Annotated in this window: 55 protein-coding genes and 1 other RNA gene (2 of these 56 only partly in view); 20 read left to right on the top strand and 36 right to left on the bottom strand. The window is 57.3% G+C overall.

All coding sequences use genetic code 11. The features are described 5' to 3' along the window. The 7 genes from tolB to ruvB all read right to left on the bottom strand — a co-directional run. Window positions 1-669, bottom strand: the 5' portion of a protein-coding gene (tolB, locus tag YBN1229_RS01105) for a Tol-Pal system beta propeller repeat protein TolB (RefSeq protein ID WP_046475659.1). It extends 654 nt beyond the left edge of the window; 669 of the gene's 1,323 nt are visible here — the first part of the coding sequence; the start codon lies at window positions 667-669; its stop codon lies beyond the left edge, outside the window. Window positions 670-797: 128 nt separating this feature from the next. Beyond that, a complete protein-coding gene (tolA, locus tag YBN1229_RS01100) occupies window positions 798-1,835 on the bottom strand; it encodes a cell envelope integrity protein TolA (protein ID WP_046475657.1) in 1,038 nt (345 codons plus the stop codon). A 6-nt stretch (window positions 1,836-1,841) separates the two neighbouring features. Continuing rightward, window positions 1,842-2,291 carry an ExbD/TolR family protein gene (locus YBN1229_RS01095; protein ID WP_046475655.1) on the bottom strand — a complete coding sequence of 150 codons (450 nt, stop codon included), beginning with the start codon at window positions 2,289-2,291 and terminating at the stop codon, window positions 1,842-1,844. A 44-nt stretch (window positions 2,292-2,335) separates the two neighbouring features. Then, a complete protein-coding gene (gene tolQ, locus YBN1229_RS01090; RefSeq protein ID WP_046475652.1) occupies window positions 2,336-3,052 on the bottom strand; it encodes a protein TolQ in 717 nt (238 codons plus the stop codon). Between the two features lie 301 nt (window positions 3,053-3,353). Continuing rightward, the gene (locus YBN1229_RS01085) at window positions 3,354-3,812 is read right to left on the bottom strand and encodes a YbgC/FadM family acyl-CoA thioesterase (protein WP_046475650.1); all 459 of its coding nucleotides are present in this window, start codon (window positions 3,810-3,812) and stop codon (window positions 3,354-3,356) included. 2 nt (window positions 3,813-3,814) lie between these two features. After that, complete coding sequence (locus YBN1229_RS01080) at window positions 3,815-4,741, bottom strand: metallophosphoesterase (protein WP_244464974.1); 927 nt, start codon at window positions 4,739-4,741, stop codon at window positions 3,815-3,817. 216 nt (window positions 4,742-4,957) lie between these two features. Further along, window positions 4,958-6,028: a Holliday junction branch migration DNA helicase RuvB gene (ruvB, locus tag YBN1229_RS01075; RefSeq protein WP_046475645.1), complete on the bottom strand. Its 1,071-nt coding sequence runs from the start codon at window positions 6,026-6,028 to the stop codon at window positions 4,958-4,960. Window positions 6,029-6,279: 251 nt separating this feature from the next. On the opposite strand from ruvB, the gene YBN1229_RS01070 reads away from it, so the two are divergent. Then, window positions 6,280-6,657, top strand: a complete 378-nt coding sequence (locus YBN1229_RS01070) for a hypothetical protein (protein WP_046479772.1) — start codon at window positions 6,280-6,282, stop codon at window positions 6,655-6,657. Between the two features lie 106 nt (window positions 6,658-6,763). On the opposite strand, the gene YBN1229_RS01065 is transcribed toward YBN1229_RS01070, so the two are convergent. The 9 genes from YBN1229_RS01065 to YBN1229_RS01025 form a co-directional block, all read right to left on the bottom strand. Next, entirely contained in the window at window positions 6,764-7,180 is a 417-nt protein-coding gene (locus YBN1229_RS01065; RefSeq protein WP_052743588.1) for a hypothetical protein, read from the bottom strand. A 36-nt stretch (window positions 7,181-7,216) separates the two neighbouring features. Further along, window positions 7,217-7,843, bottom strand: a complete 627-nt coding sequence (gene ruvA / locus YBN1229_RS01060; RefSeq protein ID WP_046475643.1) for a Holliday junction branch migration protein RuvA — start codon at window positions 7,841-7,843, stop codon at window positions 7,217-7,219. 8 nt (window positions 7,844-7,851) lie between these two features. Beyond that, entirely contained in the window at window positions 7,852-8,391 is a 540-nt protein-coding gene (ruvC, locus tag YBN1229_RS01055; RefSeq protein WP_244466785.1) for a crossover junction endodeoxyribonuclease RuvC, read from the bottom strand. Window positions 8,392-8,469: 78 nt separating this feature from the next. Beyond that, window positions 8,470-9,219 carry a YebC/PmpR family DNA-binding transcriptional regulator gene (locus YBN1229_RS01050; protein WP_046475641.1) on the bottom strand — a complete coding sequence of 250 codons (750 nt, stop codon included), beginning with the start codon at window positions 9,217-9,219 and terminating at the stop codon, window positions 8,470-8,472. A gap of 167 nt (window positions 9,220-9,386) precedes the next feature. Beyond that, window positions 9,387-10,211 carry a TIGR00282 family metallophosphoesterase gene (locus tag YBN1229_RS01045; protein ID WP_046475638.1) on the bottom strand — a complete coding sequence of 275 codons (825 nt, stop codon included), beginning with the start codon at window positions 10,209-10,211 and terminating at the stop codon, window positions 9,387-9,389. Between the two features lie 3 nt (window positions 10,212-10,214). Continuing rightward, complete coding sequence (locus YBN1229_RS01040; protein WP_046475636.1) at window positions 10,215-10,823, bottom strand: 5-formyltetrahydrofolate cyclo-ligase; 609 nt, start codon at window positions 10,821-10,823, stop codon at window positions 10,215-10,217. Window positions 10,824-10,946: 123 nt separating this feature from the next. Further along, a non-coding RNA gene (ssrS, locus tag YBN1229_RS01035) (6S RNA) lies at window positions 10,947-11,108 on the bottom strand. Between the two features lie 144 nt (window positions 11,109-11,252). Next, entirely contained in the window at window positions 11,253-11,531 is a 279-nt protein-coding gene (locus YBN1229_RS01030) for a cell division protein ZapA (protein ID WP_046475634.1), read from the bottom strand. A 58-nt stretch (window positions 11,532-11,589) separates the two neighbouring features. Further along, entirely contained in the window at window positions 11,590-11,847 is a 258-nt protein-coding gene (locus YBN1229_RS01025) for a hypothetical protein (RefSeq protein ID WP_046475631.1), read from the bottom strand. A 445-nt stretch (window positions 11,848-12,292) separates the two neighbouring features. Here YBN1229_RS01025 and gap point away from each other — a divergent pair, with 445 nt between their 5' ends. Both gap and YBN1229_RS01015 read left to right on the top strand, forming a co-directional pair. Next, the gene (gene gap / locus YBN1229_RS01020; protein ID WP_046475629.1) at window positions 12,293-13,300 is read left to right on the top strand and encodes a type I glyceraldehyde-3-phosphate dehydrogenase; all 1,008 of its coding nucleotides are present in this window, start codon (window positions 12,293-12,295) and stop codon (window positions 13,298-13,300) included. A 121-nt stretch (window positions 13,301-13,421) separates the two neighbouring features. Beyond that, window positions 13,422-14,450, top strand: coding sequence for a class I fructose-bisphosphate aldolase (locus tag YBN1229_RS01015; RefSeq protein WP_046475626.1), 1,029 nt, complete (start codon window positions 13,422-13,424; stop codon window positions 14,448-14,450). Window positions 14,451-14,548: 98 nt separating this feature from the next. Here YBN1229_RS01015 and YBN1229_RS01010 read toward each other — a convergent pair whose 3' ends face one another. Next, window positions 14,549-15,211, bottom strand: a complete 663-nt coding sequence (locus YBN1229_RS01010) for a peroxiredoxin (protein WP_046475623.1) — start codon at window positions 15,209-15,211, stop codon at window positions 14,549-14,551. Window positions 15,212-15,558: 347 nt separating this feature from the next. Between YBN1229_RS01010 and YBN1229_RS01005 the strand changes: the two genes are divergently transcribed. From YBN1229_RS01005 to YBN1229_RS00980, 6 genes are all read left to right on the top strand, one after another. After that, on the top strand, window positions 15,559-16,218 hold the full coding sequence (locus YBN1229_RS01005; protein ID WP_052743587.1) for a thiamine phosphate synthase: 660 nt from the start codon (window positions 15,559-15,561) through the stop codon (window positions 16,216-16,218). A 28-nt stretch (window positions 16,219-16,246) separates the two neighbouring features. Continuing rightward, window positions 16,247-17,323: a tetratricopeptide repeat protein gene (locus YBN1229_RS01000; RefSeq protein ID WP_046475619.1), complete on the top strand. Its 1,077-nt coding sequence runs from the start codon at window positions 16,247-16,249 to the stop codon at window positions 17,321-17,323. 190 nt (window positions 17,324-17,513) lie between these two features. Further along, window positions 17,514-18,320, top strand: a complete 807-nt coding sequence (locus tag YBN1229_RS00995; protein WP_170832429.1) for an inositol monophosphatase family protein — start codon at window positions 17,514-17,516, stop codon at window positions 18,318-18,320. 133 nt (window positions 18,321-18,453) lie between these two features. Then, entirely contained in the window at window positions 18,454-19,491 is a 1,038-nt protein-coding gene (locus YBN1229_RS00990) for a flagellar motor protein MotA (RefSeq protein ID WP_046475613.1), read from the top strand. Between the two features lie 3 nt (window positions 19,492-19,494). Next, window positions 19,495-20,523, top strand: a complete 1,029-nt coding sequence (locus YBN1229_RS00985) for a peptidoglycan -binding protein (RefSeq protein WP_046475610.1) — start codon at window positions 19,495-19,497, stop codon at window positions 20,521-20,523. A gap of 330 nt (window positions 20,524-20,853) precedes the next feature. Further along, window positions 20,854-22,200, top strand: coding sequence for a polyhydroxyalkanoate depolymerase (locus YBN1229_RS00980; RefSeq protein ID WP_046475607.1), 1,347 nt, complete (start codon window positions 20,854-20,856; stop codon window positions 22,198-22,200). Between the two features lie 35 nt (window positions 22,201-22,235). On the opposite strand, the gene YBN1229_RS00975 is transcribed toward YBN1229_RS00980, so the two are convergent. Continuing rightward, window positions 22,236-24,056 carry an ABC transporter transmembrane domain-containing protein gene (locus tag YBN1229_RS00975; protein WP_046475603.1) on the bottom strand — a complete coding sequence of 607 codons (1,821 nt, stop codon included), beginning with the start codon at window positions 24,054-24,056 and terminating at the stop codon, window positions 22,236-22,238. A 267-nt stretch (window positions 24,057-24,323) separates the two neighbouring features. Here YBN1229_RS00975 and rpmE point away from each other — a divergent pair, with 267 nt between their 5' ends. After that, complete coding sequence (gene rpmE / locus YBN1229_RS00970; RefSeq protein ID WP_046475600.1) at window positions 24,324-24,548, top strand: 50S ribosomal protein L31; 225 nt, start codon at window positions 24,324-24,326, stop codon at window positions 24,546-24,548. A 91-nt stretch (window positions 24,549-24,639) separates the two neighbouring features. Here the strand turns inward: rpmE and YBN1229_RS00965 are convergent, their stop codons facing one another. Continuing rightward, window positions 24,640-25,188: a DUF1465 family protein gene (locus tag YBN1229_RS00965; RefSeq protein ID WP_046475598.1), complete on the bottom strand. Its 549-nt coding sequence runs from the start codon at window positions 25,186-25,188 to the stop codon at window positions 24,640-24,642. 367 nt (window positions 25,189-25,555) lie between these two features. Then, window positions 25,556-25,741: a DUF1192 domain-containing protein gene (locus YBN1229_RS00960; RefSeq protein ID WP_244466784.1), complete on the bottom strand. Its 186-nt coding sequence runs from the start codon at window positions 25,739-25,741 to the stop codon at window positions 25,556-25,558. A gap of 130 nt (window positions 25,742-25,871) precedes the next feature. On the opposite strand from YBN1229_RS00960, the gene YBN1229_RS00955 reads away from it, so the two are divergent. Continuing rightward, window positions 25,872-26,870 (top strand): NAD(P)H-quinone oxidoreductase, encoded by a 999-nt coding sequence (locus tag YBN1229_RS00955; RefSeq protein WP_046475596.1) that lies wholly within the window; start codon window positions 25,872-25,874, stop codon window positions 26,868-26,870. A 54-nt stretch (window positions 26,871-26,924) separates the two neighbouring features. Here the strand turns inward: YBN1229_RS00955 and YBN1229_RS00950 are convergent, their stop codons facing one another. The 3 genes from YBN1229_RS00950 to YBN1229_RS00940 form a co-directional block, all read right to left on the bottom strand. After that, on the bottom strand, window positions 26,925-27,794 hold the full coding sequence (locus YBN1229_RS00950) for a TIGR01459 family HAD-type hydrolase (protein WP_052743586.1): 870 nt from the start codon (window positions 27,792-27,794) through the stop codon (window positions 26,925-26,927). Window positions 27,795-27,889: 95 nt separating this feature from the next. Next, window positions 27,890-29,482: an EAL domain-containing protein gene (locus YBN1229_RS00945; protein ID WP_046475593.1), complete on the bottom strand. Its 1,593-nt coding sequence runs from the start codon at window positions 29,480-29,482 to the stop codon at window positions 27,890-27,892. 221 nt (window positions 29,483-29,703) lie between these two features. Next, complete coding sequence (locus YBN1229_RS00940; protein ID WP_432264135.1) at window positions 29,704-30,987, bottom strand: aminotransferase class III-fold pyridoxal phosphate-dependent enzyme; 1,284 nt, start codon at window positions 30,985-30,987, stop codon at window positions 29,704-29,706. A gap of 444 nt (window positions 30,988-31,431) precedes the next feature. Between YBN1229_RS00940 and YBN1229_RS00935 the strand changes: the two genes are divergently transcribed. Together YBN1229_RS00935 and YBN1229_RS00930 are read left to right on the top strand one after the other, a co-directional pair. After that, on the top strand, window positions 31,432-32,196 hold the full coding sequence (locus tag YBN1229_RS00935) for an SDR family oxidoreductase (protein ID WP_046475588.1): 765 nt from the start codon (window positions 31,432-31,434) through the stop codon (window positions 32,194-32,196). A 75-nt stretch (window positions 32,197-32,271) separates the two neighbouring features. Then, window positions 32,272-32,727, top strand: coding sequence for a GFA family protein (locus tag YBN1229_RS00930; protein WP_046475586.1), 456 nt, complete (start codon window positions 32,272-32,274; stop codon window positions 32,725-32,727). A 9-nt stretch (window positions 32,728-32,736) separates the two neighbouring features. Here YBN1229_RS00930 and YBN1229_RS00925 read toward each other — a convergent pair whose 3' ends face one another. Next, the gene (locus YBN1229_RS00925) at window positions 32,737-33,090 is read right to left on the bottom strand and encodes a DUF2200 domain-containing protein (protein ID WP_046475583.1); all 354 of its coding nucleotides are present in this window, start codon (window positions 33,088-33,090) and stop codon (window positions 32,737-32,739) included. Between the two features lie 439 nt (window positions 33,091-33,529). Between YBN1229_RS00925 and YBN1229_RS00920 the strand changes: the two genes are divergently transcribed. Both YBN1229_RS00920 and YBN1229_RS00915 read left to right on the top strand, forming a co-directional pair. Beyond that, entirely contained in the window at window positions 33,530-34,498 is a 969-nt protein-coding gene (locus YBN1229_RS00920) for a winged helix-turn-helix domain-containing protein (RefSeq protein WP_076605266.1), read from the top strand. Then, window positions 34,455-36,134: a CHAT domain-containing protein gene (locus tag YBN1229_RS00915; protein ID WP_052743585.1), complete on the top strand. Its 1,680-nt coding sequence runs from the start codon at window positions 34,455-34,457 to the stop codon at window positions 36,132-36,134. The genes YBN1229_RS00920 and YBN1229_RS00915 overlap by 44 nt, the downstream gene beginning before the upstream one ends. 47 nt (window positions 36,135-36,181) lie before the next feature. Here YBN1229_RS00915 and YBN1229_RS18815 read toward each other — a convergent pair whose 3' ends face one another. Continuing rightward, entirely contained in the window at window positions 36,182-36,349 is a 168-nt protein-coding gene (locus YBN1229_RS18815; RefSeq protein WP_160298673.1) for a hypothetical protein, read from the bottom strand. Window positions 36,350-36,428: 79 nt separating this feature from the next. Next, complete coding sequence (locus YBN1229_RS00910) at window positions 36,429-36,659, bottom strand: hypothetical protein (RefSeq protein WP_046475579.1); 231 nt, start codon at window positions 36,657-36,659, stop codon at window positions 36,429-36,431. Between the two features lie 49 nt (window positions 36,660-36,708). On the opposite strand from YBN1229_RS00910, the gene YBN1229_RS00905 reads away from it, so the two are divergent. Next, the gene (locus YBN1229_RS00905; RefSeq protein WP_046475577.1) at window positions 36,709-37,497 is read left to right on the top strand and encodes a DUF4239 domain-containing protein; all 789 of its coding nucleotides are present in this window, start codon (window positions 36,709-36,711) and stop codon (window positions 37,495-37,497) included. A 13-nt stretch (window positions 37,498-37,510) separates the two neighbouring features. Here the strand turns inward: YBN1229_RS00905 and YBN1229_RS00900 are convergent, their stop codons facing one another. Both YBN1229_RS00900 and YBN1229_RS00895 read right to left on the bottom strand, forming a co-directional pair. Next, complete coding sequence (locus YBN1229_RS00900; RefSeq protein ID WP_046475575.1) at window positions 37,511-38,677, bottom strand: NAD(P)/FAD-dependent oxidoreductase; 1,167 nt, start codon at window positions 38,675-38,677, stop codon at window positions 37,511-37,513. 183 nt (window positions 38,678-38,860) lie between these two features. Beyond that, window positions 38,861-39,952: an alkene reductase gene (locus YBN1229_RS00895; protein ID WP_046479765.1), complete on the bottom strand. Its 1,092-nt coding sequence runs from the start codon at window positions 39,950-39,952 to the stop codon at window positions 38,861-38,863. Window positions 39,953-40,417: 465 nt separating this feature from the next. On the opposite strand from YBN1229_RS00895, the gene YBN1229_RS00890 reads away from it, so the two are divergent. The 3 genes from YBN1229_RS00890 to YBN1229_RS00880 all read left to right on the top strand — a co-directional run bounded on the left by YBN1229_RS00890 (window position 40,418) and on the right by YBN1229_RS00880 (window position 44,333). Continuing rightward, entirely contained in the window at window positions 40,418-40,708 is a 291-nt protein-coding gene (locus tag YBN1229_RS00890; RefSeq protein WP_046475572.1) for a co-chaperone GroES, read from the top strand. Window positions 40,709-40,785: 77 nt separating this feature from the next. Continuing rightward, entirely contained in the window at window positions 40,786-42,438 is a 1,653-nt protein-coding gene (gene groL / locus YBN1229_RS00885; RefSeq protein ID WP_046475566.1) for a chaperonin GroEL, read from the top strand. Between the two features lie 422 nt (window positions 42,439-42,860). Continuing rightward, window positions 42,861-44,333, top strand: a complete 1,473-nt coding sequence (locus YBN1229_RS00880) for an autotransporter outer membrane beta-barrel domain-containing protein (RefSeq protein WP_046475562.1) — start codon at window positions 42,861-42,863, stop codon at window positions 44,331-44,333. 64 nt (window positions 44,334-44,397) lie between these two features. On the opposite strand, the gene YBN1229_RS00875 is transcribed toward YBN1229_RS00880, so the two are convergent. After that, a complete protein-coding gene (locus YBN1229_RS00875; RefSeq protein WP_046475559.1) occupies window positions 44,398-44,754 on the bottom strand; it encodes a hypothetical protein in 357 nt (118 codons plus the stop codon). Between the two features lie 312 nt (window positions 44,755-45,066). On the opposite strand from YBN1229_RS00875, the gene recQ reads away from it, so the two are divergent. Continuing rightward, window positions 45,067-47,250, top strand: coding sequence for a DNA helicase RecQ (gene recQ, locus YBN1229_RS00870; RefSeq protein WP_046475556.1), 2,184 nt, complete (start codon window positions 45,067-45,069; stop codon window positions 47,248-47,250). Window positions 47,251-47,267: 17 nt separating this feature from the next. On the opposite strand, the gene hisG is transcribed toward recQ, so the two are convergent. The 7 genes from hisG to YBN1229_RS00835 form a co-directional block, all read right to left on the bottom strand. Next, window positions 47,268-47,987 (bottom strand): ATP phosphoribosyltransferase, encoded by a 720-nt coding sequence (gene hisG / locus YBN1229_RS00865; RefSeq protein WP_046475551.1) that lies wholly within the window; start codon window positions 47,985-47,987, stop codon window positions 47,268-47,270. 3 nt (window positions 47,988-47,990) lie between these two features. Next, on the bottom strand, window positions 47,991-49,160 hold the full coding sequence (locus YBN1229_RS00860; RefSeq protein WP_046475546.1) for an ATP phosphoribosyltransferase regulatory subunit: 1,170 nt from the start codon (window positions 49,158-49,160) through the stop codon (window positions 47,991-47,993). Between the two features lie 46 nt (window positions 49,161-49,206). Next, complete coding sequence (hisS, locus tag YBN1229_RS00855) at window positions 49,207-50,700, bottom strand: histidine--tRNA ligase (RefSeq protein ID WP_046475543.1); 1,494 nt, start codon at window positions 50,698-50,700, stop codon at window positions 49,207-49,209. Window positions 50,701-51,032: 332 nt separating this feature from the next. Further along, window positions 51,033-52,277: a metallophosphoesterase gene (locus tag YBN1229_RS00850; RefSeq protein WP_046475540.1), complete on the bottom strand. Its 1,245-nt coding sequence runs from the start codon at window positions 52,275-52,277 to the stop codon at window positions 51,033-51,035. A gap of 309 nt (window positions 52,278-52,586) precedes the next feature. Then, window positions 52,587-53,963: a glycolate oxidase subunit GlcF gene (gene glcF / locus YBN1229_RS00845; RefSeq protein WP_046475537.1), complete on the bottom strand. Its 1,377-nt coding sequence runs from the start codon at window positions 53,961-53,963 to the stop codon at window positions 52,587-52,589. A 37-nt stretch (window positions 53,964-54,000) separates the two neighbouring features. Continuing rightward, a complete protein-coding gene (locus YBN1229_RS00840) occupies window positions 54,001-55,224 on the bottom strand; it encodes an FAD-binding protein (protein ID WP_090227724.1) in 1,224 nt (407 codons plus the stop codon). A gap of 42 nt (window positions 55,225-55,266) precedes the next feature. Then, a protein-coding gene (locus YBN1229_RS00835; protein WP_046475533.1) for an FAD-linked oxidase C-terminal domain-containing protein crosses the window boundary here: on the bottom strand, window positions 55,267-56,583 show its 3' portion. The gene runs 132 nt beyond the window's last position; only the last 1,317 of its 1,449 coding nucleotides appear in the window; the start codon falls outside the window, past its right edge; it ends in the stop codon at window positions 55,267-55,269.

Genomic DNA, 56,583 nt, shown 5'->3' with positions numbered 1-56,583 from the left:
CATGAATGCAATCTCTTGCCCGGAAGGAGAAAAACGTGGTGTGAGCACAAGCTCATTACCGCTGCTAAGCCGACGCACGTTGTGCCCATCCTGATCCATGATCGCCAAACGTTTGACGCGTTGCTGCTTCGGCCCGGTCTCATCGATGAACACGACCCGGGTATCGAAGTAACCGGTTTCACCGGTGAGCTTCTGGTAGATCTGGTCCGCAATAATGTGCCCCAGCCGGCGCCAATTTTGACCGGAAGTCGAAAAGCGCTGCCCAGCGAGCTGGCGCCCCGTCGAAACATCCCACAGGCGGAATTCCGCTGTAATCCGTTGCTCGGAGGCTTCGACGACCCGGCCGACGACAAGCGCGTCGGCACGAATAGCCCGCCAATCAGGGAAACGTGGTGCTTGATTGATGTCGCTCACTTGCTCCAGATAAGAAGCAGGCGCCAGGGTCTGGAACAGGCCTGAACTGTTGAGGTCACCCGCAATGACCCCAGCGAGATCGGATCCAAGCTGATTGTCTGCTCCTAGAAAGGCCGGAATCGCAATTGGGATCGGCGCGATCGTCGCCTGCCGCTGCGTACCGCGCAAGCCACCCTCATCCTGCGCCCACGCAGAACCACCAACGAGGGCCAATCCGACCAACACCGTAAGCCCAAGCGCCATAAAACGACCCATGGCAGAGGATCTGCGTTGGGATGCAATTGCAGCGCGATCTGCACATCGGGCTGACGTCATTACGAAAATCCTTCTTGTGTTCTGGCACCTGGCAACGGGTCCCACGAGTGGGACCTTAATGTGGCCGCTCAAAGCATGTGTCTCGGATCGAAGTCCCAAATGATTGTCCGCCACGCGGTATAACGGTCTCGCGGAAGATTAAAGGGCGCGCATTCAGTAACAGCAGCAAGAGCCGCGCGCGCGGCAGCCTGAAAGACCGGATCTGAGCGTCCGTTTTCAACCGTTGGCGGGCCATCCAACGACCCGTCCTCGCGCAACCGCCATCGGACCGTTACCACAATAGCCTCGATACCACCGCCGCCACCTGGCAGCCGCCAGCAATTGCGCAACTGGGCACTGATCTGCCCTTTCAGCAAATCAGCCTCCCGCGCGGTCAACTCATTGCCACGGCCTTCGCGCTCGCCGGCAGTCGGTCCCTCATAATCGGTTGGCTTGCTGGGCGCTTGACCAGAACGCGGAGAACCCCGCTTTTCCGGCGTCTTGTCGATGAGCGCCGCCATGCGATCGGTGAAGGATTCCTTGTTCTTAGCCTCTTGACGTCGCTTTTCCTCAGCGAGCTTCTTTTTACGCTCTTCCTCCCGCTTCTTCCGGGCAGCTTCCTTCTTTTTTTGCTCCGCCTCTTTCTTTTTGCGTTCAGCCTCTTTTTTCTTACGCTCCTGTTCCGCCTTTGCCTTCCGCTCCGCCTCCAATTTCGCAGCTTCTTCAGGAGTGGGCTGTTGCGGTGGCAAAGCCGCAATCTGCTCGGCGATCGGATCCGGCTTTTCCAGCGGAGACGGCTTATCGGGCTTTTCCGCCTTTTCCGGTTCAGTCTTTTCAGGTTCAGGTGGAGGTGCGGCCGCCGGTGGCGGTTCAGCCATTTCAGGCTTCGGTTTGGGCGCTTCTTTCTTGGAAATCTGAGGCTCGGGCTTTTCCTGCTCTTTCGCTTCCAATTCCTTGGCTTGCGGATCGCCCTGCTTCAGCCGCGTGAATTCCGAAACCGTAACCAATTCCGCTTCAATCGTCGGCGATTCCGGCATGGGAAGTTCGGACGTTGAATGAAAGTTCGCGACCGCCCAGGCCAAAAGACCCGCGTGAAGCAAGAGGGAGATAGCGAGTCCGAAGTACACCGCTCCTCAGCCCCCCTCCTCAACCTCAGTTACGAGGGAGATCTTTTTGAAACCACCGGCGCTGATGCGCCCCATAACCCGTGCGACAAGACCATAGTTGGCCCCCTTATCCCCGCGCACAAAGATGGTTTCGTCGTAACCGTTGGCCGCAATCGCTTCGAGCTTGGGCTTAATTTCGTCGAGTTCAACCTTGGACTCGCCGATGAAGACATCCCCCGTTGCCTTCACCGAAACCGCCAAAGGCTCTTTGCTCGACTGAAGCTGCTTCCCCCGGGCCTGCGGCAATTCAAGAGGAACGCCGACCTGCAGCAAAGGGGCTGCCACCATGAAGATGATCAGCAGCACCAGCATCACGTCCACGAATGGCGTAACGTTGATCTCGGCCATCGGTGCACTGCGCCGCGAGCGGCGTCGCCGCCCGGTATTCTGATGGACTGATTTGATACTCGCGCCCATTCTCGAATTCCCTCACTGGCCAACGCCCCAGCCAAAAAACCAGATTAACTGCGCACGTCGATCTGACGAGACACGATGGCCGCAAACTCGTCGGCGAACGCTTCCAGACGATGCGACACCCGCGTCGAATCAGCTGAAAACTTATTGTAGAAGATCACGGCAGGAATAGCGGCGAGAAGCCCCAGCGCGGTCGCGAACAACGCTTCGGCGATACCTGGAGCAACGACCGCCAGATTCGTATTCTTGGAAATAGCAATCGCTTGGAAAGCGGTCATGATACCCCAAACCGTACCGAAAAGACCGACGAACGGAGCCGTCGCGCCAACGGTGGCCAGGAAGAGAAGACGGCTTTCTAAACGTTCCATCTCACGGCTGATGGTGACATCCATCACCTTTTCGACGCGCAATTGAATCCCCCCGAGAGCGCGCGCATTGCCCTCGACCGAACGCTTCCACTCGCGCATTGCCGCGACGAACAGAGCCGCCATGGCGATTGTGTGTCCGCGCGCCAGCGCGTTGTAGAGCTCATCGAGCGATTGGCCTGACCAGAACAGTTGCTCGAACTTGTCTGTTTCCCGCTGCGCCCGTCGAAAGGCGAAGAATTTCTCGACAACGATGGCCCACGACCAAACCGAAGCCAGAACCAATCCGACCATAACGATCTGCACGACGATATGCGCCTGCAGGAACAGCTCGAGAAACGAGAAACCTGCTGCCGGAGCAGCGTGTAAGTTCTGCGTCGTCAGCTCGGTCGGATTCATATTTTCAATTGCTCGCTGTTGAAATCTCTGGGAAGCACACCGGGAAGGGCAGGCAGATGCGCGCTAGGCACCCACCTTGATCCAGCTTTCGATTTGCTCATCGCCTGAGTAAGGCTCCCCGTATTAAGCACCGCTTCTTGCTGGCCAATATGACAAAACAAGGGCTTTAACCGGTACGATGGCCCCAATATAGCGGGTCATTCACCTTGGACGCATCATCGAGCAACCGCCTTACCCGATACGAATTGCCGCGCATCCACGCCTTTTTCCGCGATTTAGCAACTTAGTGCTTATCAGCGCGCTATGAGAGACCGGCCCGGACGAGTTCCCCCAGCCGGAGGGGCTTTCCCGACATCGCGACGAGAACCACGGTCACTACAGCTTCGAAAATCGTCACACCGTCCCGAGTAATTCGCTGGTCCAGCGTTACAGACGCTCCCCCCAGCTCGCGAACACTCGTTTCCACCTGCAGCAAATCATCCATCCGAGCTGGCCTGCGAAAATCAAGCGTCATACGGCGAACGACAAAAGCAGCAGGCTCACTGCTTTGCGATCCGTCAATCAAACCACGCGCATCAATACCGCTAAGGCGGAGGAAGTCTGTGCGACCGCGCTCACAATAGCGCACGTAAGAGGCATGGTAGACGACCCCGCCTGCATCCGTATCCTCAAAATAGACCCGGACGGGCAGCACGTGGCGACGTCCATTTTCATCATCGATGATACGCCCGGCAACGTCGGGCCACGGCGTTTCGCCCATCTCTAAGCTCCCATGATATCGAGCGCGACAATTTCTGGCGGCACGCCGAAACGGATCGGCAATCCGCTACAGCCAAGCCCACCAGAAACGACCAAATTCCTGTCGCCATCGACGATATGACCGTAAAGGAATCGGCGCCCATAACGTGATGGCACAACCGGCGCATATCCGAACAGACGGACCTGCCCGCCATGAGTGTGCCCCGATATCGTCACCGCCACACGATCCGCCAAATCTCCCATTTCTGCAAAGATATCCGGCTCATGCGCCATCAAAACAACCGGCGCGTCATCCGTCACCTGAGCAAGTGTCGCGGGCAGGTCATGAAGGCCTTCGTACGGAATGGGCGGGTATTGTCCATCGGCACGCCAGGGAGGAAACAACGCCCATTGATCTGCCAAGCCGGCAAGCCAAAACGCTCCATTCTCTGTTTCAAGACGCACGCTATCGTTTTGATAAACAGCAATTCCGACATCCTGAAGCGCAGTACCAACGACCGTCGGACCTGACCTTCTGGTCTGCGCTTCTTCATCCGCCCACCAGTCATGGTTGCCCAGAACCGCATGCACACCGAGCGGAGCCTCTAATCCTTTGAGGACTTTGGCCCAATCGCCATTTGGGATCGGTTGCGCATAAGGTATGAGACCCGAGATCCGTGACATGCGACGGCTGGCGATAAAATCGCCAAGCAGGAGCACTACGTCCGGCTTGAGCGCATTCGTCCGCGCCACAATCTGATGAACGCGAGCAAGGCCCATCCAAGGGTCGCAAACGTGCAGATCTGCAATAACAGCCGCGCGCAATCGCAGGCCTTGCGGCCAGGACTTGGGGCGCAACTCGTAGCGACTGACACGCAGGCGAAACGGCTCGGCCAGCGCATAACCGCCAAACAGCGTTCCACCGGCAGCCAACGCCAGGCCGCCTTTCAAGAATGTTCGTCGCGTAAGCAGCTTAAAGCCCCGTTCGTCATGTGCTTGTGCCCGATAAAACCGTCCCCGGCTTTGGGCCTCATCTAATGCAAAAATTAAGCAAGAACCGTGCCCCTACCCCGCCGATAGAACCCATTTCCGGCTGAGAAGAGAATTCCCGACAAGCATGGAAAACAATTTGTTAAGAGCCGGATCACGTTCGCGTTCTAACGTCCATCAAAGCGCGCTGCTTTGATCGTCCTCGCCGCCACCGGCGTCATCATCGAACAAGGGCAAGTCTGGAACGGACTGGCGCTTCGGGCCCGAAAGACCGAGATGGCGGTACGCCTTAAGCGTCAACACACGCCCGCGTGGGGTGCGGCCAATGAAGCCCTGCTGCAACAAATATGGCTCCACAATCTCTTCAAGCGCGTCGCGAGGCTCAGAGAGAGCCGCGGCCAGCGTCTCGATCCCGACGGGTCCCCCATCGTAATTGTGTACGATGCACGCCAGATAGCGATGGTCGAGTGCATCGAGCCCCTCGTTATCGACTTCCAGCATCCGCAACGCCTTGTCGGCAACTTCCGCATCAATTGCCGGGCTTCCTGCCACATCGCTGAAATCGCGCACGCGCCGCAAAAGGCGCCCTGCGATACGCGGCGTCCCACGCGCCCGGCGGGCAATTTCTCTCGCTCCCTCGGGCAACATTGGCGCTCCAAGAACACGCGCTCCGCGCTCTATAACCCGCTGCAACTCTTCCACAGAATAGAAGTTCAACCGGATAGGAATCCCAAAACGGTCACGCAACGGATTCGTCAGGAGCCCAGCGCGGGTCGTGGCTCCGACGAGAGTGAATTTAGCCAGATCAATCCGCACAGACCTCGCCGCCGGTCCTTCACCAATCATCAGATCGAGCTGGAAATCCTCCATAGCGGGATAAAGGATTTCCTCAACCGCCGGATTGAGCCGGTGGATCTCGTCGATAAACAAAACATCACGATCTTCCAGGTTCGTCAAAAGCGCTGCAAGATCGCCAGCCTTCGAAATCACCGGCCCGGACGTCGCGCGAAAACCAACTCCCAATTCTCGCGACATAATTTGCGCAAGCGTTGTCTTGCCCAACCCTGGAGGCCCAGCAAACAACACGTGATCAAGGGCATCCCCGCGCGATCGGGCCGCCTGTATGAAGATCCGCAAGTTGGCGCGCGCCTGCTCCTGCCCGATAAACTCGTCGAGCGACTGCGGGCGGACGCTAGCTTCGAATTCATCCGCACCTTGCTTCGCCGATGTCACCAAGCGTTCAGTCATGTCCAGGTCTCGAAATTCCCCGTCTTCGCTCAGATCTCGGGCGGCTAGCTGTTAATTTCGCCCGGACTTGAACACCTTCCGGGCACCTCTTGCTAGCTCCTAGCATGATTTGCCCGAAACCCTATCCTCGGCCGAAAACTACGCGCTGATGAGCTTGTACCCCGTTGCAGGTCTAACTTGCATCTACCATGTCTTGAGATGGGGAAGATGAAAACATCCGCCCCTGTAAGCTCAGCATGAAGGAAACCATCATGTGTGACTATTCCCTTGAAACCTATCGCACGACACCGGCACGAACCGGCGAGACTTACGAAACCTACCGCTTCCCATCCAGTACGGTTGGCTTCGTTGACGCGGGCGACAAGGAAACGGCGGTCTGCATGTCCTGCGACACGCGTCTCATCATCGAACAGATACCCGAGTTCGTACGTGAGAAGCTGGGCATCGGTCCCCGCGAAGAGGTGACCTTCGTGCGCCTCGAAGAGGGCCCACATCGCGATGGTGTGCGCTTTGCCAATGGCCAGGAAATCAATCTTCAACGCCTAGGGCCAGGGGTGAAGGCATACGTACTTGATGCCCTCGACGGCGAAACGAAGATCGTTAAAGAGGCGGCCACGACCACAGCCTGAGATGGCCGCGCGTCGGTAGCCTTATCGATAAATAAATGAAACTTGGACCTGAGGGCGGATCTGCTTTCCGCCCTTATCTTCGGGATTTTGCGCCGCCGAAACTGGCTCACCCTTCTAGAATACCGCCCGAGATCAACGCGTAACGAACCGCGAGCGATATTAATCCGCCCAGAAAGGCCAGTGGCGCGAAGAGATCCTGATACGGCATATGCAGAACGATCGCTGCGAGGAAAAAGCCAACCACACCGGCAACCGCCGCCTCGATCCAACCGAGCTGACCGCGCAGCAAAATCAAGACGGCAACGATGATGGCCGCGACCGTGGCAGGCGCGACAGACCATAGAAATGCCGAAACGCTGGCGACCCCTGCTGGAGGCAGATCAGCAGGCAACAAAGCCGCAAGCCCTAAGAGTGGCGCAAGGCCAAGTACAATGGCAACGGCAAGTCCGCCGAAGAAAGGACCGACAAGCATATATCCAAGAAACGACCAGAATGCCCGCTGTAGATTGCTGGCTTTATCCATAACGAATTCCCCAGTTGGTCATTGTGACAGCCCCGGCTAACGCGCCAATTCCTTCAGCCCCCGCCGCAGCAATTGCGCCGTATCGGCCTCCCCGCCAAGCTCCTGCGAAGCAACCGCAACAGCTTGCGCAGCCTGAGCTGGCGCATAACCCAGATTTGTGAGTGCGGATATTGCCTCCGCCACGGCGTTTCCTTCGACCGCCGACATCGTCACGCCGCCGGCCTCAGCACCAGCTGGCGCACCTTTGAGTCCGGCAACCGATAGGCCGGGCGCCTTGTCTTTCAGCTCAGCAACAATGCGTTGTGCCAGTTTCTTGCCGACACCCTGCGCTTGCTCAACCGCACCCCAGTTTCCCAGCGCGACAGCATTTGCGAGATCCTGAGGGCTCAAAACACCGAGAACGGCCAACGCAACCTTCGCACCGACGCCCTGCACATTCTGTAAGGTCCGAAACCACGTCCGCTCGACCTCGCTTGCGAAGCCGTAAAGTCGGATCGCGTCCTCGCGCACATGAGTATCGATCGTCAGGCTTGCTTCTTCCCCGACCTTCAGCCCCCTAAGCGCGCGTACCGACGCCTGTACTTCATAGCCTACGCCGTTGACGTCTAGAATGAGGAAGCTCTCGCCGATAGCGTCGACCTTCCCACGCAATTTGCCGATCATGTCGTCTCCTATGACGCCGCTGCACGCAGCGCGCGCAAAGCCCGTGCTTGTGGGCTCGTACGATGATTGGCATGGCAAATAGCAATGGCAAGCGCATCCGCCTCGTCGGCACTGCCGAACTTCGCTTTCGGCAACAGGAAACCGATCATCGCCTGGATCTGCTTCTTGTCCGCATGGCCAGTCCCGACCACCGACTTCTTGATAAGGTTGGGAGAGTATTCCGACACGCGAAGCCCTCTCATCGCAGGGGCCAGCAGCGCCATGCCTCGGGCCTGCCCAAGCTTCAGCGTCGCGCGCGCATTATCGTTGACAAACGTCTCTTCAACGGCGGCCTCTTGCGGAGAGAAACTGGCGATAACCCCACAGATTCCCTCGTAAATCTCACGCAGGCGGAATGCCAACTCCTCGTCGTTGGTAGACGCTATATGTCCCGACGCGACGTAGGTGAGGCGCACCCCGTCGCTTTCGACGACTCCCCAGCCGGTACGCCGCAAGCCTGGATCGATACCGATAATGCGTGCAGTTCTCTGTGACATGATCTTTGGCATATCACAGCTTCTGATTCGCGAGCTTACGCACGCATACGCGCAGCCTCTTCTTCCGGAAGGATGATACCGGACAGCCTCTTATGCGGCGGTCAACTTGCTCAGAACTTCTTCCGAAACTTCGAAGTTGGCATACACGTTCTGCACGTCATCATCGTCTTCAAGCGTGGAAATCAGCTTGAGAATGCTGTTGGCATGGTCTTCGTCAACTTCAGTCGAAAGGTTGGGCCGCCAGACCGCCTTGACGCTCTCTGCCGCACCAAGCTTCTCTTCCAGCGCTGACGCAGCGCTGCCGAGATTGTCGAAAGTGCAAGTGATCAAGTGCCCGCTATCATCGGAAGCGGCATCATCCGCGCCCGCTTCGACAGCTGCTTCAAGGATGTCATCTGCCGAACCAGCTTCTGTTGCGTAGCGAATTTCGCCCAAGTGATCGAACATGTGCGAGACCGAACCCGTTGAACCGAGATTGCCGCCATGTTTACTGAACGCGGCACGTACCGCAGCGCCGGTACGGTTTCGGTTATCAGTTAGAGCTTCAACGATCACGGCCACGCCGCCCGGTGCATACCCCTCATAGCGGACGCTTTCAAAGGTATCAGCGTCCGCACCCTGCGCCTTCTTGATGGCTCGTTCGATGTTGTCCTTCGGCATGTTTTCCGCGCGCGCAGCCTGAATGGCCAAACGTAACTTGGGGTTCATGCCTGGATCTGGCGAACCGCTTTTGGCCGCCATCGTGATTTCACGCGCGAGCTTGGTGAACGCCTTCGCCCGGGCAGCGTCCTGCTTGCCCTTGCGGTGCATAATGTTCTTGAACTGTGAATGGCCGGCCATTCCTTGCGCTCCTTGGGCTCTGCAACGGCGTCGCGTGCGTCCCGGTCTCAATAGGACAGACGCAAATCGCGGCAAACGCCGAATATTGACTGTGGTTGCCTGTTTCTGCGCGAGGTAAGCCGTGCCGGTCAAGGGCCCAAGGTCCTGCCTCTAACGGAATAGGCCGTTCAACTGAGCCAGAATTCCGGCTCGGAAGATTGCAGAACACCACCCAAACGCACAGCCTTGACCCGTGTCGCCAAGCCCGTGCGGTCATCGATTTCAACCGCTAGACCTGAAACCGTCGCCGGTCCGTCGGATGGTTCAAACCGCTGCCGCGGGATCCGTGTCCTGAAGCGATTGATGGGCTCCTCCACCTGCATACCCAGAACAGACTCGTAATCGCCGCACATCCCAGCATCCGACATATATGCCGTACCGGACGGAAGAATGCGCTCATCCGCAGTCGGTGCATGCGTGTGTGTACCGACGATCACACTAGCCCGTCCGTCAAAATAATGCCCGAACGCCTGCTTCTCACTCGTCGTTTCAGCGTGAAAATCAATCAAAATGACATCTGCGCCTTGCCCCAAAGGACAGGCCTCAACCTCAGCATCCACAGCGTTGAAAGGACAATCCATATCAGCCATGAAGACACGACCGAGCACGTTGACGACAAGCACGTCGGCGTCGTTCCGTGCCTTGAAAAGCCCCGCACCGCGCCCGGGCGTTCCCTTGGGAAAATTGACCGGCCGGATCAACCGGTCATGCCGCTCAATGTAGACGAGCGTTTCCTTTTGATCGAAAGCATGATTACCGAGCGTAACGACATCGGCTCCGGCATCAAGAAGCTCCGTCAGAATGGATTCGCTGATCCCGAAACCGCCGGCCGCATTCTCACCGTTTATGACCACGAAATCGAGATCATAGCGCCGCCGCAGCTCCGGAATGGCGGCAATCGCCGCCTTCCGTCCTGACCGCCCAACAACATCACCGAGAAATAAAAGCCGCATCCGTCAGTCGCCGCACCGGATCGGGCCACTGGGTGTCAGCACCCAATCAACGCGCTGGTCATAATTGTCGTGTGGCACGGCATCAACTTTCATCTCATCAAGAGCGAGGCCAACCGTCACGACAGACTTCTTCGCCTTCAGTTCCGCGAGAGTGCGATCGTAAAAGCCGCCGCCATAGCCGACACGGTAGCCGCGCGTGTCAAAAGCTAAGAGTGGAACCAGGACGACGTCCGGAATAGCTACCGGGGCGTCATCCCGCGGCTCCATGATGCCCCACATTGCCTCTTTCATGTCGTCGCCCGGCTTCCAGGCCCGGAAAATAAGGGGCTTCGCCTTCCCGACCATGACCGGCAGCGCCAACGTGCACCCCTCGTCCATCAAACGCAGCATCAGCGGCGTCGCGTCGAGTTCCTCGCCAAAGGGCGCAAAACCTGACACGACAGATCCCGGAGCGGGTTGGCAAAAACTGAGCCCGTGTTCTGCTAGACGTTGCGCCACCTCTGCCCCGGATTCGAGAACAACGCGCGCACGCGTCTTCTTACCCGCAAGGCGCAATTGCTTTTTCGCCTCTCGCAGCTCCTGGTCGTCTAAGTTTACGTCGGTAAAAGTCATTCTTTCCCCTTGAAGCAAAAATGGCAGGAACAATCCATGCCAAAAAGCACTACCGTCTCATTCCACGTCGTCGGTGAATGAGCTCCACATGCTCGCGCAACAGTGAGCGTGCGACCCTTGCTTCAAGGAGCCGCGAAGGCCGTCGGAACGTTTTGATCTCGCCGGGTCCCTACAATGTAGGTGGGCGCCGTATATCCGGGACCACGGTCCCGGTCAGGGACAGCTCCCTGGCAGATCTTATAGGCCCTGGAGATTCGTTGTTCCTAACGCACCCCGCAGCGACGCTTAATGTAGGCGATTGAGAACTAATGTTAAAGTGGGATGCGTGAGGAGGAAATTCGGAGACGCGCATCAGATTATTGGCTTGAGCTAAAACAACGAGCCCCGCGCACCACCTTACAAAAATAGCGGCTGTCTCTATGCGAATACCTAGGACGCGGCTTTTACCTCGGCTGCGGAGCTAGCCTCCCGAACAATCTCGGAATCTTGGCGCGTTTTGAGTTCTTCGCGCAAATCGAAAAGTTCGTCAGCTGTCACCAGCGCCGCCATCATAAGCAGCCGGATATCCCCAACTTGACCAAATTCCTTAGCGAGCTGCTCGACCTTGTCACCTACAAAATTTGCAAGTTCGCCCAGGCGCTGCTCTTGGCCATCTGCGCAGTCTAACTTGTATAAACGCCCATTAATGGTCGCTTGGACCTGTCCCATGGCCACCCCGCTGAAATTTGCTGCTTGGCAGCAGCGGACACTCGAATACGGGAGCGAATCACGACTTTTTCTCAAGTAATGTATGAAGAGAATCGAGTACCCAATCAATGCGGTTAACCGCATTCTCATTGATCGCCTCAAGCTCAGCGATCCGTTTCTTTGCCGCCGTAAGCTCTGCGCGCAGACTATCACGCTCCTTTTTAAGGGCCCGTGCTTCAGTTTCGAGCTTCTTCAGCGTTACCCCTGATTTGCTCGCCTTGCGGGCGGTTTTTGCAGGTGCCGCACGTTTGGTTGTCTGCTGGTCCTTCTTGGCCATAAGCCCACCCAAATTCCGCTGTCGGAGCGCTTTTGCCAATCATGCGCGGCCACTTTCCCGAAGGATAGTCGATATCCACAAAACAATGACTAGCGAACCAACCTTCTAACTCACCGTATTCCAACGATCCGGCAGCCCCGCTTCCCCCTCAGAATACGTGAGCGCTACGTAAACCTACGGGGCACCGCTGCGCACACTAGGGGACACGCTCTAACAGCGTCAACGAACAAAGCCGTCGCCGTCAATCATACTTCCAAAGTGCGACTTTAAGTGCGGCAATAATGTCTATTACACATTGACAGTAGTGGCTCCGCCTAAGTTAATTGGGCCGCTTCAACTAAGCTTACCCGTCTTTTTGCCCTCTGATCAGTCGCGTCGGTTCAATACGACCGATGCGATGAGTAGCCACGAAGAAGTTCTGCAACCGCTCCGGGAGAAAAACAAAATGACTGTCAAAGTCGCGATCAACGGTTTTGGACGCATCGGCCGCAACGTTCTGCGCGCCATCGCCGAAAGCGGGCGCCAGGACATCCAGGTCGTGGCCATCAACGATCTCGGACCGGTCGAAACCAACGCGCATCTGCTGCGCTTTGACTCTGTGCATGGTCGTTTCCCAGGCGAAGTCAAAGTCAACGGGGACTCCATCGATATTGGCACCGGCCCCATCAAAGTGACCGCAATTCGCGACCCAGCCGAACTGCCGCACGCGGAACTTGGCGTTGATATTGCCCTGGAATGCACAGGTATTTTCACCAAGCGTGAAAAGGCTGCCGCCCACCTCAAGGCAGGTGCCAAGCGCGTGCTCGTCTCCGCACCGGCCGAAGGCGCCGACATCACCGTCGTCTATGGCGTGAACCACGACAAGCTGACGGCGGATCACCAGGTCGTTTCGAACGCCTCCTGCACGACGAACTGCTTGGCCCCTGTTGCCAAGGTTCTGAACGACTTCGTCGGCATCCAGAAAGGCTTCATGACAACGATCCACGCTTACACGGGCGATCAGCCGACGTTGGATACGATGCACAAGGATCTCTATCGGGCGCGCGCGGCTGCTTTGTCGATGATCCCAACCTCTACGGGCGCGGCAAAAGCGGTCAGCCTTGTGCTGCCGGAACTTGCCGGCAAGCTCGACGGCGTTGCCATCCGCGTACCCACGCCGAACGTTTCCGTTGTCGACCTCAAGATCGTAGCCAAGCGCGAAACCAATGCTGAGGAAATCAACGCGGCCATTGTCGCGGCTTCTTCTCAGCAACTCAAAGGCATCCTCGGCACAACGGCACTCCCCAACGTATCGATCGACTTTAACCATGACGCCCATTCAGCGATCTTCCACCTTGATCAGACGAAGGTCATGGATGGAACGTTGGTGCGCGTTCTGGCCTGGTATGACAATGAGTGGGGCTTCTCGAACCGCATGACGGACACTGCCGTCGCCATGGGCAAGCTCATCTGAGCAAAAATATTGCGGGACAGCCAAGTCGGAACCAATCGGCCTGACTTGGCTTTGCCACACCGTGACGCTAAGTCGTCAAACCAAAATTCAGATAGCAGGTTGTCCACGGAGGACGTCCAAAATGACCGAAAGACTTGAAGACATCGCGACCGCAATGGTTGCCCCTGGAAAAGGCATTCTCGCCGCGGACGAAAGCACCGGCACAATCAAAAAGCGCTTCGATTCAATCGGCCTCGAATCCACCGAAAACGCCCGTCGCGATTATCGCGAAATGCTGTTTCGCACCGAAGAAGCGATGCGAAACTACATTTCCGGCGTCATTCTCTTCGACGAAACCCTGCGACAGAAAGCAGCAGACGGGACGCCGCTCGCCGAACTCATCAGGTCTTCCGGCGCAATCCCGGGCATCAAAGTGGACAAGGGCGCAAAACCGCTCGCACTGAGCCCGGGCGAGCAGATCACAGAAGGCCTCGATGGCCTGCGCGAACGCCTCGCCGAATACTATGACCTGGGAGCCCGCTTCGCGAAGTGGCGCGCCGTAATCACCATCGGCGACGGCCTGCCGACTTGGAATTGCGAGAACGCCAACGCCCACGCACTGGCCCGCTACGCGGCCCTTTGCCAGGAAGCGAAAATCGTTCCGATCGTCGAGCCGGAAGTCCTGATGGACGGACCGGGCGCAACCCACGACATCGACCGCTGCTATGACGTAACCCACAAGGTGCTGCGCATCGTCTTCCGCGAGCTGCACGCCGCCAACGTCAATCTCGAAGGCATTGTGCTGAAGCCGAACATGGTCATCGCCGGCCAGAAGTGCTCAAAGCAGGCAAGCCCCAATGAAGTGGCGGAAAAGACTGTCAAATGCCTGAAGGCAACCGTCCCCTCCGCTGTCCCTGGCATTGCATTCCTGTCAGGCGGGCAGTCTGGCGAAGAAGCGACACGACATCTCTCCCTCATGAATGAAATCGGCAACCTGCCCTGGGCTTTGACCTTCTCGTATGGTCGCGCCCTTCAGGCAGCCGCACTGCAGGCTTGGGGCGGCAAAAGTGAAAACGTCGCCGCTGGCCAACGTGCGTTTGCTCACCGCGCCAAGATGAATTCGCTGGCTGCGCTCGGCAAATGGCAGGACAAACTTGAGGAAGCCGCCTGAGATCAGCGGTCTCGGCAAGGCTGAAGAGCTTCAACAAAACAAAAGAGGCGAGCGGTCATCCGCTCGCCTCTTTGCTTTTTTAGCAGAAGAAGAACCCATCAATCCTTCGGCTGCGCGACGACGCGCAGATATGGAAGCGGCGACTTCCAACCTTCAGGAAATTTCTGCTTGGCTTCTTCGTCCTTGACGGCAGGAACGATGATAACGTCCTCGCCTTGTTTCCAGTTCACCGGCGTCGCAACCTTATGCTTCGCTGTGAGCTGGCAGGATTCCAGAAGGCGCAGAACTTCATCGAAGTTGCGTCCCGTGCTCATCGGATAAGAAAGCATTGCCTTGATCTTCTTATCAGGACCGATGATGAAAACGTTGCGCACAGTCTGGTTATCCGCAGCGGTACGACCTTCCGAGCTCGAACCGGCATCGTCAGGCAACATATCGTAAAGCTTGGCGACCTTGAGATCCTTATCGCCGATCATCGGATAGTTGACGGCATTGCCCATAGCCTCCTGGATGTCCTTTTTCCAAAGAACATGCTGCTCGACGGGATCAACACTGAGTCCGATGATCTTGGTATTGCGCTTCGCAAATTCGTCAACGAGACCAGCCATATATCCTAGCTCAGTCGTGCAGACGGGCGTGAAATCCTTAGGGTGCGAAAACAGCACGGCCCAGCCATCACCCATCCATTCATAGAAATGGAGCGGGCCCTCAGTCGTATCGACTTCAAAGTCAGGAGCCGTTGATCCGATGCGTATTGACATTGGTCTACCTCTCAACACTCATTATGGCTTCCTCCCTCCACGGTGACGGGACTTCCATCACTGTGATGCGACGAGAGAAAGAATTTGCGCGAACACTTAACCGTGAACGTACCAATCAAGCTGTCTGCTCCGGACAACCAATATATTTGCCTTGTCCGAAAGTTGCTTCGCTGGAAGACGCATCCTTAGCACGACTTAGCACAAAGTGCAGATGTAGCACCGCGAAGACAGCTTTGAACCGACGAAAAAATATTCCGGCGCAGAGCAAACTTAACTGGCCTTGCATGGCCCCTATTCTGCCGTTTTCACGTCAGAGTTAGGCACAATTGGAAGTAACTGAGAAAAATATGGGCGCCCCACTCCAACCACGCAATTGCCAATTCTATCTCGTTCTGACCGTCGGGCCTGATGGCCAGGCGCTTGAGCGGTTGCAACCTGTCTTGGCGCATAAGGCACCGGCATCGATCCTCGTCACACCGGCGGAAGGATCGACGCTCGAGCCTCAGGAGGCACTCCCCATCGTCCAAGCCGGTCAAGCGGGCGGGGCCGCCGTTCTCATTGCGAACGATCCACAGCTGGCCCGCACAATCAAAGCTGACGGCGTCCATCTCGATTGGTCTGAGGATATTGATCAACGCTACGAAGAAGCGCGAGAAATTCTTGGGCAACGTTTTATCGTGGGTGTCGATGCCGGACGCTCGCGTCACCATGCCATGTCGCTGGGTGAAGCCGGCGCCGATTACGTCGGCTTTGGCATCCCGTCATTCGTCGAGGACCGCCTCAAGGCTAAGGAACGCCAACGAGAACTAATCGCATGGTGGGCCGAGATCTTCGAGATTCCCACCGTTGCTTTCGACGTGGAAGATCACGAAGCCGCAGCAGGTCTGGCAAAAGCCGGCGCTGATTTCGTCGCACGTCGCTTACCGCCAGGACTATCTCCCGCCGACCTTCAGAATTGGGCAACCCAATGCGAAGTGGCGACTGAGATGCCCCCCATAAACGAATAAGACGAGAACTGCAGCAGAGAGATAGGCAATGTCACCGCGCTCTATCGGCATACTCTTCCTGGGTGTCGTCGCTCAGATCAACGCGGCGCACGCCGAAACCAGTTCCTGGTCATTCCGGCCACCCGGGACTGAAACAAAACCATCCGTCGCCAAGACGGAGGCGAAGCCCAAAAGCAAGACCACAAGCACCCACTTCAAGAAGCAGGTGCCAGGCCCCGAAATAAAGGACTCGGCAGGCCCCAAACTCAACGCCACTGGGGAAGACGCATATATCGCTTTCGACCAGGGCAAATACCTAACCGCGTTAAAGCTGGCCGAAGCCGCTGCCGCGAAAGGCGAAGCGGCGGCTCACACGTTGATCGGCCGCATTTACAGTGAGGGGCACGGCGTTCGTCCTGACAACGAAGTCGCCGCGCGGTGGTATACGCGTGGGGCAGAACTGGGCGACGTCAATTCCATGTTCGCCATCGCCATTATGCTAGCGGAAGGGCGAGGCGTCGAAAAGGACCTCGCAGCCGCGGCCACCATGTTCGAAAAGGCCGCGCAAACGGGACACCCGGAAGCAAACTACAATCTCGGTTTGCTGTTTCTGAACGGCACCGGCAAGCCAGAGAATCCCTTGAGAGCTGCCAAGCACATCGCATACGCTGCAGAGCAGGGCGTCGCCGCGGCACAATACGATCTAAGCGCTCTTTATCAGAGTGGCACCGGCGTCGAACCGGACGCTTATCAGGCGGCAACCTGGATTTCACGTGCCGCCGCTCAGGGAATGGCAGCAGCGCAATATGACTATGCTGTCATGCTGTTGAGCGGCAAGGGTATCAACAAGGACGAACCCAAGGCGATTGAACTGCTGACAGCCGCCGCCGAGAAGGGGATCCCTGGCGCACAGAACCGTCTCGCGTATGTGTACGGGCAAGGCGTTAAGGTGAACAAAAGCCAGGTCGAAATGGCAAAATGGCGCTACATCGCCAAAGCCAGCGGCTTCGAGGATAAGAAGCTTGATGAGGTCGTCGGCAAGCTACCAGCCGATATCCGCACCAAAGCCGAGCAAGCTGCCGTGTCCTGGCGGGAACAAGTCGAAGTGGCTATGCCAAGCCAGTAGGGGCATGACGTTTTGCCCGGACCGCTTGCCAAGCCCCTTGCTTGCCGTTAGAGGCTTAGCCACTAGCAAAACCCATGTTGTCGAACCAGTTCGACAGGTTTCTGATCAGCACGTGATCGTGCGCGCCGGCCCTAGCCGCGCTGCTCCCTCATATTGCGTGCGCCTCTTTCATTCGCCTGGATTAAATCGAATGCCCGCATCTGCCCTGATGAATGTCATGATGACCGCCGCACGCAAGGCCGGGCGTAGCCTGTCGCGCGACTTCGGTGAGGTCGAGCAGCTTCAGGTCTCGGTCAAAGGGCCCGCCAATTTCGTTTCAGCCGCCGACCACCGCGCTGAGGACATCATTTATAAGGAGCTCCTCAAAGCTCGCCCTGGCTACGGGTTCCTGATGGAGGAGCGCGGCCTCGTCGAAGGTGTCGACAAAACACATCGCTGGATCGTCGATCCATTGGATGGAACAACGAACTTTCTCCATTCCATTCCCTTGTTCACGATCTCCATCGCGCTGGAACGGGAAGGTCAGCTCGTCGCGGGCCTCATTTACAATCCAATCTCAGACGAACTTTACACGGCCGAAAAAGGCAAAGGTGCTTTCCTCAACGATCGGCGCAGGCTGCGCGTAGCTGCGCGGCGCAACCTGAACGACACAGTCGTCGCCACTGGAATTCCGCACCGTGGCCGTCCGGGCCACAAACTCTTCCGCCGGGAACTGACCGCCACCATGGAGCATGTTGCCGGCGTTCGGCGCACCGGATCAGCCGCGCTCGACCTTGCGTGGACCGCGGCCGGTCGCTTTGATGCCTTCTGGGAGCGCAACCTAAAACCGTGGGACATGGCGGCCGGTATCGTCATGGTACGCGAGGCAGGCGGATTGGTAAGCGACCTGTCAGGCGCCGATCAGATGTTGGAAAACGGTCATATCCTCGCAACAAACGGCACGCTGGCAAAAGAACTGCTTCCTGTAATCCAGTCGGCACAGGATACTGCCGTATAAAGCATAGTTCGGTGTGTATCTCGCGAAAACCGGGCGTCAGAGAAGATCTGAGCACGATGTTGCCCGTTTCCGCAGGCAAGAGGGTAGGATAAGGTCCGCCGCATCGACAGGCCGAAACTGCGGAGACTTGTAGATGGCAAAGAAGCGAAGGTCGGAATACGGCTCCGCGCAACTGCATCGATCACTGACACCGCCAGGCGTCTTCTTGATCCGGATGCTGATATTCCTGACTCTGGTGGCTTTCATCGGAGCCATCCTCTACCAGCCGCTCCTTGAAGCGATCATGCACAATCCGGCACTGAACGGCTTGATCCTCGCCGTGCTGGTGTTCGGTATCTTCTACGCTTTCGGCCAAGTCATCAGGCTCTATCCCGAAATCCGCTGGGTGAATGCATTCCGGATTGCCGATCCCGGAATTTCAATTTCACACCAGCCGCGCCTTCTATCGCCTATGGCGACGATGCTGCGCGACCGCACCGGGTCACTCTCGCTCTCAACGGCATCCATGAGCTCAATCATGGATTCGATCGGCTCTCGTCTTGATGAAGCCCGCGACACCGGACGCTATCTTGTCGGCCTTTTGATTTTCCTCGGCCTGCTCGGCACCTTTTGGGGTTTGCTGGAAACGATCAAGTCCGTCGGCACCGCGATTGGCACCATAAGCACCGGCGCGGAAAACACCGGTCAGTTATTCGGCGACCTCAAAGCGGGTCTCGTCGCGCCACTACAAGGCATGGGAACGGCCTTCTCGTCATCACTGCTTGGTCTTGCGGGCTCCCTCGTTCTGGGGTTCCTCGAGCTACAGGCCAGCCAAGCGCACAACCGGTTCTACAACGAGTTGGAAGAATGGTTGTCGGGTATCACGGAATTGACCCCCGGTACGAGCGCAGACGCCGTCAACCGCCAACTGTCAGCAACGCTTTACGATATGCAGCGCGTGCTCGAAGAGCTCAACGAGCGAATGAGCCAGAATGGCGGCATCGTACAGCAGGCAGGAGCGGGTGAGGAAACAGTCGCGGAACTCGCACGGGGCGTAAATCAACTCGTGAACCAGATGCGGGCCGAACAGAAAGTGGTTCGCGAATGGGTGGATGAGCAGGCATCCCAGCAGGCCCTCGTCACAGACTCTCTACGCGAACTGGCACAGAACCTGGGCCGCCGGAAAGGTTAGACCATGGCGCACGGGCGCGGGCGACGCGGAGCCGAATATTCTGAGTTCTGGCCTGGGTACGTTGACGTCCTGTCGACGTTGCTCCTCGTCATGACGTTCTTGATGTCCATCTTCATGCTGGCGCAGTTCTTCGCAACACAGGAAGTAACGGGCAAGGACACCGCTCTCAAACGCCTCAACCTGCAGATCGCGGAACTGACCAACTTGTTGTCCCTTGAGAAGGGCCGCACCAAACAAGCCGAGGACGAACTTGCAGCTCTGCAAGCGACCCTTGCCTCATTGCAGGAAGAAAACCAGAAACTGAGCGGCTCTGCGCTATCCGGCGATGAAGCAGCAAAACTTGCTCAGGGCAAAATCGTTTCCCTAACCGAAGACCTCGAAAATCAGAAAGATATCTCTTCCGAAGCCCTCGCAAAAATTGATCTTCTTAATCAGCAAATTCTCGCGTTGCGCCGACAGATCGCTGCGTTAAACGATGCTCTCGAAGCCAGCGAAGCAAAGGACCGCCAGTCTCAGGACCGCATCAAGGATCTGGGCGAACGCTTGAACGCAGCCCTCGCCCGCCAGGTGCAGGAGCTCAAACGCTATCGCTCGGATTTCTTCGGACGCCTACGTGAACTGCTGGCAGGCCGAAAAGATATCCGCGTTGTCGGCGACCGCTTTGTATTCCAATCAGAAGTACTCTTTCCTTCGGGAAGCGCAGACATGTCCGTCGAGGGGTTGGCTGCGATGGACCAGCTAGCCTCCGCCATCAAGGAACTTGAGCGCCAAATTCCCAGCGAAATCGACTGGGCGCTACAGGTTGACGGTCATACGGACATTCAGCCGATCGCAACCGCTCAATTCCCCTCGAACTGGGAGCTTTCGACCGCGCGTGCCATTTCAGTGGTGCGCTATCTCGTAAGCCGCGGCGTCTCGCCAAAGCGACTCGTTGCAGCCGGTTATGGCGAGTTTGCACCCATCGAAACGAGCCAAGACCTCGAATCTATGCGCAAGAATCGTCGCATCGAGTTGAAGCTAACCAACCGCTAAACCTGCGGTTGCCAGAGGTCTGAGGCTTACCGTGCACCTGCCGTAAGTGCCGTTATATCGGCCTTTCCGCACTGCAACAGATGGACCGTATACGGTTGCAAGTGGCACATTCAGGCCACTAACCACCGTACTTTGCTGCCACACTTAACTAAAAATTTGAACTTTCATTCGCTTTCGTCGCATACCCGGTGTCTGCAACTGCGTTATCGTTTTGTCATATTTCGCAAGGAATGGCTGGAAGAGTCGAAAAATTTAGCGGAAAAGACTATCTTATTGTGCAGTGCGCAATGCGAACGGCAATGCTGCACACGACACTCGAAGGATACCGCGATGAACTACCAAGCCTACGAGATTGCGCATGCGATGCTTTCGCCGTGGCGCGCTCTGGCGCAGGGAATGAAGCTGCAGCTTCAGCTCCCCTACAATCCTCTAGCCTATACACACTTCGGTAAGTCTGCCGCAGCCGCCATTGACGTGTTCGAAAGCGTCACTCGCCGCTACGGTAAGCCGGAGTGGGCTATCGAAACGACCAGAATTCATGGACTGACGGTACCCGTCGACATCGACGTAGTCCTCTCAAAGCCGTTCTGTAATCTCGTACATTTCCGTCGGGACCCGTCGGAAGCCGGCAAGCGTTATGATCCGAAGGTGCTGATCGTCGCACCGATGTCTGGACATTATGCGACGCTTCTGCGCGGCACGGTCGAAGCCATGCTTCCCGAGCATGATGTCTACGTCACCGATTGGATCGATGCCCGCGAAGTCCCTGTTACTGAAGGCAAGTTCGACCTCGACGACTTTATCGATTATCTGATCGACTTCATCCACTTCATCGGCCCCAAAACCCACGTCCTTGGCGTTTGCCAGCCTGCCGTTCCAGCTCTTGCCGCTACGGCACTCATGGCCGCCGATGACGACCCGATCCAGCCGTTGACGCTCACGCTGATGGGCGGCCCGATCGACACGCGCCGCAACCCAACAGTCGTCAACAAGCTCGCGGAAGAAAAGCCGATCGACTGGTTCGAGCAGAACGTGATTTCATACGTTCCCTTTCCCAATCCAGGCTTCATGCGGCCGGTTTATCCTGGCTTCGTACAGCTCTCCGGCTTCATGACGATGAATCTGGAGCGGCACACGAAAGCGCACTTCGAGCTGTTCGAGAACCTGGTTAAGGGGGACTGCGACTCCGTCCGCCAGCACAGAACCTTCTACGAGGAATATCTCTCTGTGATGGACCTCACCGCCGAGTTCTATCTGCAGACTGTGAAAACAGTTTTCCAGGAACACAGCCTACCGAAGGGCACGATGAAGCACCGCGGTCGGACTGTCGATTGCAGCGCCATTGAACGCACCGCGCTTCTCACCGTGGAAGGCGAACGCGACGATATCTCGGGGCTCGGACAGACCGAGGCGGCTCACGATCTGTGCAGTTCGATCCCTCCGGATGAGCGCTACCACTACGTTCAGCCGGGCGTCGGCCATTACGGCGTTTTCAACGGCACGCGCTGGAGAACCGAAATCCAGCCCCGCATTCGCGAGTTCATTCGCACAACCGAGTTTAAGCGCCGCACCTCAACGGGTGTCGGATTGCCCTATCGGAGCTTGCAGGACATCCGTGAAGACGTCATCGAGTGGGATGGAAACGAAGAAGTAGTGACAGAAGCAAAGCAAAGTTGACGCGTTCAGGCCCCCTAGGGAACCACAGCGCTACATCACTCGGCCGCTTCGGCCTCGTGCCCCTCGAACTGTAATGATGCCAGCCGGCTGTAGAGCCCTCCGGCCTCAATAAGATCGCGGTGCCGACCGGTTTCCACAATGCGCCCCTCGTCAAGAACGAGAATGCGATCAGCCTTCTTTACGGTGGCGAGCCGGTGAGCGATGACGAGCGTGGTGCGGCCCGCCATGATGCCTTCCAGTGCACGCTGAATTGCGGACTCGCTTTCCGCATCGAGCGCGCTCGTCGCCTCATCGAGAAGCAGGATCGGGGCATCTTTTAAGAACGCGCGTGCGAGCGCGATGCGTTGCCGCTGACCACCGGATAACAAAACACCCCGTTCGCCCAGCTGCGCGTCATAACCTCCGGGCAGCGCCTGAATAAATTCATCAGCCTGGGCAGCGATTGCCGCACGCTTGACCGCCTCCAACGTTGCATCAGGTGTCCCATAGCGGATATTCGCTGCGACCGTATCGGCAAACAGAGCAGTGTCCTGAGGGACCAAAGCCATCCGCTGCCGCAACTCCGTCAGAGAAGCCGTCTTAATATCCACGCCATCGACTTTGATAAGCCCGGACGACGGATCATAAAATCTCAGAAGCAGAGAAAAGATCGTTGATTTTCCAGCACCCGACGGCCCCACGAGAGCAACATTTTCACCCGCCGAAATGCTCAAACTGATGTCGCGAAGCGTGGCATCGGCCCCACCTTCCGCATACGAGAAGTTAACCCCTTCAAAGGCAATGTCACCACGTGCCGGTGTCACAAGCGGAGTAGGCTGCGCCGGTGAATTTATCTCAGGTTGAACAGCCAGGAGTTCCGTTAAGCGCTCCGCAGCACCCGCAGCCTGACTGATCTCACCCCAAACTTCTGACAATGCCGTCAAAGCCGCGCCGGCAAAGATCGCATAAAGGACGAACTGTCCCAACGTGCCGCCGCTCAATTCGCCTGAAACAACCTTGCTGGCGCCAAACCACAACACACCAACAACACTGACAACGACCAGTAGGATCGCCAGCGCCGTCAGGCCAGCGCGGGCAACGAGCCTTTGGCGCGCGGCTTCGAAAGAGGCCTCGACTTCCTGGGAGTAGCGCCCGGCGACTTCGGTCTCATGGCCGAAGGCCTGCATCGTTTTGACGGCCCCCAGGTTCTCCGCCGCGTATGCAGACGCGGCAGCGAGACTGTCCTGCGCTTTACGTGACAGGCGGCGAACAACCCGACCATAGGCCACCAGCGGCACAACAATCGCTGGAATGGCAACAAGTACGAGTAAGGAAAGCTGAAAGCTCGTGACCATCATCATGATCAATGCACCGATCAGCATGATGGTGTTTCGAGCTGCCTGACTAAGTGCAGTCCCGGCCGCCGCCTTGATTTGCGTAGTATCGGCCGTCAACCGGCTCATGACCTCGCCCGAATGAGAACGGTCGAAGAAGGAGGGGCCAAGCTTGGTCAAATGCGCAAAGACATCCGCTCTCAGGTCACTGACGACACGTTCACCCAGCCAGTTGACGTAGTAGAAGCGCGCTGAACTGGCGACGGCAAGTACCGCGCCAATAATAATCAGCATCGCAAAATACTGACCAATAAGCGTGCCATCTGCGCCGCCAAAGCCGTGGTCAATCATCCGCCGAACAGCCAGCGGCACACTCAGCGTCGCCAAAGCGGAAACCACGAGAGCAACACAGGCAAGGATGAGGAAAAGTTTGTATCGCCGAAGATAGGGTTTCAGACCCAGAAGCGGTTTGAGCGAGCGTCGCCGGGTTGCTTCGCCATCCTGCTCTGTTTGTGTCTTGGTCACGTCGGCATAGCCTGTCATTTTTCGCGCCCGGCGGACGTCTGCAGCCAGAAGCTGCCCCCCAGATACCTAATTACTTATGCAGATATGCCCGACCAACTCCCTGATCTCAAGTACCGTGAGCTCCCATGCGCCGCAGGTGACGTCATGTCGCCGTCACAAACGACGACTTGTGCACGGCCGCAATAAGGATTATGAAGACCCACGAATTTCCTGAGCAATGCCGATCTATGGCCCTTGCAGCTCCCATTTTGGGATGCCGCGCCTGCGAACATTTGGACTAGACCGATGAACAAAGATCCCGATTTTCACCCGCATTACCATCAGATCAAAGTCGTCATGACGGATGGCAGCGAGTTCGTCACGTATTCGACCTATGGTGCTGAAGGCGATACGCTTGCCCTCGATATCGACCCGTCGACGCACCCAGCCTGGACCGGCGGTGACCAAAAGCTCACGGACCGTGGCGGCCGCCTGTCTCGCTTCAAGAAGAAGTTCGACGGCCTATTCTAAGACTGCGCAAGTCTGAAGACACCACTCAACAAAAAGCCCGGCAGCAAAAGCTGCCGGGCTTTTTAATTTAATAGCGAGTACGACTGGGAAATCAGTTCCCGAAGGCTTGGCGGAGCCGTGACATCTGCTGAATCACCGGATTGGCCGGGATCACATCCTCTTCAGCTTCGGCTTCCGCCGTGTCCATCGCCATAGCACGGTCCAGCTGGACAATCCGATCGTGCAAAGCAAAGCTCGCTTCGATCAGATTGCGCAGGCCTTCCGGCAAATTCTCATAGCCCTTTGTGTGCTGAGGGCGACCAACAGCTTGTAACTTCACCCGGCTACGCTTCTTGCGCGCATCTTCCGGAGAAATCTCACCTTCCTTCAGTGCACGGCGGATCAGAAGCCATGATGCAAGGTCAAGCAAGCGGGTCGTCAGGCGCATGCTCTCGGTCGCGTAAAGTACCGTGGACGTACCCTTGAGAGCCTTGGCATCAATGCGTCCAGCGCCGTCGAGATAAGCAGCGGCTTCTTCTACGAGCCTCATACCTTGCCGGAACACTTGGTCGAACTGTTGGGAAGCCTGAAACTTCTCTCCAAAGAGGACCGTCACGCCGCTGGACTCAGCAGCATCGAACGCATAAGGGCCGTTGCTCATGACACACTCTGACACAACCAGTTACAAATTGATGACGTCACTATAACGCTAAACGTAGTGAGGCCATAGTTAACAACCGCGCCAAAATAGCGGCAGGCTCAAAAAATGTGAGTGGATTAAAAAAATGAGCCGCTCGAAGGGCGGCTCAAAAAGTCAACAGGGAGGCGTCAAACAGAGTGGACAGTACCACTCAATCCAGAAGCACTGGATGCGCCAAACTATAGGCACCCCATACCTAACAACTGCCTAACGCTGAGTTCGAAATTGATACTATCTGTAATCACTCAATTGAGAGGTCAGTCGTTGCTAACGATTGCTTTACCATATCCTCAATTTTCACCTACCCCCCACGATAAGCATACTCCGACTAGCTTTTGAAAATGGCACTCGCCGCCTGTTCGTGCGCCCGCTTAACTTCAAGCTCCGTCCGAACCCTGACGATTTCTTCTTCCAGTGCTGTGATCCGCGCCTGAAGTTCATCGATCGAAAGTGCTGTCAGATCTTGTTTGAACGCCTCGACCGGCCGACGTTGTGCTTCATCCCAATCCATCATCGCCTCCTTCATAACGCGCGACTTGCTGGCTCATCATGCTGGCATGCCGCAAGGCTTGCCTCAACCATCGCGCTCGGGCATTCCTGCCAGGAGAATTGAAAAGACCAAATGAACCGCGAAGGACCACAGCATGACCGGCATCCCGCAATCCATGAACTTCATCAACTGCAGCGACAAGGGTGGTCCCGAGGTTCTGAAGCTAGACTCGATGCCGACACCGGAACCAGGCCCAGGGCAGGTGCTGATCAAGGTTGAGGCGGCAGGCGTCAATCGCCCCGATCTCTTACAACGTCAGGGCTTGTATCCTGCCCCCAAGGGTCACAGTGAGACCCTTGGGCTTGAAGCGGCTGGTACGGTGGTGGCCCTTGGCCCGAACACACATCACTTCAAGCCCGGCGACAAAGTCATGGCGCTGCTCAACGGCGGCGGTTACGCGCAGTATTGCCTTGCCGAGGAGGCGACATGCCTGCCAATACCTGACGGCCTGCCCATGATCCAAGCCGCCGCCGTCCCAGAAACCTTCTTCACGGTCTGGCACAATGTCTTCGAACGCGGCGGACTGAAGGCCGGCGAATGGTTCATGATCCACGGTGGCACATCCGGTATCGGTGTCACGGCCATCCAACTCGCCAAAGCCTTTGGTGCGAAGGTCATCGCCACAGCGGGATCGGATAGCAAATGCCAAGTCTGCCGCGAGCTCGGCGCGGATGCCGCGGTGAATTACAAAATGGACGACTTCGTCAGTGTCGTGAAAACTGTCACGGACAAACGCGGCGTCGATGTCATCTTGGACATGGTCGGCGGTGACTACATCGCCAAAAACATCGCCTCACTTGGAGACGATGGACGCCTCGTCAATATTGCCTATCAGAAGGGATCAAAGGCCGAAGTTGATTTCATGCGGGTCATGCTGAAGCGTCTGACGATTACCGGCTCCACACTTCGGATACGCCCAACTGACGTCAAAAGCCGCATTGCTCGTTCCCTCGAACAAAACGTGCTCCCGTTATTGGCTGACGGAAGCATCAAGGTCGTCATGGACTCGACCTTCCCTCTCAACGAAGCAAGCAAAGCCCATGCGCGCCTCGACCAAGGCGAACACATCGGCAAAGTCGTCCTGACGGTGTAGCGGGCGCTATAAGCTAGGTGGAGGGTCGCAAACGTGGCCCCTCCCAACGGGGGCCTACCAGCGCAACTCAGTCATAGCTGCAATAGGTCGGGCAGCAGGATCGGGAAATAACGTTTCGAGCTGGGCGGCATCCAAAACCGCTCCCCTTTCCATATGCACGGCACTGGCAACGTAGACCGCTGCGATGTCTGCTGCGACGGCACCGGCGATATCCGTTTTCACGCCATCGCCGATAGCAAGCAAACGGTCCCGCGCGATCGGATGACCCTTGAGCGCAGCAAGCCGTTCCTCAGCCATACTGTAGATCGGCGCAAATGGCTTTCCGGCATAGGACACGTCTCCGCCGAGTTCCTCATAGGCGTTCGCCAACGCGCCTGCGCAATAGATGATACGCCCACCCCTTTCGACCCTGACATCGGGATTAGCGCACACCATCGGAAGCGTACGCTGCGCAAGACCAGAAAGCAGCTCCGCATAGTCAGTCGGAGTTTCACTCGTATCGTCGAACAAGCCGGAGCAAACGACGGCCTCAGCGCTTTCCGCGTCAACCAATTGAACATTGAGCCCGCCGTAGAGGCCAAGGTCCCGTTCGGGTCCAAGATGGAAGATCCCTTTTGAACCGAACGCTTCGATCAAGTGTCGTGTCGCGTCGCCCGACGTAACGATCGCGTCGTAGGCATTGCGTGGAACACCAATCTGATCGAGCTGCGCCTGAACCCCCTCCATCGTCCGTGGGGAATTCGACAACAACAGTACCAGCCCGCCTTGGTGTCGGAAATTCTGACACGCAGTGACGGCCTCCGCATAGGGCGTAACGCCGTTGTGCATGACACCCCAGATGTCGACGAGCCATGCGTCCGTTTCAGCAGCAAGGGGCTCGATCGATCTGATTAGAGAGATCGACGCATGAGGCGAGGCTATCATAGAGCTGTTACCGGAGATACTTGGAGAAGACACGTCGCGCAGAGTGCGGCGACGACAAAAGCCGCCACCGCACTAGCCTGGAACTGCAATAAAGATCAAGCCGCGACGTGACCGTTCTTCCCGGATTCGAGCGCGCCGCGCTTCACCGGTCGCGGCCCGCCAAACATATGGCCTTGGCCAAACAGAACGCCGAAGCCGAAGATGCGGGCGGCAACCTGCTCGTCGTCAATCCGGCCAACTACGAGCGTAAGCCCGATGTCAGCCAAATGGCGGCAAATATCCCGAGCCGGAATAAGCGTCTCGCCAGCCATCAAGCCATCGAGAAATACACTTGCATCAAGCTTGGCAAAGTCGAACCCGATAGCTTTGAGCTCCGCGAAATCCATATCGAGGTCCGTGACAGACCCAATCGCGTAGCGGAACCCGAGACTGGCCAGATCAGCCAACGTCGCGCGTTCCCGTTCTCCGAAGGCACGAACATCGGCCTGCGAGAAGGTCATAACCAGCTGACCGGAAAAGTTCTCACGGGCACGGTAAGCATTCTCGACGCCGTCCAGGAATTTGTCCGCGTTGAGGGACTCGCCGCTGATCTTCGAAAAGAGCGATCCTTGCCGTCCACGGCACTCAAGTTGCAAGGCCACCTGAGACGTCCGCTCAATATTGACCCGATCAATAATCGGCAGAATGGCGCGGCCCGCGTAACCGTCACGGTCGTCATAGACGTCCAGCACGTCACCGCGCTCATCGCGCAGCCTCAGGGACACTTCGAAATGACGCGGCTTGCGGTCCTTGAGGGTGAGAATCGGCTCCAGCAGAACATCAACCCGGCCGGCCACCAAAGCATCTTTAATCGACTGAATACGCACCTCACGGCCCGCAGGGGCTCCGCCACGCACAGGTTGATCCGTAGATCGCATCGAGTTTGCTGCCGATTTCAAGGCATCGACGGACTGGTTCACGGCTCCTTCCGAACGCCAGCGTCCAAAACCACCGTTCGCGGCTTCTGCAGCATTTACCTCGTCCGCAAGCTTCTTGATCATCGCCTGCAGCATTTCTACGTCGCCTTCCCGCGCACGGACTGCTGGCGTCGACGCAGCCAAGTCAGACGACCCGGCCGCGCGCGATTTTCCATCATCAGAGGAGAGAGAAGGAGAATTGCGCATGGGAGGCGGCTTGGCCAAATCTGCCGATAAGGGGGGCGGCACAACGGGCTGATGACCACGCACCCCATGACCTGGACTATCCCGGCGTGGCTCTGGCCGTGATGCAAACTCCGGCAATGCAAAGTCAGCTGTGCCAAATTCCGGACGATCCACGGGCGCGCCATCACCCCGGCGCCGAAGCCGGGGTGGAGAACCAACAGGTTTCGCCGAAAATCTGGGGTTGGCGTTGCGAGAACCATCCACTGAGTTGGCGCCCAACTGCTCAATCTGATCTTCCAGTTGGGAAATCTGCGACTTCATCGCATAGACGGCCCTGCGCCCGCGCACGATCGCGTGCAGCGCCATCAAACAAATGAGAATCACCACGGACATCGTAAGTGACGTCCACACATCCAGACCGCCGTGCAGATGCGCTGCAGTGCCCAACGCAAACGTAAACAGCGCCATAGACACGAGAACAAGGGCTTCCGCAAACCGCCCTTTGCCGGCCGGCCTGGTCCTTCTTCCTTGCTGTGTCACTTCCATAACCTGAGGCCTCATCGACCGCGTAATTCCGATTCGCTTGCTTAGAAGCATCGGAAGACCTGTGAAAAATGGCAACGCTCCTAATCAGCCCTGTCACCAGATTTCTTTAACTAGCGGCGACCTTTGCGCTACGTGACAGCGCCGATTGGCGGAAGTGCAACACTCATGCGGCCTACAGACCACTTTCCGAGCATTTAGCAATCCAAGCTCTACTCTTGACCTCAGGAGAGAGATTTCAAAGCCCCAAGCGCCCGGTCGCGAATGTCCGTCAGCTCGTCGATTGTCGCAATAAGCGACGGTGCTACGATCATCGTGTCGTTGATTACGCGCACATAAAGATCGTGATCATGGAAAGCCCGTTGCAGTAATTCATAACCGCGCACGCCCGGACCACGCGCTGATGGCTCAATATCGATGCCGCACATCAATCCGATCGGGCGGATATCGAGAACGATGGGCATGGATTGCATTTCCATCATCACGTCCGCAAACACCTCTTCCAATGTGCTGGCACGTTCGAACAACGCCTCATCGCGATAGATATCGAGCGTCGCCATCGCCGCTGCAGTCGCGAGAGGATGACCGGAATACGTATATCCGTGGAAGAACTCAGGCGCGTGTTCCGGTCCGGTCATCAGGGCTGCATGGATATCCCCGCTCACAAGCGTGCCTGCAAACGGAACGGCACCGTTCGTCACGCCCTTCGCAAAGGCAATGATGTCTGGCGTAAGCCCATACCGCTCCGAAGCAAACCCATATCCCGTGCGGCCAAACGCCGTGATCACCTCATCGAAAATCAGAAGAATGCCGTGACGCTTGGTAATCTCGCGCAGCCGCTCCAGATACCCCTTGGGCGGCGGCAGGCACCCCGTCGACCCCGCGATCGGCTCGACAACAACCGCCGCGATATTGCTGGCGCCATGCAGCGCAACGAGTTGCTCAAGCTCATCGGCAAGTTCACGGCCCCACTCCGGCTCACCTATAGAAAACGACTGATGCTCCCGGTCATACGTACACCGGAGATGATCGATACCTGGGAGCAGCGTCCCAAAATCCCGCCGGTTTGCGGGCACACCACCCACCGACAAGCCGCCGAACCCGACACCGTGGTACCCGCGCTCCCGCCCGATAAAACGGGTGCGTTGGCCTTCTCCGCGTTGCCGGTGATACGCGAGCGCGATTTTCATCGCGGTATCCACGGCCTCACTGCCTGAATTTGAAAAGAAGACGTGATCCAGCCCCGCCGGCGCGAGCGCTGTCAGCCGATTGGCCAGCTCAAACGCCTGCGGATGCCCGAACTGAAAAGCTGGAGCATAATCGAGGCGGTAAGCCGCCTCCTTGATCGCCGCCGCGATCTCTTCGCGGCCATGCCCGGCGTTGACGCAATAAAGCCCCGAGGTCGCATCGATGACCTGACGGCCGTCGCTCGTCGTGTAGTGCATGCCTTTGGCACTGACGACCATGCGCGGACGGCGCTGAAATGCACGATTTGCCGTGAACGGCATCCAATAGGCCGCAAGATCGCTCGGCTCATTCTTCAGGTGCTCTGCCACACGTATCATCCATGAGAGTTACGAAAGCGGACGGCATGAGCCGCCAAATCCACCCACTTCAATATCTTGGATCGAAATTAGCAGTATGACGATAAGTGGGATATGCGATCTTAGCGGAATACCCATCCACCGTTAATTCGTCGTCATGATCCAACGACACACGCCCCGTCAGCCTCACGTAACGCCAGTGTTTGCGGGCCCTACCGGCTTCTCTGAACCGCCGAGGCAAATACAGCCGGACAATTCTCAGGCCTCTGCCCAATTCGTGCCACGCCGTGGCCAAGGCCCGCCCAGAATCGTCCCCTCATTTAGATCTCGTTAGCCGAATCGGCGTGCTATGGTCACGCCTGGGCGCACTCTTAAAAGTCCTGGCGTATCACGGAGGAGAACAGCCCTATGTTGATGAGTGTTGTTGACGAGTTGCATCTGGACGCCGTCTATCCTGAGTTGCAGGGGGCACGTGTCCTGATTACGGGATTGAGTGGCTCGTGCGGTATCGACATTGCGCGTGCGTTCGCCGACCATAGTGCCCGCCTCGTCGTACGTGCGGCTGAAGAAACTCCTGAAATTGATGAGATCGCAACGCTGCTGAACCAATCGGCGGCGGACCTTCGGCTGTTTACGGACCCGGACGCGGCGGACGCGAAGGGCGCCGTTGTGTTCACCCAGGGCCCCGCGCAGAAAGCCTTTGGCGGCCTCGATACCGTGATCAACCTCATCTCCGTCAGCCGTGAGGACTTCGCCGATTGCACTGATCTCGAGGACATCGAGAATGCGATCGCAGCTAAGATTTCCGCCATGACGCGCATGAGCCATGTGCTAGCGAACCGGATGCGCCTGACCCTGACCGAGGGCTCGATCCTCAACGTCATCGCGATGCCCCAAACAACCGACCCGGGCATGACCATGCTGCTCGGCATGCTGCGCACCGCCATCGCAGCTTATACGCGGCAGGAAGCAACGAAGTGGGCTGACAACGCGATCCGGATTAATTCAGTCGTGCCGAAGGCCGTCGACCCCTTCCAATATGACGACGACGAATGGTCGGACATGGGAGAGCCGGACGTTGCCGCGCTCGCCTTGTATCTCGCTTCCCGCAAAGGCAACCGCCTTTCAGGCCACATCTTTGAAGCGACGCAGATCACGACAGGGGGCCGGTAACGGCCTCGCTGTTCCCGACCCATCTCCGAGAAGGCCCCCGTTTTGGCTAACGGACGAAAGGACGACGCCAAATCGATGAACACCACCCAATTTCCACTTGCCGGTAAGTGCCGCTGCGGCAACGTCCACATTGAGATCGCGGCAGCTCCCATCATGACGTCGGCGTGCCACTGCCGGGGCTGCCAGCGAATGAGCGCCAGCGCCTATTCCCTGACAGCGATGGTCCCGGCGCAAGCTTTCCGCGTGACAGCCGGTGAACCGGAGAAGGGTGGCATCAAGGGCCCGCAACTCGATCACTACTTCTGTCCCGACTGCAAGACATGGATGTTTACACGCATTGTCGGCATGGCCGAAATCGTCAACGTCCGCCCCACGATGTTCGATGATTCGAACTGGAGCCGCCCCTTCATTGAGACGATGACAGCCGAGAAGCTGCCATGGGTGGAAACACCCGCGCGTTATAGCTACGAAGGTTTTCCACCGCCAGAAGACTTCCAGCGCCTTCTGGATGCGTTCACCGCCGACCAGTGAAACGCGGGATCATTCCTTCCGCAAAATTTTGTCCATCGCTTTGCCCCGCGCCAGCTCATCGATGAGTTTGTCCAGGTAGCGGATTTCGCGCATGGTCGGCTCTTCGATATCCTCCACGCGGACACCGCAAACCACGCCTTTGATCAGGGCGCGCGACGGATTGATTTCGGGGGCCTCGGCAAAGAAGGTTTCAAAGTCCGTCTGCTTCTTCAGTTGAGCTTGAAGCTCCTTCTGGCCATAGCCCGTCAGCCAGGAGATGATCTGATCGACCTCCGCTTTTGTGCGCCCCTTTTTCTCAGCTTTGGCAACGTAATGCGGATAAACGCTCGCGAAGCTCATTGCATAGATCCGATGTTTCGCCATGCGTTGCTACTCCTAGGTGCGCCTTGTTAAATTGTACTCTCCGTTCCGATCATATCTTTTGAATCGACGCGGATTACGACAGCAACTGGGCATCGACCACTTCCGAAAAATCCCTCAAGCTGACATCGCCGTTGCATACAGCGCTCGATTCCGAGCGAGCCGGACTAAAGCTTGAAGGGTGCGCAGTTGTGACATCTTCTTCGCGGTCCGGCGCAACTAAGCCTCTGCAACGCTTCCTTGATGGCTCAGCTGCAAATTGCATGTGGAAAATGAGACTTGTCGTATTTTGTTAGACACTAACTGATCCGCGCAGGATAGATGCACAACATCGGCCATCCCCGGACGCAGGTAGAGCCCGTTCTCGGGTCGGAACTTCCCACGACCAACCTGGCCGTGTAACCTTCTGCGAGGACTCAGAATATTAGGGACGGAGCGCACCTTGGATTCGTATTTGCAGGTTGCTCAAGCTGTCTTGAGGTCAACTCGCCGGCCAATGAGCGCGCGTGCGATACTAGATGTTGCATATAAGGCAGGTGTTGTGCCGCCCCACCTTTACGGAAAAACTCAACAAAAAACGCTTCAAGCGCGGCTAAGTGAGGACATTCTTCATCACCGCGAGACATCAGCATTCTACAGAACCGAGCCAGGGCAATTCTTTTTGGTTGAGTTCCTTGACGATCCAACAATTCCAGAAGAATGGAAGACCAAATTTCCAGCTCGGAGGCGCACACGTGACCTCAAGCGCGATAATACGCTGGGAGTAAAAAGATCTTTTTTGAAGCGCTGGTGCAAGCGTGAATCCGATTTCCATGAATTCTTCAGAGCTGCGGATGCCGAGGGAGCACTAGCTTATTTGCACCCGGATGACATGGCTGGGCACGACTATTGCGCGACTTGGACATTTTCCATGGTCTTCCGTAATGACTGCGTTCTAGCGTACCGAATAGGACGCTACCGAGACGACCGAGATGCTTTCGCCAATAGGCGGTCTGTTGGATTCCAAGGAGCGCTTGCAGTCGACGACACCTCACTATTTTCTCACGATGCACTTGGTGCAGAGGACTGTTCAATTTCAGTCCTTGTTCAGGATCTTGATCTTTCGCTTTCCACATTCTATGGCGAAAGCGCGACACGCCCTGAGATTGACTGCGTCATGGTTGTTGAGAATGGATGTTCGGATATTGACCTAGTAATAGTAACCACGTGGAATTGCCCTGATTGGTTTGAGCCAACCACACGAAGACTGTCGCTCAACGAACCACGCTGGTTATGCACATCCGTCCTACACAACGACCTAAAAGACTTTGAGCCATGGAGCGCAATGATACTAGCGGGCTGGGGCCCCTCAAAGGAACGGAGGGGATTTGGCAAGAAAAACAATAACAAACCAACAAACCGTCTTTTTTAAATTTGAGCTTCAGAGCGGCGATCCAAGACGTCAAAAGGCCGCGCTGCAAGATGTTTGCCGGCTGTATAGAGGCGGTGCTCAATTTTCTCCCGAAACACGCATTTCATTTGAGATGTTGATCGCAGGACTTACCGTCAACAGTCGCGACGAGAAAGTCGTTCGCTGGTGCCTTAATTCCATCGCGCAATTCGGGAGAAAAATTAATACGTTGCAGAGCGTAGAATTTGCGCTGAAACAACACGAAGAAAATCCAGAGATTGTAGCGGCAGCAGTCTCTGCATTGGCGTCATTGTACCGAGGGCAGATTCCTGGATTGAACGCGTTGAAGAATGTCGAGCCTCAAACCCAGATGCTTGCCGCAATGCAAACTGTACCTCCTTCGATGCTCGAGCTTGGAGGGCTAGCCATCGATTTATCGAAAGCAGATGCAGAAGTTCTCAAGCTTGCATTGATCGTGGTAGGGCTCAACAAGGACATACAAAATTTATTGCACCCTAGACACGAGAACGGCGAAATCGTCAGAGAACTCGGCCAGCACGATGATAGAATCGTCCGACAATATAGCGTCTGGGCAGTAATTGAGAACAACCTACTAGGGCTGGATCATCTGGGCATACCGTTTCATCGACTTGACTCGGAACCGGCTAATGTCCAGTCCAAGATGCTACAACTTGGCGCGGCCTCTATTCCCGATCTGTCGAAGCGTCAGTCACTAATCATTCAGGGCAGCAATTTAGGGTCAGCAGATGCCCGCGAGGGGCTCTCAAAGGGATTGGCATTCACATTCTATGATGGCCTTCAGGACGTAACTCTCGCGTGGTTTGACACGGAAGAAAGTCGGCGTGTCCAGCTCGTACTCGCAGAGCATTTCGCACGATACTCAGAGGAATCCCCAAGTTATCGGGACAAAGCACTCGAACTGACCGAGAAAGATGATGCATTCCGGGAACGTGTGCTGCTGGGAGCCGAAGGCCTGCCGCTATATGGTGAGATCGTATCACGGAAGTCCCCGTTTTCGTCGGGACTTTTCGGCGTAGAAGAAGACGCCCAACTAAAGAGAGTGTTAGAGGCGGTAAAATTGCAGAACTCAGTGAACGTCCTCGTTCTCAACGCAACACCTGACGATCAGGGGCGCATTAGGGCTGACAAAGAGGCGGCACTTCTTGAAGAGCGCCTTGAGATGGTCAAAGCCCCGCGACGACACTTGAAAGTTGTCCAACGCTTCGCCGTGCGGCTCGACCAAATCCAAAAAGAACTTTTGAATCACGAACCGAAAATACTGCACTTTAGCGGCCACGGTGATACCGGTGTGCTGCTCTTTGAGGATCACAACGGGAGCACAACCGAACTTAATGGCGACGTGCTTGCTGATATTCTTCACACATATGGAAATTTGGAGTGCGTCGTACTTCACGCATGTTTCACTGAGCAGGTCGCGCAGGCTTGCGCGAAACACGTGAAAGTCGTGATTGGCTCGATCGACTCTATCGATGACGCAACGGCACCCAAGTTCACCTATGCGTTTTATCAGGCGCTCGCACACGGCCGTTCCTACAACAACGCCTTCGAGATGGGGCGAAATGAGGTCAAAACGGTGAGCCGTCGCGAAGCCGCTAAGTATAAACTAATCACCTAACTCATTTTGCCTCGCACCCATCAGGGGTCCATTTCGCGACACTCGAACTAAGCTTTCTCTACTTCCCCCACCCCATTACCGAACAGTGTGACAAGCGCATTGTACAGGACGTTGGGTCTGACTCTTTCGGGCAAAAGTAGCCCGTCGATCGTCAGGAGGGTGATGAGCCGGTAGAGTGCCGGGTTGTACGTCCCGAAGCGAACATGGCGCGCCATGGCGAAGAATTCATCGCGGACTCCCTCCCTCGCGACCGCGCCCTCATCAGCAACTGGCGCAGCTTGTCGAACCTCGCCACTATCGCGAACTTGGCGCCATCATTTTCTCGACGATACCAGAGGTACTCGCGTCAAAACTCGCCTCACGCGCAGGATAACCCTCGAAGGATTTGACGAAGGTTTCCACAATGCCCATCGCATGCGGGATCGCCCATGAGCGGTTTTCCTGCCACTCGTCAAAACCACGCGCCTCGGGGAAACGTTCGAAGTTTGCACTCGGAATGAACGTACCGCTCGTGTTATCATACAACGTTGCTCGTTTGATGCTTTTGCGAAATGCAGAACAGTAGAGGGCGGCCGTGGAATTAATTGCGCAGTTGGCGGATTGGAGTCTGCTAGTCTTTGCGCTCTTATTGTTTGTCGTTGAAGTTATTGCCTACGTCACTGGATATCGGCTCGGTCAGCGTCAACGTGCGAACTCTAGTGGAGATGCTGAAGGCGTCGGGTTCATCGTCGGTGGCATACTGGGCCTACTTGCGTTCGTTCTGGCGCTCACTCTGTCTTATGCGAATACGCGTTTTGCGGAACGGCGGCACGCAACGCTGGAGGAGGCCAACGCAATAGGTACGGCTTGGCTGCGAGCCCAAGCAATTGATCACCCGCGCGGACACGAGATCGCCAAACGGCTCGAGGAATACACGCGTGAGCGCAAGCGCTTTCAGCAAGCCCATCGGCAGTCGGCCGAACTTGAAGAAAGTAACAAACGCACATCGAACCTGCAGGCTGAGATCTGGGAAGATATGGCCGCTATCTCGCGCGAGCGCACCGACCCAATCGTTGCCGCACTGATGCAAGCCCTCAATGACACTTTTGACATGAGCACCGCCCAACGCTTCGCTCACGAAGCAAAGTACCCACCGCAAATGTTCTGGCTGCTGATCGGGCTCGCGCTAATCTCGGTGAGCGCGCTTGGTTATCAGCTCGGTTTAAAGGGGCAAAAGACCCACCTTCTTGTCGGCATTCTGATAGCTGTTTGGACAGCAGTCATCGTTGTCATACTTGACATCAGCGCCCCAAGAATCGGGTCAATTCGCACTGGTACCGCCGTTTATGACTGGACGCTCGAGGGGTTTAATGGAAACCCGTAAACGTCCCAGGTACTTATTTCCCCTGCGAAACTGCAGCCTCTGCGCCTGAAGCAATGGACGTAGACAGCCGCACCAAGCGTTCCTCAAACTCGGAGAAGGTGACGCCTTTGGCGCCGCGTTTATGGAAGAAAACCTGCTGAGCGAAGGTCCGCATGGCCGATGTGCCGAGCGCCGCCGAGATCAGGGCGTTGGGCACCTGCTGATCGAGGCCGAAACGCATCGCGCGCTTGAGCAGAAAGCCGGGCAGCTCCGGCGCGAGCGCAACGTCGGGCGCGGGCCCCATGTGCAGGAGATGGTCGGCAATCGCCTGACCGGCGCGCCGCCCGAAGTGAAAGGCAAGGCGAATGCCGCCACCCGTCGCTGGTGACACCATCCCGGCAGCATCACCCACAAGCATGACACCGTTCCCCGCCCACGGCCGCACCAATCCACCGCACGGGATGCGCCCGGCACGACGCCCCACCAGACGCGCCTTGCCGAATTGAAAAATGCGGTCCGTATAGTTCAGGAACTTTCCTACGTCGGGACGCCGCCCCGGTCCGACAGCGAGACCCGCCTGGACGACGGTAGGCGCGGACGCGACCCAAGCCAGATAGCCGGGAGCGATCTCCGAGTTGAGAAAGCAGTGCAGGAAGCGCGGGTCGATATCGCAGAGCCCCTCGTACTCATACTCGACACCGGTGAGAAAGCGGCTGTTGCGCCCCAGCCCGAAGTGCCGAGCAACGGCCGAGCGCGATCCATCAGCCCCCAGAATATAACGGGCGCAGATGTTGAGGTTACTCAGCCGGAAGACGTCGCCTTCGCGAGCCGCGCCCTCAAAACGTGTCTTCCAGAGCAGATGCGCTCCCGCCCGTTGCGCCTCGTCGGCCAGCCACCTCAGGAGGTTCGCCGTGTCGGTCGTCAGAAAGAAGTATCCCGGCGCGAAAAGATCCACGTGCTTGAGATTGGGGGCGTAGAGCCGGACGCCATAGACGCGACGGGTCAGCGCATGCGGGATGTCGATTTCCTCGACAGCTTCTTTGACAAGGATGCCGGTCGTCGCCACGCGATGGCCCGCGCCGTGCTTGGCATCAAGCACCGCCACCTTGAGGCCGCGCATCGCTGCCGTTCGCGCTGCGACGAGACCTGCGAAGCTGGCCCCGACGATAACGAGGTCATAGGACGCTGCGGCAGGCAACATGGCAGATCTCCCATCCAGACGTTGTCGATCAAGCGACGATGGAAGGAAATTACGCAGTATACGCGAAAAGAGTGGGGCTCGATGATGGCCGTTCTGCGTCAAGCGGAGGTAATGAGACGGGCTTTCCGCGTTTCGACAAACAAGCGGAAAGCCCTAGGGTCACGCGCCATGAGAGATGAGTCTTCAGGCCCGAGTTTCCTCTGCGGCGAGCACAGGATAGTCCGTATATCCGGCGCGGCCAGGCGTGTAGAACGTCGCTTCATCCGGCGCGTTGAGAGCCGCGCGACGGCGCACACGCTCCGGCAAGTCGGGGTTGGCAATAAAGCTCTTCCCGAACGCAACGGCAGCCGCCGTCCCTTCCGCGATCACAGCCGTAGCGCTGTCCGCATCGTATCCTCCAGCCACGATCATCGGACCGCTGAAACATCCGCGCGCCAGCGCCACCACATCTTCCTCGACCGTGTTCGCAGTCGGCCGCATCACATGCAGATAAGCAAGGTCACGCTTATCAAGTTCGGCGATGTACTTTTCATAAAGGGGCACCATCTCGTCTTCTTCGATGCCATTGAATTGGTGGCCCGGACTGACCCTCACCCCGACACGGTTGGATCCAACCTCGGCGATCACAGCGTCGATAACCTCAAGCGGCATCCGAATACGGTTTTCAATAGAACCGCCGTAACGATCCGCACGCTTGTTGACATTGGTGGAGAGAAACTGATGCAGCAGGTAGCCATTGGCACTGTGCACCTCGACACCGTCAAAACCGAGGTCGATGGCATGACGCGCCGCCGTCGCAAACTCCTTGGCGGTTGCACCAATCTCATCCGTCGCGAGCGCCCTTGGCACGTCGTGCGCGACGAAGCCGCTGGCGTCGGTGTAAATTTGCCCCGGAGCAGGCACCACGCTCGGCGCCACCACGTCGGCTTTCACGCCGCGATTAGCAGCAGCTGCGACACGACCGACATGCCAGATCTGACTGACAATCTTCGATCCTGCGCCATGCACCGCATCGACGATCTCTTTCCAGCGCACCATCTGGGCCTTGGTATGTAGTCCCGGCGTCCGGGGATAGCCCATCCCCTGAAATGAGGCCTGGGTCGCTTCCGTAATGATGAGGCCTGCGCCCGCGCGCTGAGCATAATATTCGGTCGCAAAATCTGCCGGCACACCCATCTCATTGGCACGAGAGCGCGTCAGGGGCGCCATGACAAATCTATTCTTGAGTTTCAATGCGCCGAGTTGGGTCGGCGTGAAAAGGACATCTGAAGCCATCGTGTTCATCCCCGGCTGGTTCTAAAAACTGTTCCGGCAAGATGACTCGCGGGATGGCCCACGAACGTCTCGCCACCGAGGGACGTAGGAAGCTGGTTCTTTAGTTCAATGATACCGAACAATAGAATAATCGTGAACAGCAAATGCCCGGCGGCGGCGCGACCGTTCCCAGGTTGGAAAAAATTAAGCTTTCATCCTTACCGAACTTGTCCTCTACGAGCTTAGGCCTCAAATCGGCATAATCGTCAGGTAGACGGCCATTAAAGCTGCAATCTTGCGGCCAAAGCTCTTGACAATATTCCCCAGCCTCCCTTATTCACGGCACGCCTGCTGGCACTCAAAGCAAGTGAGTGCTAACAGCGTCACCCAGATGGGTTGACCGGACGGCGTAGGCCGTGCCGCATTTTTCGTTTTTTGAACTCTCATTGAAGAGTTCCGCTTCAAAGCAAACGGAGCCTCCGCAATATGAAATTCCGTCCTCTTCACGATCGTGTCGTCGTAAAGCGCGTCGACAGCGAGACCAAGACTGCAGGTGGCATCATCATCCCTGACACCGCCGCGGAAAAGCCTCAAGAAGGCGAAGTCGTCGCGGTCGGCCCAGGCACCCGCGGTGATGACAACGAACTCATCGCCCTCGACGTCAAGAAGGGTGACCGCGTGCTGTTCGGCAAATGGTCGGGCACCGAAGTTAAGGTCGACGGCGTTGAGCTGTTGATCATGAAGGAAAGCGACATCATGGGCGTTATCGAGAAGTAAGCGCCCGGTCCCTCCTCAAATTTTGAATTCAATTCCTCCGGCCTGTTCCGGACCAAACTCTCCAGGAGACAGCAAACATGGCTGCTAAGGACGTACGCTTTTCGGCAGATGCCCGCGAGCGCATGCTGCGCGGCGTCGACATCCTCGCCAACGCGGTGAAGGTCACGCTCGGCCCCAAGGGTCGCAACGTCGTCATTGAAAAGTCTTTCGGTGCACCGCGCACTACGAAGGACGGCGTCACCGTTGCTAAGGAAATCGAACTCGAAGATAAGTTCGAGAACATGGGCGCACAGATGCTGCGCGAAGTCGCTTCCAAAACGAACGACATCGCTGGCGACGGCACCACCACCGCCACCGTTCTCGCACAGGCTATCGTTCGTGAAGGCCTGAAGTCGGTTGCCGCTGGTATGAACCCGATGGACCTGAAGCGCGGCATCGATAAGGCCGTTGTCCAGGTTGTCGAAATCATCGGCAAAAAGGCAAAGAAGGTCAAAGACTCGAACGAAATCACCCAGGTCGGCACCATTTCCGCAAACGGTGAAATCGAAATCGGCGAGATGATCGCTGAAGCAATGCAGAAAGTCGGCAACGAAGGCGTCATCACGGTTGAAGAAGCCAAGTCGCTCGAAACCGAACTCGACGTCGTCGAAGGCATGCAGTTCGACCGCGGTTACCTCTCGCCGTACTTCATTACGAACGCCGAGAAGATGATCGCCGAACTGGACGATCCTTATATCCTCATTCACGAGAAGAAGCTTTCCGGTCTCCAGCCTCTGCTCCCCGTTCTCGAAACGGTTGTGCAGACAGGCAAGCCTCTCCTCATCATTGCTGAGGACATCGAAGGCGAAGCCTTGGCGACCCTCGTCGTCAACAAGCTGCGTGGCGGCCTCAAGGTTGCTGCCGTCAAGGCTCCCGGCTTCGGCGATCGCCGCAAGGCCATGCTTGAGGACATCGCGACCCTCACGAACGGTCAGACGATTTCCGAAGACCTCGGCATCAAGCTCGAGAACGTCTCCATCGACATGCTGGGCCGTGCTAAGCGCGTGACCATCACGAAGGATGACACCACGATCGTTGACGGCGCAGGCAAGAAGAAGGACATCGAAGCCCGCGTTTCGCAGATCAAAGCACAGATCGAGGAAACGACGTCCGACTACGACCGTGAAAAGCTCCAAGAGCGTCTCGCAAAGCTGGCTGGTGGCGTTGCTGTCATCCGCGTCGGCGGAGCGACCGAAATCGAAGTTAAGGAGCGCAAGGACCGCGTTGACGACGCACTGAACGCGACCCGCGCAGCCGTTGAAGAGGGCGTTGTTCCTGGCGGCGGCGTCATGCTGCTCAAGGCATCCGCAGCCATCGACGTCGAAGGTGACAACGAGGACCAGGAAGCTGGCATCCAGATCGTTCGCCGCGCACTGCAGGCTCCGATCCGCCAGATCGCAGACAACGCTGGTGTTGAAGGCTCCATCGTCGTCGGCAAGGTGCTCGAAACTCGCGGTCAGTCGTTCGGCTATGACGCCCAGAACGACGAGTACGGCGACATGCTCGAAAAGGGCATCATCGACCCGGCTAAGGTTGTGCGCACCGCACTTCAGGACGCCGCTTCGATCGCCAGCCTGCTGATCACCACCGAAGCTGCTGTTGCTGAAGCTCCGAAGAAGGACGCTGGCCACAGCCATGGCGGCGGCGGCATGGGTGGAATGGGCGGCATGGGTGGAATGGACATGATGTAAGTCCATCCCGCTCACTTTCTGAGCCATTACAATTTGGCCGTCCGCAGGAACCTCTTGCGGACGGCCATTTTTTTCTCACGCGATGTTGATCTTCCCGCACCCCACTGTCGTCGGGTCGAGATCCAGTTTTCACTAGAACGCCACAAATTTGCCATGCCAGCGCCCCGCTGCACCGCACAATCCGGCCCGTGGTTTGCCAGCTGAAAAGACCGTCAACAGCGGTTATGGCAGGAGCGGGGACCTAGGCAGCACACAGCTGTAGGTCTGCACAAAAAAACATTATGCCCCGGAGAAATTACGTGCTGAGCGACTTGAGGAACATGCGCGCGCGAGCCCCCTTGCCCCGAGCCCGAACGCGTCCGATGGCATGCAATCATATTTGGAGAACCACCATTATAGTGGCGCTATGCGCGAGCGTCCCCATGTCGGCCATCGCGCAGCCCGCTGACGCACCAAGCCAGGTAAGGTTACAACTGAAAAGCCTCGCTTACCCAGTCGATGCCGAAGTGCTCTACGGCCTGTCCTCCGGACCAGGCGCCACCTCCACCAACGTTTCCGTGGCAACGCAGGCCGGCAGTGGCGCGCGGACGTTCCTGGTGTCTCACCAGGGAACGCTCCGAATAACGCAGGCTGACGCACCAAACCTTCATCTTGAAAATATCAATTGCGAAGGGGCAGTCGCGAGCACTGACGTTGCTGCACGTATGGCCGTTCTAGCGATCGTTTCTGAAGACGCCGTGTCCTGCACATTTGCGAACAGCACCACGGTCGCAAGCGCCCCCCCAACAGATCAGACAGCGACTCTGACCCAACAGACCCTACAGCGAACAGCAACATCAATCGCGGGCAGCATGCCTGCTACGTCGAATCGTGTGTCAGAGCGTCTGTCCGCCTCCATGGTTCGCAAAATTCCGGTCCCGCAAGCAACGGGCCAATCCTCGAATGAAGAAAATCAGCGCACATCTTCATTGCAGATTCCGTTGACGGGAACCGCCGACGGCAATGCCGGCAACGCGAAATTTTCAACCGCGCTGTCCGACCTGGCCGACGCCAAGGCGCGCGAACAAGGCGAGAAGATCCGTGATAGCGGCTTGAACTTGCAAGGCATCACGGTCGCAAGATCCCGCTTCGACGGGTGGATTGAAGGAAATGCGGGTTACGTTCGCGATTCCCAAAACAACACCTCTGACGCATTCTCCAATCTCGCGCTTGGTGCGGACTATCGGCTCAACCAACGCTGGCTGCTCGGCATGATGGGCACTTATAACAATATCGATTCCGAGACGATTGCATCCGCTCCCGACATCAGCGGTAAAGGCTGGATGGCGGGCCCATATGCCGGCTATAAAATCAACCGCCAGATGTTTGTCAGCCTGAAAGCTTTGCGAGGCGTTGGAGAAACCAGATACTTCGCATCACCCGATAGCGCGTTGACGGCCGATGGCCTCGAAACAAACCGCTGGCTACTCGACGCGACGCTCTCCGGGAACTTGAAGTCTGGCAATTGGACCTTGAGCCCTACCGCGCAATTCAGCCATTTTGCCGAACAGGGCCATCAAGTCGTCGGCGGCGATTCAACAATCCGAGCAAAAGCCGATAGCGAGCGCTTCCTCATCGGTCCGCAAATCTCTTACGAGTTCGCCCCCTCTCAATCCACGCGCGTCACGCCGCGTGCCGCCGTCAAAGCCCTTTGGCAAACGGAAGACATCAGTATCGATGAAGAGGCGATGGAAACTTTGAAAAACGAAAGCCTCAGTGCACGCGTAGAAGCCGGAATTGCTGTCACGTCCCCTGAAGCCAAATTGGACTTTTCAGGAAGCCTGGAAGGATTTGGTGGTGATGAAACCAGCAAGGCTGCTACCGGCAAGGCCACGCTGTCTGTGCCGCTGAACTAAGGGAATAAGAGTGTATACTCCTATCCTAGCGTCGGTGACGGCGCCAAGTCTCACATAAATGCGATCATCGTTTTGCGCAGTCCGCTAGCATCTTGTCACGCTGTTGCGCCGATTCTTTCGTCGCTGACGGCGAAACGCTGGCGCACCATTGCATGTGCTCAGGCACGTTGGAATGCCAAGCCGGGCCGGTAAAACCACACCTCAACCGTTCGTTTTCCTGCTGTTGCTTAAGTGCAGTTGCCGCATACCATTTGCAGCTCGACTGCGCCTGCACGGCAGCTGGTAACAGCATCGTCCCCGCCGCAATAGCACTCATCACAAATGCAGTCGTCATCCGAACCAAAGTCATATCCCGTGATCCTCGCCCGGTCGTTGTAATAGTGGAGTTCACTACGAACTCCTCGGTGTTGCCGTACATCATTCGCTCTTATCGCTGACCGGAGTGGCCCAATCTAACCCGTTTCTCCACCAAAACGCGCTGAAGGCAGCTCCATTGATAAGCTCAGCGGCGACTGATGCCAGCATGCAACACCTCGTTATGGGCAAGAGTACAACGGCCAATGTGAACCGCGACTGAATTCCCCTCAGCTACTCCTGAAGCGAAAAAACGGCGGGAATTGAGGCACTACGCGATGTTTGTTCCACAGCTGGAGCGGCTTGTTGCATCTCATAGCGAGACGGAATCGCGTACACCATCGGTTCCGATCCCGAACCTCCCGCCTTTGCGAGTCCCATGGTTGTCGCCCACACCAGCGCAAAATCAACGCTTCATGCACCCGACATGGACTCTGCGCAACGCATCCTCGAAGATGTGTTCGGCTATAAGCACTTCCGTTCGCACCAGAATGCGATCATCGGGACGTTGCTGAACGGTGGGGATGTTCTGGCCCTCATGCCTACGGGCGGTGGCAAGTCACTATGCTACCAGATCCCGGCATTGGCACGTAACGGAACGGGCGTCGTCGTCTCGCCCCTCATCGCTCTCATGCAGGATCAGGTTGACGCCCTTAAGATCCTGGGCGTTAACGCCGCTTACCTCAATTCGACCCAAACTTCTGCCGAACAACGCGAAATTGCGGCCTCCATTTCGCGAGGCGAACTCGATCTTCTGTATGTTGCGCCGGAGCGCCTGCTTCAGGACCGTACGCTCACCCTTCTCGAACGCGCCGACATTGCCCTCTTCGCAATCGATGAAGCGCACTGCGTCTCACAGTGGGGTCATGACTTCCGCCCCGAATATCGCCAGCTCAAAGTGTTGGCCGAGCGGTTCCCGAATGTGCCCCGTATCGCATTAACGGCCACGGCGGACGAGCGCACACGCGACGAAATCATCACTGAGCTTCGTCTAGAAAAGGCCGATCGTTACATCGCCAGCTTCGATCGCCCAAACATCCGCTACCGTATCGCCGAAATTGGCTCGGTCAGCGCTCGCGAACGGCTCTGGAATTTCATCGAATCCGAACACCCAAAAGATGCCGGCGTCGTCTATTGCCTATCGCGCCGTGCCGTGGAAGAGACCGCCGCGTGGCTTCAGCGTAAGGGCCGCGAAGCGCTCGCATACCATGCGGGCCTGCCGGCCGAGACACGCGCCAGTGCTCAATCGCGCTTCCTCAATGAAGATGGCCTTATCATTGTCGCCACCATCGCCTTTGGCATGGGGATCGACAAACCTGACGTCAGGTTTGTCGGCCACCTCAGCCTGCCGAAATCCATCGAAGCCTATTATCAGGAAACCGGCCGCGCTGGCCGCGACGGAGAACCTGCCAACGCGTGGCTGGCTTACGGTCTGCAAGATATCATCCAGCAACGCCAATGGATCGCGGCGAGTGAAGGCTCGGAGGCTTTCAAACAAGTTCAACGGGGAAAGTTGGACGCGCTGATTGGGTTGGCCGAAAGCCCTGGTTGCCGCCGGCAAGCGCTGCTCTCCTATTTCGGAGAGACGCTGAGCGAGCCCTGCGGAAACTGCGACAACTGTTTGGAGCCCCCAGCAACCACGGACGGCACCGTTCTCGCGCAGAAGGCCCTCTCGACCGTCTACCGCACCGGCCAAAGATTCGGTGTTGGCTACCTGATCGACATCCTCTCAGGCAAAGCCGAAGAGCGCGCAATTCGGCTCTCTCACGACAAGCTCTCCGTGTTCGGGATCGGCAAAGATGTGGACGCTACAGAATGGCGCGGCCTGTTTCGTCAACTCGTCGCTGCCGGCTTGTTAACCGGCGACGAAGAAGGACGTGGGACTTTGGCCCTCACAGACAAGGCGCGTCCGTTATTGCGCGGCGAACAAACGTTCCTGATGCGCGCGGCAGCTCCCGCACGACCACGAGCGAAATCTCGAAGCAGCCAAGGCGCACCGAAGCTCACGGTCTCCGAAACGGACCAGCCGTTGTTTGAAGCGCTCAAGGCACTGCGCATACGCCTAGCCAGCGCGGCTAAAGTGCCCCCTTACGTCATCTGTCATGACCGTACGTTGGCCGAACTCGCACAATTAAAACCGGCAACGCTCGACGCTCTCAATAACATCACCGGCCTTGGAGCCAGCAAGATACGCCGCTACGGTGACGCCTTGATCCAGACAATTACAAATTTCCAACCCCATCCCATGCTGCAAAACAGGCTGGGTGCCAGCGTCAACGCAACATTGGCCTTGCATATTCAGGGGCTCGCCCCAGAAGCGATTGCCGCTGAGCGCAAGATTGAACTAGCGACCGTACACGGCCATTTCGCAGACGCCATCGAAGCCGGACTGCTGACTGCCGAAGACGTACTTGAGCTCGACGCATCGGATATCGATGAGATCCACGCCGTCTTTGACCGTCTCGACACACTGGAAACAGGCAAGCTCGGACCAGCCTATGCAGCGCTCGACAGCCGCTACGATTACGGTGTCCTGAAATGTATTCTGGCAGAACTTGCCTGAACCCACGCGCTTAATGCTTACGCTTCCAGCCTGGCCATAATCTCATTTTGCGCTTGGCGCGTACTAGGCGTCCACTGGGCAACATTCGAGGCAACAAAGTTCGCCTGGGATTTCAAAATGACCCCGTCGTCAAGAATCTTCAGGCCGTTCGCGCGTAGCGTTGTGCCTGTCGACGTGATATCGACAATGAGGTCCGCGCTTCCAGCCGCAGGCGTGCCTTCCGTCGCCCCAAGACTCTCGACAATGCGGTAGTCGGTGAAGCCCTTCGCGGAGAAAAAACGACGCGTCAGATTCACATACTTCGTAGCGACGCGGAACCAACGGCCGTGACTTTCCCGAAACCCACCCGCAATCTCATCCAGATCCGCCATAGTGGAAACGTCGAGCCAGCATTGAGGAACAGCAACAACGACATCGGCGAAACCGAAGCCTAACGGCTTAAGAAGCTCGACGCGTGTTTTCCAATCGGAAATCCGTTCGCGAACGAGATCTTCCCCGGTAACGCCCAAATGCGCCTTGCCGGATTTGAGGTTCGCCGCAATTTCTGAAGCTGACACGAACGCGACATCTACGTTAGCAAACCCTTCAATCTCTCCGCGATAACCGCGCTCATTGCCGGTCTTGCGCACATTGAGCCCGCTCTCGCGGAATAGCTCCAGGGTCTGCTCCATGAGCCGCCCCTTTGAGGGCAGCGCAATCTGCAAGCGTGTAGTCAAAGCCTCGCCTTCTTTACCCATGGCCTACCCCCGCACCGCGGCCAACAAGCGTTCTGTATGAACCGCGCCACCAACAGCCGGCACATCGTGCGGCGCCCCACACATCCGAATGAGCTTGTCATATCGACCGCCACCGGCAACCGGGCTCGCCTCCCCAAGCATCGGGACTATGACCTCGAAAACGAAACCGGTGTAGTACTCAAGCGTCCGGCCGAACTCGGCAGAAAAATCTGCATGAACGACGTCAACACCCGCTTCGGTCAACAATTGCAGGCGTCGGTGATAAGCATCGAGCGCATCCGAAATATCAACGCCCTCACTGCCCATTAGATCCTTGAGCCGAGCACCCGCAGCACGCGCAGGCGCCGTCACACCGATATAACTGCTGATCAAAGCCGCCGTGCGTGGAGACAAGGGTTCGGCACGCTGATCCGCCACCACCATCAGAAGGTTGTCCGTGACCTCCCCGACGGTCCGTGCTCCAACGATCTCAATATCTTCGGAATCGAGATAATTCGACACAAGCTGGACAGCCTCATCCGGCTTCTCGGGATCGAGCTGAGCCAGAAGCTCATTCGGCACCCCGCCTGGCGTGTCGGCGGGCGATTGCGTCAAGCGCATCAGCTCCGTACGAAAGGCGTCCGGACGCCAGAACTGGTGCATAAGGCGCTGCCGCCACCGCGCCGGCATGTCAGCCGCCTCGAGAAGAGCACGGAATAGCCCAAGATCGCCGATCCGGAGCTTGAAGTCTTTCAGACCCGCCGTGCGCAGGCCCTCGAACACGAGAGCCAAGGTCGCGGCATCCGCTTTCTCGCGATCGGCAATACCGAATGACTCGATACCCGCCTGCCGGAACTCGCGGGGATGTGCAGCACCCGCGCCCACTGGCTGAAACCGAAATGCCGTACCGTTGTAGCAATACTTTGCCGGACGATCGCCATTCCGATGGCGCTCGATGTGCAGCCGACATGTCGGCACCGTAAGATCAGGCCGTAGGCAAAGTTCATCGCCATCGGGATCTAGGAACACATAGCTTCGCCCTCTCAGCGACTCTCCGATCACATCGAGATAGACGTCGGCCGGCTGAATCACCGCAGGTGCGACGGCCTCGTGCCCCGCCTTGATAAACACCCCAAGGAGCGTTCTGGCCTGCTCTTCGAGAGCTTCGAATTCGCGTGCTGTCTCTGCGACCATTGTCGACCGGCTTTATTTTTTCTCGTTACAGGACATCGGATGGCGATCAATCGCTTTGAGGAAAGTGCCGCGCCAGCACCTTGCGCACTTCCTCTTCCAAGGCAACCTCGCTAACGGAGAATTGCGCCGGACGCGCTTCTTTCCATTCTTTATTGTCAGCAATCGATTGCGCCGCGAGCGCACCTTCGATCAGGTCCTTGATTTGGACCTCGCCCTTTTCGCGCTCATCCGATCCCTGGATCACGACGCAAGGACTACCGCGCTTGTCGGCATACTTCATCTGCGCCTTCATGCCCGACGTCCCGAGATACATCTCGGCGCGGATACCAGCGCTTCTAAGACGTTGCGTCAGCGCCTGATAATCCGAGAGGCGGTCACGATCCATAACAAGCACGACGACGGGGCCGGGCACATCGCCTTCAGCTCCGCGGCCCAGCGCGTTGAGCGCCGCTTGTAGGCGAGAGACGCCAAGGGAAAAGCCGGTCGCAGGAACTGTCTTCCCGGTAAAACGCGCAACAAGGTCGTCATAGCGACCACCGCCGCCGACAGACCCGAAGCGGACGGGCTTGCCATCATCACCCGTCACTTCAAACGTGAGCTCCGCCTCAAAAACCGGCCCTGTATAATATTCGAGCCCCCGCACGACAGACGGATCAATCTTCACCCGATCCGAATAGCCCGCCGCAGAGATGAGCTCTGCGATTTGCGCCAGCTCTGCACGCCCCTCCCGACCGATTTCGCTGTTCTTGAGAAGTCCATCGAGTTCGGCGAAGGGGTCTTGTCCATCTTTTGCCGGCACAACAAACGCTCTGATCGCTGAGATCGCGTCCTTACTAAGGCCAGCACCCTTCGTGTAGTCGCCCGACTCATCGAGGCGACCTTCGCCCAGAAGCTGTTCGACACCGGCCAATCCCAGACGGTCCAACTTGTCGATCGCCCGCAACACCGTCAGACGGCGTCCGGCATTCTCCTCACCCGCAATTCCCGCGGCTTCCATAATGCCGTCCAGAACCTTGCGGTTATTTACCTTGATGAGGAAATTACCGCGCGGGACGCCCAACGCTTCCAGCGTATCCGCAGCGAGCATGCACATCTCGGCATCTGCCGCGACGCTTTCGGTCCCAACGGTGTCGGCATCAAATTGCGTGAATTGGCGGAACCGGCCCGGACCTGGCTTTTCGTTGCGCCAGACCGGCCCCGTGGCATAACGACGGAACGGCTTCGGCAGGCGGTCGAAATTCTCGGCAACGTAGCGAGCCAGCGGTGCCGTCATGTCATACCGCAGGCTGAGCCACTGCTCGTCTTCATCCTGGAGCGAGAAGACCCCTTCGTTCGGCCGGTCGCTATCCGGCAGGAATTTACCCAGCGCATCCGTATATTCGAACGCAGGCGTCTCTAGCGGCTCGAACCCATAGTTCTCATAAACCTTGCGGATGCTGGCCAGCATCGCATTCTGCGCCCGGATTTCAGCGGCTTCGATGTCACGAAGCCCCTTCGGCAGACGTGCGCCAGGGCGGTTATCTTTAATTTTCTTGGCCATGAGAAGAAATTAGCTCTTCGGTTTCCAATTGGTTGCATCAACTTCCCGCTCCCACCGCGCCAGACATTGCCCGCCCCTCAAGAGAAGACGAACAAAGGCGTGCCGATCAGGCCCACTCGCAACTCTGAAGACTTCAGACCTTGGAGACTGGGGATCGGTGCGCAGGCGGAGGGAAACCGACGGTTACAATCGCGGCTTCGCTTATCACGGCTCGCCGCATGGCGCAAAGCCGCAGGCGGCCTAGCGCTCGCCTTAGCTAGCCCAATTCTCGCCTACACGGGGAAAATTAGGCCGAGATTCACCAAACACGTCGCTCAAAGCACGCGCCCCTCTTAGGCTTCAGGTGAATACCCAGGCCGCAGAGGCGGATGCGCGAAGGGACGGATCGGCGTCGCATAAGCCCTGGCGGCGGGGATCGACACGATTTGACGCTCCGGCCACCTGAGAGCCGTCAGCTTACCGCCGAAGACGCACCCCGTGTCCACGCACAACGTGTTGTTGAGCCAATCGGCTTCTGGAACAGGCGTGTGGCCGTAAACAATGGTCGTCTCGCCGCGATATTCCGCAGCCCAGTGATAGCGAATGGGCAAACCGAATTCATCGGTCTCCCCACTCGTCTCGCCATACAGACAGAACTCGCGAACCGCTCCACTGACACGCCCCATCATCTCTTCTTTGATGCCTGCGTGAGCCACCGTCAGTCTGCCGTTCTCCAGCCACAAGTGGCTTACGAGCCCGTCAATAAAGTCGCGGACCTCATCACGAAACTCATCCTGCTCGACTTCAAGCTGACTGATGGTTTGAGCAATGCCGTGCCCCGGCTTGACGTTGCGTCCGTTGAGCCAGCGCAACAGTTTCACGTCGTGATTGCCTGGGACGGCCAAGGCCTGACCCTGTGCGACCATATGCATGACGATGCGGAGTACATCCGGCGATGCCGGCCCACGATCGACCAGATCGCCCACAAAGATCGCACGCCGCCCCGCAGGCGTGCGTGACACGACGCGACGGTCTCTTCCTCCACCAGTAATTTCGATGGTGTAGCCGAGTTTGCTCATCAAGCCGATAAGCTCATCCACACACCCATGCACATCACCGATGATATCGAACGGACCGTGCTCACCACGATTATCGGTGCGAGTTGGCACGCGCTCAACGCAAGCGTTAGCGATCTCTTCCTGTGAACGTAAGACATGAACGTCCAAGAAGCTTTCCTTGCTGATCTGAGGAAGGCTTCGCTGCAGAAGCTGAACCTGCTTCACCACCTGGTCGTCATCTTCCGGCGCGAGCACGATGGCGACCGTTTGCGCATAGTGGGATTTGGCAATGTGAATCAGCATGGCCCGCTCGTCCCGCTGCAGAGCGTTGCGAGCCTCAACGACCGTCAAACAGCGTCGTTGCAGTCGTGTGTCGAGAAACTGTTCGATGCTTTCAGGAAGTACGCCACCCGGGAGGAGACCGTCCTCAACCGAGACAACCTCCGAAAGCCCGAACTGGCTCCGTACAAACCCCGATGGCCCAGACCCTGGAGCAGCTATCACAACAACAAGACAGAAGTCTGGGATCGTAATCTTCATCACGGCTTCCTCGCGGCGCCGCACGTCCCACAACGAGAACCATCAAAAAAACAAGTAAACCGGTTCGCACGCGGGCTCATCAACGCTCCCAAGGTCTCAAACATAACTACGCGCCCAGCATCGAAAAACAAACGCGCCGAAGTGCAGCGCTTGTCGGAAGCCGGCTGGTGAAAGTTCATACAGAAAAACGCTTGGGCAGATGACAGAGGTAAGACGTGTTCAACGCGACATCGCACAGGCTGATGTAATCAGCCGTAATTTGACGACAGCAGTACGACGAAAATGGCTGAAGCTTCGTTGTAACGCAACCTATTGCGCGTCCGCCTCCAGGTAATCATCGGGTACATAGCGCGGCGGCTCAGGCACATCAGAGACGAATTTGGCAAGTCCTTCAAGCCCACGCGGCACGGGGCCGCCAAACGCCCAATCCAACAATTCGACGGTATGCGCAATGGGGATATCCATACCTTTTTCGAGTTGCGAGATGCAGCCAATATTGCCCGTCGCCACAAGGTCCGGCTTCGCGTTTCGGATGTTCTTGACCTTACGCTCGCGAAGCTGCCCGGCAATCTCCGGCTGCAGAATGTTGTAGACGCCCGCCGAGCCACAGCAGATGTGGCCTTCGGCAATGTCAGTCACCGTATAGCCTGCCTTGACCAGCAACTCTTTCGGCTCATCCGTAATACGCTGACCGTGCTGCATCGAACAGGCCGAATGATACGCCACCCGCAAAGATGAATAGCGCTTGGGTGGACCCAGTTCATATCCGGAAAGAAACTCCGTGATATCCCGCGTCATCTCCGAAATGCGTTTGGCCTTTTCGGCGTACTCCGGATCATGGCGCAGCATGTGCCCATAGTCCTTAACAGTCGTGCCACAACCCGACGCATTGATGATGATCGCATCAACCGGGGCCTTTTCCATTTCGTGTAGCCAGGCATCGACGTTGCGCCGTGCCTGTTCCAGAGCCTGCTCTTCCTGACCCATGTGATGGACCAGAGAGCCGCAGCAACCAGCGCCGTTGGCAACAACAACATCAACACCACGTCGTGCCAGCAAGCGGATCGTCGCATCGTTGATATCTGGCCGCAAAACCTGTTGTGCGCAGCCTGCCATCATGATGACCCGCGCGCGCCGCTTGGCATCCGTCGCAGCCGTGCCGGGCCCCTCATAACGCGGAGCCGGCGGAATCGACTGAGGTGCCAGCTCAATCATGGAGGCGAGTTCCTTCAGGCCCAGTTTCCGCATCACGTTGACGAACGGACGTCCCAACGGAACCAATTTCAACGCAAGCCGGAAACGGTCGGGGTAAGGAATGACGCGGGACAGAAGCCAGCGCATTGCCCGATCTTTCGGCGTCCGTGTGCCAGTCTCGTTGATGTGCACGCGTGCCATATCGACGAGATGCATGTAGTCCACACCGCTCGGACACGTCGTCATGCAGGAAAGGCACGACAGACAGCGGTCAATGTGATGCTGGACTTGCGCACCCGCATCCCGGTTCTGCTCAAGCATATCCTTGATAAGATAGATACGACCGCGCGGTGAATCGCGCTCATCTCCCAGAACCACGTAGGTCGAGCACACAGCCGTACAAAACCCGCAATGCACGCAACGCCGCAATATGCGTTCCGCCTCCGCAATTCGCGGGTCGCTCAACTGCTGCGCGCTGAAATTAGTTTGCATTCCGTTCGTCCTGCTTCCGGTTTGACCGGCTTATCGATTAGAAGCTCGCGTACATACGCCCGGGATTGAGCACGCGATAGGGATCAAAGGCATCCTTCAACCCACGCATCAGTTTCTCCACCGCCGGAGCTTGCGGCTGAAAGACTTCCACTGAGGCCCGAACCTCCGGCTCTGCACGGATCAGCGTGGCGTGTCCGCCATTCACGGCTACCGCCCGGCGAATATCAGACGCGCCTGCATCGGCACTTGCAGGCACTTCGACCCAGATCAACCCGCCTGACCAGTCGTAATAGGCCTCTGCCGGCATATGGCGCTTGATCGCGGCGACAACCTTAGGCCCGGCCGTCGGAGCTGTGGAGATGCGCCACAAGCACGTGTCGCGATTGTAGGGCATCACAGACAGATGACGTAGCTCGCCCCAAAAGCTCAAAGAATCCGTCGTATCCAGAACAGCCGGATCGCCATAAACTTTGAGCGCATCTTTTAGCGCTTCCGAACGGTAGCCGATTGAACTGCGGAAATTCTCGATGCGCAGCGCTGTAATCGAGCGGCCCTGACGTCGAAGCCCTTCGTGTTCCAAGCGACGCGCTAACGCTTGCGACAGATGCACTGCGCCCGACACCTCATAAGGCAGCCGCATCGCGGCACACATGACTTCAGTGCCGATATCATCAGGCAAACCAAAATAGACTAATGTTGCCGCCGCCTCAGGCCATGGCAGAACCTTGAACGTAACCGCGGTCAGCACCGCTAACGTGCCCCAACTCCCCGCCAATCCCCTGCAAAGATCGACACCGGTAACGTTCTTCATCACGCGGCCACCCGCGTGGAACAACTCGGCACGTCCGTTCACCGCCTCAATGCCCAACAGGTTGTCGCGAGCCGCCCCCGCGGTGATCCGACGGCTACCCGAGGAATTGGAAGCGAAGATTGAACCGATCGTCTGTGTGCCGCGCGGTCCTCCGGTCGTAGGGCCAAGATCAATAGGCTCGAATGACAACATCTGTCCGTTAGATGCCAACGTGGCCTCAACCTGAGCCAACGGCGTACCGGCCTGAGCCGACATAACAAGCTCCGTCGGCTCGTAGAGCCAAATCCCTTGCATCGCAGCGGTCGTGAGCTGAGCAGCAGCCTGGAACGGCCGACCAATAGCCCGCTTCGAGCCAGATCCGACGATTTCCACCGACATCTGCCGATCGATCATCGGTAAGAGCATGTTCTGCAGTTCCCAGCCGGCGGCGGGTCGCATCAATTTACTCAATGGGGTCTCCTCAAACCGGGCGCCTCTTAAGAGGGTGACCGGTCATGCAACGTCTTTGGCCTGCTGAGTGTCGTTCAACGGAAATACTTTGCCCGGATTCAGCAACCACTTGGGGTCAAACACGGTCTTGACGCGGATCTGCACCGTTAGGTCGGTCGCGCTGAATTGATCGTTCATCAAGTCGCGTTTCTCGACGCCGACGCCGTGCTCGCCTGTAAGACATCCACCTACCTCTACGCAGAGCCTGAGAATATCGGCGCCAGCAAGCTCTGCGCGTTCCGAAGAACTTGGGTCATTGGCATCATACAAAATGAGCGGATGCAGATTGCCGTCGCCAGCATGGAAGATGTTGGCGACCTTCAGGCCATGTCCCTCGCAAATTTCGCCAATGCGTCGGAGAACATCGGGAAGCCGCGAAAGTGGAATAGTCCCATCCATGCAGTAATAATCCGAGATTCGACCAATGGCGCCGAACGCGGACTTGCGTCCCTTCCAAATTTTCGCGCTTTGCTCTGCGCTTTGACTGATCAGGATGCTTGTGGGACCAAAAGGCTCCGCGATTGCTTGAATACGCCCCAGCATTTCCGAAATCTCATCATCCGAACCCTCAACCTCGATGATGAGTAACGCCTCGACATCAAGCGGATAGCCAGCCTTCGCAAAGGCTTCGCAAACCTCAATGGCCGGCTTGTCCATGAATTCCATAGCCACCGGAACGATGCCAGCACCGATAATACCGGCGACACACGCGCCAGCCGCTTCGCTTGAACCAAAGCCCATCAGCATTGGCCGCGCACCTTCCGCGGCTTTCAGAATCCGCACTGTCGCTTCAGTGACGATACCGAACTGCCCCTCAGAACCGATCATAAGGCCGATAAGGTCATAACCTTCGGCATCAAGATGCCCGCCACCCAGCTCTATGACTTCTCCGTCCATGAGCACAACCTTAAGGCCAAGGACATTGTTGGTTGTCACACCGTACTTAAGGCAGTGCGCCCCACCGGAGTTCATGCCCAGGTTGCCTGCGAGCGTGCACGCCAACTGGCTCGACGGGTCCGGGGCATAAAAGAACCCCTCAGCAGAAACAGCACCGGAAATGCCAAGGTTGGTAATACCAGTTTCCACTCGTATGAAGCGGTTGTCGTAGTCAATCTCCAGAACCCGGTTCATCCGCGATACACCGACAACAACCGCGTCTTCCACCGGAAGCGCTCCTCCGCACAGGGATGTCCCGGCTCCACGCGCAACAACCTTGATCCCTTCACGATGGCAATATTTGAGAATGCGGGACACTTCCTCGGTCGTCGTGGGGAGTACAACGGCCAGCGGCATGCACCGGTAGGCGGTAAGACCATCCGT

This window comes from Candidatus Filomicrobium marinum, assembly GCF_000981545.1.
Classification (GTDB): domain Bacteria; phylum Pseudomonadota; class Alphaproteobacteria; order Rhizobiales; family Hyphomicrobiaceae; genus Filomicrobium; species Filomicrobium insigne.
The sequence above is the reverse complement of the archived record's forward strand: the minus strand, read 5'-3'. Positions and strand labels throughout refer to the sequence as shown.

Excerpts from the sequence above, each read along its gene's own strand:
- YBN1229_RS01095 (WP_046475655.1), bottom strand. The coding sequence starts at position 2,291 with ATGGGCGCGAGTATCAAATCAGTCCATCAGAATACCGGGCGGCGACGC.
- tolQ (WP_046475652.1), bottom strand. The coding sequence starts at position 3,052 with ATGAATCCGACCGAGCTGACGACGCAGAACTTACACGCTGCTCCGGCA.
- YBN1229_RS01085 (WP_046475650.1), bottom strand. The coding sequence starts at position 3,812 with ATGGGCGAAACGCCGTGGCCCGACGTTGCCGGGCGTATCATCGATGAT.
- ruvB (WP_046475645.1), bottom strand. The coding sequence starts at position 6,028 with ATGACTGAACGCTTGGTGACATCGGCGAAGCAAGGTGCGGATGAATTC.
- YBN1229_RS01070 (WP_046479772.1), top strand. The coding sequence starts at position 6,280 with ATGTGTGACTATTCCCTTGAAACCTATCGCACGACACCGGCACGAACC.
- YBN1229_RS01065 (WP_052743588.1), bottom strand. The coding sequence starts at position 7,180 with ATGGATAAAGCCAGCAATCTACAGCGGGCATTCTGGTCGTTTCTTGGA.
- ruvA (WP_046475643.1), bottom strand. The coding sequence starts at position 7,843 with ATGATCGGCAAATTGCGTGGGAAGGTCGACGCTATCGGCGAGAGCTTC.
- ruvC (WP_244466785.1), bottom strand. The coding sequence starts at position 8,391 with ATGCCAAAGATCATGTCACAGAGAACTGCACGCATTATCGGTATCGAT.
- YBN1229_RS01050 (WP_046475641.1), bottom strand. The coding sequence starts at position 9,219 with ATGGCCGGCCATTCACAGTTCAAGAACATTATGCACCGCAAGGGCAAG.
- YBN1229_RS01045 (WP_046475638.1), bottom strand. The coding sequence starts at position 10,211 with ATGCGGCTTTTATTTCTCGGTGATGTTGTTGGGCGGTCAGGACGGAAG.
- YBN1229_RS01040 (WP_046475636.1), bottom strand. The coding sequence starts at position 10,823 with ATGACTTTTACCGACGTAAACTTAGACGACCAGGAGCTGCGAGAGGCG.
- YBN1229_RS01030 (WP_046475634.1), bottom strand. The coding sequence starts at position 11,531 with ATGGGACAGGTCCAAGCGACCATTAATGGGCGTTTATACAAGTTAGAC.
- YBN1229_RS01025 (WP_046475631.1), bottom strand. The coding sequence starts at position 11,847 with ATGGCCAAGAAGGACCAGCAGACAACCAAACGTGCGGCACCTGCAAAA.
- gap (WP_046475629.1), top strand. The coding sequence starts at position 12,293 with ATGACTGTCAAAGTCGCGATCAACGGTTTTGGACGCATCGGCCGCAAC.
- YBN1229_RS01015 (WP_046475626.1), top strand. The coding sequence starts at position 13,422 with ATGACCGAAAGACTTGAAGACATCGCGACCGCAATGGTTGCCCCTGGA.
- YBN1229_RS01010 (WP_046475623.1), bottom strand. The coding sequence starts at position 15,211 with ATGTCAATACGCATCGGATCAACGGCTCCTGACTTTGAAGTCGATACG.
- YBN1229_RS01005 (WP_052743587.1), top strand. The coding sequence starts at position 15,559 with ATGGGCGCCCCACTCCAACCACGCAATTGCCAATTCTATCTCGTTCTG.
- YBN1229_RS01000 (WP_046475619.1), top strand. The coding sequence starts at position 16,247 with ATGTCACCGCGCTCTATCGGCATACTCTTCCTGGGTGTCGTCGCTCAG.
- YBN1229_RS00995 (WP_170832429.1), top strand. The coding sequence starts at position 17,514 with ATGCCCGCATCTGCCCTGATGAATGTCATGATGACCGCCGCACGCAAG.
- YBN1229_RS00990 (WP_046475613.1), top strand. The coding sequence starts at position 18,454 with ATGGCAAAGAAGCGAAGGTCGGAATACGGCTCCGCGCAACTGCATCGA.
- YBN1229_RS00985 (WP_046475610.1), top strand. The coding sequence starts at position 19,495 with ATGGCGCACGGGCGCGGGCGACGCGGAGCCGAATATTCTGAGTTCTGG.
- YBN1229_RS00980 (WP_046475607.1), top strand. The coding sequence starts at position 20,854 with ATGAACTACCAAGCCTACGAGATTGCGCATGCGATGCTTTCGCCGTGG.
- YBN1229_RS00975 (WP_046475603.1), bottom strand. The coding sequence starts at position 24,056 with ATGACAGGCTATGCCGACGTGACCAAGACACAAACAGAGCAGGATGGC.
- rpmE (WP_046475600.1), top strand. The coding sequence starts at position 24,324 with ATGAACAAAGATCCCGATTTTCACCCGCATTACCATCAGATCAAAGTC.
- YBN1229_RS00965 (WP_046475598.1), bottom strand. The coding sequence starts at position 25,188 with ATGAGCAACGGCCCTTATGCGTTCGATGCTGCTGAGTCCAGCGGCGTG.
- YBN1229_RS00960 (WP_244466784.1), bottom strand. The coding sequence starts at position 25,741 with ATGATGGATTGGGATGAAGCACAACGTCGGCCGGTCGAGGCGTTCAAA.
- YBN1229_RS00955 (WP_046475596.1), top strand. The coding sequence starts at position 25,872 with ATGACCGGCATCCCGCAATCCATGAACTTCATCAACTGCAGCGACAAG.
- YBN1229_RS00950 (WP_052743586.1), bottom strand. The coding sequence starts at position 27,794 with ATGATAGCCTCGCCTCATGCGTCGATCTCTCTAATCAGATCGATCGAG.
- YBN1229_RS00945 (WP_046475593.1), bottom strand. The coding sequence starts at position 29,482 with ATGGAAGTGACACAGCAAGGAAGAAGGACCAGGCCGGCCGGCAAAGGG.
- YBN1229_RS00940 (WP_432264135.1), bottom strand. The coding sequence starts at position 30,987 with ATGCCGTTCACGGCAAATCGTGCATTTCAGCGCCGTCCGCGCATGGTC.
- YBN1229_RS00935 (WP_046475588.1), top strand. The coding sequence starts at position 31,432 with ATGTTGATGAGTGTTGTTGACGAGTTGCATCTGGACGCCGTCTATCCT.
- YBN1229_RS00930 (WP_046475586.1), top strand. The coding sequence starts at position 32,272 with ATGAACACCACCCAATTTCCACTTGCCGGTAAGTGCCGCTGCGGCAAC.
- YBN1229_RS00925 (WP_046475583.1), bottom strand. The coding sequence starts at position 33,090 with ATGGCGAAACATCGGATCTATGCAATGAGCTTCGCGAGCGTTTATCCG.
- YBN1229_RS18815 (WP_160298673.1), bottom strand. The coding sequence starts at position 36,349 with ATGGCGCGCCATGTTCGCTTCGGGACGTACAACCCGGCACTCTACCGG.
- YBN1229_RS00900 (WP_046475575.1), bottom strand. The coding sequence starts at position 38,677 with ATGTTGCCTGCCGCAGCGTCCTATGACCTCGTTATCGTCGGGGCCAGC.
- YBN1229_RS00895 (WP_046479765.1), bottom strand. The coding sequence starts at position 39,952 with ATGGCTTCAGATGTCCTTTTCACGCCGACCCAACTCGGCGCATTGAAA.
- YBN1229_RS00890 (WP_046475572.1), top strand. The coding sequence starts at position 40,418 with ATGAAATTCCGTCCTCTTCACGATCGTGTCGTCGTAAAGCGCGTCGAC.
- groL (WP_046475566.1), top strand. The coding sequence starts at position 40,786 with ATGGCTGCTAAGGACGTACGCTTTTCGGCAGATGCCCGCGAGCGCATG.
- YBN1229_RS00880 (WP_046475562.1), top strand. The coding sequence starts at position 42,861 with ATGTCGGCCATCGCGCAGCCCGCTGACGCACCAAGCCAGGTAAGGTTA.
- YBN1229_RS00875 (WP_046475559.1), bottom strand. The coding sequence starts at position 44,754 with ATGATGTACGGCAACACCGAGGAGTTCGTAGTGAACTCCACTATTACA.
- recQ (WP_046475556.1), top strand. The coding sequence starts at position 45,067 with ATGGTTGTCGCCCACACCAGCGCAAAATCAACGCTTCATGCACCCGAC.
- hisG (WP_046475551.1), bottom strand. The coding sequence starts at position 47,987 with ATGGGTAAAGAAGGCGAGGCTTTGACTACACGCTTGCAGATTGCGCTG.
- YBN1229_RS00860 (WP_046475546.1), bottom strand. The coding sequence starts at position 49,160 with ATGGTCGCAGAGACAGCACGCGAATTCGAAGCTCTCGAAGAGCAGGCC.
- hisS (WP_046475543.1), bottom strand. The coding sequence starts at position 50,700 with ATGGCCAAGAAAATTAAAGATAACCGCCCTGGCGCACGTCTGCCGAAG.
- YBN1229_RS00850 (WP_046475540.1), bottom strand. The coding sequence starts at position 52,277 with ATGAAGATTACGATCCCAGACTTCTGTCTTGTTGTTGTGATAGCTGCT.
- glcF (WP_046475537.1), bottom strand. The coding sequence starts at position 53,963 with ATGCAAACTAATTTCAGCGCGCAGCAGTTGAGCGACCCGCGAATTGCG.